Annotated in this window: 39 protein-coding genes (2 of these 39 cut by a window edge); 14 read left to right on the top strand and 25 right to left on the bottom strand. The window is 61.8% G+C overall.

The features are described 5' to 3' along the window. The 4 genes from atuD to E1K68_RS19255 all read right to left on the bottom strand — a co-directional run. Positions 1-632, bottom strand: the 5' portion of a protein-coding gene (gene atuD / locus E1K68_RS19270; RefSeq protein ID WP_032895979.1) for a citronellyl-CoA dehydrogenase. The gene continues 526 nt to the left of window position 1, outside the view; only the first 632 of its 1,158 coding nucleotides appear in the window; it begins with the start codon at positions 630-632; its stop codon lies beyond the left edge, outside the window. Between the two features lie 68 nt (positions 633-700). Next, a complete protein-coding gene (atuC, locus tag E1K68_RS19265) occupies positions 701-2,314 on the bottom strand; it encodes a geranyl-CoA carboxylase subunit beta (RefSeq protein WP_003192875.1) in 1,614 nt (537 codons plus the stop codon). 4 nt (positions 2,315-2,318) lie between these two features. Next, on the bottom strand, positions 2,319-3,191 hold the full coding sequence (locus tag E1K68_RS19260) for an SDR family oxidoreductase (RefSeq protein WP_003192874.1): 873 nt from the start codon (positions 3,189-3,191) through the stop codon (positions 2,319-2,321). A gap of 12 nt (positions 3,192-3,203) precedes the next feature. Then, on the bottom strand, positions 3,204-4,982 hold the full coding sequence (locus E1K68_RS19255; RefSeq protein ID WP_094773744.1) for an acyclic terpene utilization AtuA family protein: 1,779 nt from the start codon (positions 4,980-4,982) through the stop codon (positions 3,204-3,206). A 180-nt stretch (positions 4,983-5,162) separates the two neighbouring features. Between E1K68_RS19255 and E1K68_RS19250 the strand changes: the two genes are divergently transcribed. Together E1K68_RS19250 and E1K68_RS19245 are read left to right on the top strand one after the other, a co-directional pair. Beyond that, positions 5,163-5,786 carry a TetR/AcrR family transcriptional regulator gene (locus tag E1K68_RS19250; protein ID WP_003192871.1) on the top strand — a complete coding sequence of 208 codons (624 nt, stop codon included), beginning with the start codon at positions 5,163-5,165 and terminating at the stop codon, positions 5,784-5,786. Between the two features lie 92 nt (positions 5,787-5,878). Continuing rightward, positions 5,879-6,667: a transporter substrate-binding domain-containing protein gene (locus E1K68_RS19245; RefSeq protein ID WP_003192869.1), complete on the top strand. Its 789-nt coding sequence runs from the start codon at positions 5,879-5,881 to the stop codon at positions 6,665-6,667. Between the two features lie 510 nt (positions 6,668-7,177). On the opposite strand, the gene E1K68_RS19240 is transcribed toward E1K68_RS19245, so the two are convergent. After that, the gene (locus E1K68_RS19240) at positions 7,178-7,729 is read right to left on the bottom strand and encodes an RNA polymerase factor sigma-70 (RefSeq protein ID WP_003192867.1); all 552 of its coding nucleotides are present in this window, start codon (positions 7,727-7,729) and stop codon (positions 7,178-7,180) included. Between the two features lie 301 nt (positions 7,730-8,030). On the opposite strand from E1K68_RS19240, the gene E1K68_RS19235 reads away from it, so the two are divergent. From E1K68_RS19235 to E1K68_RS19225, 3 genes are all read left to right on the top strand, one after another. Continuing rightward, on the top strand, positions 8,031-8,783 hold the full coding sequence (locus E1K68_RS19235; protein WP_003192866.1) for an alpha/beta fold hydrolase: 753 nt from the start codon (positions 8,031-8,033) through the stop codon (positions 8,781-8,783). Between the two features lie 51 nt (positions 8,784-8,834). Beyond that, positions 8,835-21,731 (top strand): non-ribosomal peptide synthetase, encoded by a 12,897-nt coding sequence (locus E1K68_RS19230; protein ID WP_212614557.1) that lies wholly within the window; start codon positions 8,835-8,837, stop codon positions 21,729-21,731. A gap of 167 nt (positions 21,732-21,898) precedes the next feature. Further along, complete coding sequence (locus E1K68_RS19225) at positions 21,899-24,592, top strand: hypothetical protein (protein WP_212614556.1); 2,694 nt, start codon at positions 21,899-21,901, stop codon at positions 24,590-24,592. A 62-nt stretch (positions 24,593-24,654) separates the two neighbouring features. Here the strand turns inward: E1K68_RS19225 and dsbG are convergent, their stop codons facing one another. The 3 genes from dsbG to dsbD are packed head-to-tail and all read right to left on the bottom strand — an operon-like array spanning position 24,655 to position 27,964. Further along, positions 24,655-25,416 (bottom strand): thiol:disulfide interchange protein DsbG, encoded by a 762-nt coding sequence (gene dsbG / locus E1K68_RS19220; protein ID WP_032895989.1) that lies wholly within the window; start codon positions 25,414-25,416, stop codon positions 24,655-24,657. Beyond that, positions 25,392-26,237 (bottom strand): TlpA disulfide reductase family protein, encoded by an 846-nt coding sequence (locus E1K68_RS19215; RefSeq protein WP_212614555.1) that lies wholly within the window; start codon positions 26,235-26,237, stop codon positions 25,392-25,394. Before E1K68_RS19215 ends, dsbG begins: the two co-directional genes overlap by 25 nt. Further along, complete coding sequence (gene dsbD / locus E1K68_RS19210) at positions 26,237-27,964, bottom strand: protein-disulfide reductase DsbD (RefSeq protein WP_094773750.1); 1,728 nt, start codon at positions 27,962-27,964, stop codon at positions 26,237-26,239. The genes E1K68_RS19215 and dsbD overlap by 1 nt, the downstream gene beginning before the upstream one ends. Positions 27,965-28,139: 175 nt before the next feature. Here dsbD and E1K68_RS19205 point away from each other — a divergent pair, with 175 nt between their 5' ends. The 5 genes from E1K68_RS19205 to E1K68_RS19185 all read left to right on the top strand — a co-directional run bounded on the left by E1K68_RS19205 (position 28,140) and on the right by E1K68_RS19185 (position 33,264). Beyond that, a complete protein-coding gene (locus E1K68_RS19205) occupies positions 28,140-28,820 on the top strand; it encodes a response regulator (RefSeq protein WP_032895992.1) in 681 nt (226 codons plus the stop codon). Then, entirely contained in the window at positions 28,820-30,139 is a 1,320-nt protein-coding gene (locus E1K68_RS19200) for an ATP-binding protein (RefSeq protein ID WP_212614554.1), read from the top strand. The genes E1K68_RS19205 and E1K68_RS19200 overlap by 1 nt, the downstream gene beginning before the upstream one ends. A 122-nt stretch (positions 30,140-30,261) precedes the next feature. Continuing rightward, entirely contained in the window at positions 30,262-31,029 is a 768-nt protein-coding gene (locus E1K68_RS19195; protein ID WP_057709801.1) for an N-acetylmuramoyl-L-alanine amidase, read from the top strand. A 527-nt stretch (positions 31,030-31,556) separates the two neighbouring features. Next, a complete protein-coding gene (locus E1K68_RS19190; protein WP_057709802.1) occupies positions 31,557-32,957 on the top strand; it encodes an aspartate aminotransferase family protein in 1,401 nt (466 codons plus the stop codon). An 82-nt stretch (positions 32,958-33,039) separates the two neighbouring features. Continuing rightward, positions 33,040-33,264 (top strand): MbtH family protein, encoded by a 225-nt coding sequence (locus tag E1K68_RS19185; protein ID WP_003192847.1) that lies wholly within the window; start codon positions 33,040-33,042, stop codon positions 33,262-33,264. Positions 33,265-33,373: 109 nt separating this feature from the next. Here the strand turns inward: E1K68_RS19185 and E1K68_RS19180 are convergent, their stop codons facing one another. The 8 genes from E1K68_RS19180 to minC form a co-directional block, all read right to left on the bottom strand. Beyond that, positions 33,374-34,720 carry an amidohydrolase gene (locus E1K68_RS19180; RefSeq protein ID WP_034136088.1) on the bottom strand — a complete coding sequence of 449 codons (1,347 nt, stop codon included), beginning with the start codon at positions 34,718-34,720 and terminating at the stop codon, positions 33,374-33,376. A gap of 16 nt (positions 34,721-34,736) precedes the next feature. Next, entirely contained in the window at positions 34,737-36,902 is a 2,166-nt protein-coding gene (locus tag E1K68_RS19175) for a mechanosensitive ion channel domain-containing protein (protein ID WP_034136087.1), read from the bottom strand. A gap of 72 nt (positions 36,903-36,974) precedes the next feature. Further along, positions 36,975-37,151: a hypothetical protein gene (locus E1K68_RS19170; protein WP_164692207.1), complete on the bottom strand. Its 177-nt coding sequence runs from the start codon at positions 37,149-37,151 to the stop codon at positions 36,975-36,977. A gap of 190 nt (positions 37,152-37,341) precedes the next feature. Beyond that, positions 37,342-38,631 carry a M18 family aminopeptidase gene (locus E1K68_RS19165; protein WP_003192841.1) on the bottom strand — a complete coding sequence of 430 codons (1,290 nt, stop codon included), beginning with the start codon at positions 38,629-38,631 and terminating at the stop codon, positions 37,342-37,344. A gap of 195 nt (positions 38,632-38,826) precedes the next feature. Beyond that, positions 38,827-39,462 (bottom strand): RluA family pseudouridine synthase, encoded by a 636-nt coding sequence (locus E1K68_RS19160; protein WP_003192838.1) that lies wholly within the window; start codon positions 39,460-39,462, stop codon positions 38,827-38,829. A gap of 201 nt (positions 39,463-39,663) precedes the next feature. Next, a complete protein-coding gene (minE, locus tag E1K68_RS19155; RefSeq protein ID WP_003175252.1) occupies positions 39,664-39,918 on the bottom strand; it encodes a cell division topological specificity factor MinE in 255 nt (84 codons plus the stop codon). A 3-nt stretch (positions 39,919-39,921) separates the two neighbouring features. After that, a complete protein-coding gene (gene minD, locus E1K68_RS19150; protein ID WP_003192835.1) occupies positions 39,922-40,734 on the bottom strand; it encodes a septum site-determining protein MinD in 813 nt (270 codons plus the stop codon). Between the two features lie 199 nt (positions 40,735-40,933). Next, a complete protein-coding gene (gene minC, locus E1K68_RS19145) occupies positions 40,934-41,671 on the bottom strand; it encodes a septum site-determining protein MinC (protein WP_003192832.1) in 738 nt (245 codons plus the stop codon). 119 nt (positions 41,672-41,790) lie between these two features. On the opposite strand from minC, the gene E1K68_RS19140 reads away from it, so the two are divergent. Together E1K68_RS19140 and E1K68_RS19135 are read left to right on the top strand one after the other, a co-directional pair. After that, the gene (locus tag E1K68_RS19140) at positions 41,791-42,726 is read left to right on the top strand and encodes a lipid A biosynthesis lauroyl acyltransferase (protein ID WP_003192830.1); all 936 of its coding nucleotides are present in this window, start codon (positions 41,791-41,793) and stop codon (positions 42,724-42,726) included. Between the two features lie 30 nt (positions 42,727-42,756). Beyond that, positions 42,757-43,905, top strand: coding sequence for a patatin-like phospholipase family protein (locus E1K68_RS19135; protein WP_212614553.1), 1,149 nt, complete (start codon positions 42,757-42,759; stop codon positions 43,903-43,905). A gap of 108 nt (positions 43,906-44,013) precedes the next feature. On the opposite strand, the gene E1K68_RS19130 is transcribed toward E1K68_RS19135, so the two are convergent. The 8 genes from E1K68_RS19130 to puuE form a co-directional block, all read right to left on the bottom strand. After that, on the bottom strand, positions 44,014-44,799 hold the full coding sequence (locus tag E1K68_RS19130) for an outer membrane protein OmpK (protein WP_003192827.1): 786 nt from the start codon (positions 44,797-44,799) through the stop codon (positions 44,014-44,016). 23 nt (positions 44,800-44,822) lie between these two features. Beyond that, the gene (locus E1K68_RS19125; protein WP_156995572.1) at positions 44,823-45,191 is read right to left on the bottom strand and encodes a hypothetical protein; all 369 of its coding nucleotides are present in this window, start codon (positions 45,189-45,191) and stop codon (positions 44,823-44,825) included. 44 nt (positions 45,192-45,235) lie between these two features. Next, positions 45,236-46,579 carry a nucleobase:cation symporter-2 family protein gene (locus tag E1K68_RS19120; RefSeq protein ID WP_003192826.1) on the bottom strand — a complete coding sequence of 448 codons (1,344 nt, stop codon included), beginning with the start codon at positions 46,577-46,579 and terminating at the stop codon, positions 45,236-45,238. 101 nt (positions 46,580-46,680) lie between these two features. Then, the gene (locus tag E1K68_RS19115) at positions 46,681-47,964 is read right to left on the bottom strand and encodes a urate hydroxylase PuuD (protein ID WP_003192825.1); all 1,284 of its coding nucleotides are present in this window, start codon (positions 47,962-47,964) and stop codon (positions 46,681-46,683) included. 51 nt (positions 47,965-48,015) lie between these two features. Next, positions 48,016-48,519, bottom strand: coding sequence for an ureidoglycolate lyase (locus E1K68_RS19110; protein ID WP_003192823.1), 504 nt, complete (start codon positions 48,517-48,519; stop codon positions 48,016-48,018). 135 nt (positions 48,520-48,654) lie between these two features. Continuing rightward, entirely contained in the window at positions 48,655-49,650 is a 996-nt protein-coding gene (gene alc, locus E1K68_RS19105) for an allantoicase (RefSeq protein ID WP_137204239.1), read from the bottom strand. 41 nt (positions 49,651-49,691) lie between these two features. Beyond that, complete coding sequence (uraD, locus tag E1K68_RS19100; RefSeq protein ID WP_003192819.1) at positions 49,692-50,207, bottom strand: 2-oxo-4-hydroxy-4-carboxy-5-ureidoimidazoline decarboxylase; 516 nt, start codon at positions 50,205-50,207, stop codon at positions 49,692-49,694. Then, on the bottom strand, positions 50,204-51,130 hold the full coding sequence (gene puuE / locus E1K68_RS19095) for an allantoinase PuuE (RefSeq protein WP_003192817.1): 927 nt from the start codon (positions 51,128-51,130) through the stop codon (positions 50,204-50,206). The genes uraD and puuE overlap by 4 nt, the downstream gene beginning before the upstream one ends. Before the next feature lie 399 nt (positions 51,131-51,529). Between puuE and uraH the strand changes: the two genes are divergently transcribed. Together uraH and E1K68_RS19085 are read left to right on the top strand one after the other, a co-directional pair. Then, a complete protein-coding gene (gene uraH / locus E1K68_RS19090; protein ID WP_169856005.1) occupies positions 51,530-51,913 on the top strand; it encodes a hydroxyisourate hydrolase in 384 nt (127 codons plus the stop codon). A 155-nt stretch (positions 51,914-52,068) separates the two neighbouring features. Continuing rightward, a complete protein-coding gene (locus E1K68_RS19085) occupies positions 52,069-57,258 on the top strand; it encodes a DUF6543 domain-containing protein (protein ID WP_244858826.1) in 5,190 nt (1,729 codons plus the stop codon). On the opposite strand, the gene E1K68_RS19080 is transcribed toward E1K68_RS19085, so the two are convergent. Then, positions 57,242-57,671 carry the 3' portion of a LysE family translocator gene (locus tag E1K68_RS19080; RefSeq protein ID WP_003192811.1) on the bottom strand. Its footprint extends 209 nt past the window's final position, so 430 of the gene's 639 nt are visible here — the last part of the coding sequence; its start codon lies off the right edge, out of view; the stop codon is at positions 57,242-57,244. The genes E1K68_RS19085 and E1K68_RS19080 overlap by 17 nt on opposite strands.

The raw sequence follows: 57,671 nt of genomic DNA, 5'->3' as shown, positions 1-57,671 counted from the left end.
TGGGCGGTCTCGGAGCTGTGCATGCCGAGTTTTTCCAACGGCGGGCTGACGCTGATGCCGGGGCTGTTCATCGGCACCATGATCAGCGACTTGTTGATATGCGGTTTGTCGTCGGACGTGTTGGCCAGCAGGCAGATGAAGTCGGCGCTGGGCGAATTGGTGATCCACATCTTGCTGCCGTTGATCACATAGTCATCGCCATCCTTGCGCGCATGGGTCTTGAGCCCGGCCACATCGGAGCCGGCACCGGTTTCCGAGACGCCGATGCAGCCGACCTGTTCGCCGCTGATGGCCGGGCGCAGGAACTCCTCGCGCAGTTCATCGGAGCCGAAGCGCGCCAGGGCCGGGGTGCACATATCAGTCTGCACGCCGATGGACATGGGAATGCCGCCGCAACGGATGGTGCCGAACTCTTCGGCGGCGACGATGGAATAGCTGTAGTCCAGGCCCATGCCGCCGAATTTTTCCGGTTTGGAGATGCCCAGCAGGCCGAGGTCGCCGGCTTTGCGGAAGATCTCGTGAATGGGAAAGCGCCCGGCTTTTTCCCATTCATCCACGTGCGGGTTGATCTCGCGGTCGACGAAGGCGCGCACGGTGCGGCGCAGTTCCTGGTGTTCCTGGGTGAAGATCATTTTTATTGTTCTCCCGGTTGGGACGCGGAGCGTCCTGGTCTGCGTTACCACGCGGAGCGTGGGAACGATCAGCGCGCTACGCCGAAGGTGTTGGGTTGCAGTTGCCGCCGTTCGGCTTCGTGACAGATATCCAGCAAAAAACCGAGCAAAGTGCGGGTGTCCCGTGGATCAATCAGCCCGTCGTCCCACAGGTTGGCGCTGGCGTAGAGGGCGGTGGACTGGCTGTCGAGTTTCTGCGCGGTGACCTGTTCGAGCATGTCGAGCACCTTGGGGTCGGGCACCAGGCCGTCCTTGAGTTGCTTGGCCTCGGTGACAATGCGCAGCACCTTACCGGCCTGTGCGCCGCCCATCACTGCCGTGCGGCTGTTGGGCCACGCGAAGATAAAGCGTGGGTCGAGGCCGCGGCCGCACATTGCGTAGTTGCCGGCACCGTAGGAGCCACCGACCACGATGGTGAGTTTAGGCACTCGGGCGTTGGCCACTGCCTGGATCATCTTCGCGCCGTGCTTGATCACCCCTTGCTGTTCCGACTCGGTGCCCACCATAAAGCCGGTGGTGTTGTGCAAAAACAGCAGCGGCGTGCGGCTTTGGTCGCACAGCTGGATAAACTGCGCGGCCTTGCTCGCGCCCTTCGGCGTGATGGGGCCGTTATTGCCGATCACGCCCACAGCGCGCCCCTGGATATGCAAGTGACCGCAGACGGTGTGGGGGTCGAACTCGCCCTTGAATTCCAGCAGGTTGGAACCGTCGGCCAGGCGCGCCAGGATTTCGCGCACGTCGTAGGGTTTTTTCGGGTCATCGGGGATCAGCCCCAACAGTTCCTCAATCGGGTACAGCGGTTCGCGATAGGCGCGCTGGGGGGCGTGCGGCAAGCGGTCATTCCAGGGCAGCAGGCCTACAATTTCACGCACGATGCGCACGCCATCGGCATCGTCCTGGGCCAGGTACTCAGCGGTGCCGGCGGTTTGCGCGTGCATCTGCGCGCCCCCCAGTTCTTCATCGGTGGCGACTTCGCCAGTGGCGGCCTTGAGCAACGGTGGCCCGGCGAGGAACAGCTTGGCCTTGCCGCGCACCACCACCACGTAATCCGACAAGCCCGGCTGATACGCACCGCCGGCCGTGGCCGAGCCGTGTACCACGGTGATCTGCGGCAAGCCCATGGCCGACATGCGCGCCTGGTTGGCAAAACTGCGTGCGCCTTCGACGAAAATCTCGGCGGCGTAGTTGAGGTTGGCGCCGCCGCTTTCGGCGAGAGTCACCACCGGCAATTTGTTCTCCATGGCGATCTGTTGCAGGCGCAGGGATTTCTTCAGCCCGGAGGGGGAAATGGTGCCGCCTTTGATCGCGCTGTTGTTGGCCACCACCAGCATGCGCACGCCGCTGACGTAACCGATGCCGGCGATCAGCCCGCCACCAGCGGCGCTGCCGTCTTTGTCGTCGTGGAGCTTGTAGCCGGCCAGGCTGGCCAGCTCCAGGAACGGCGCGCCGGGGTCCAGCAGCAGATTGAGGCGCTCACGGGGCAGCAATTGCCCGCGCTTGTCGAACTTGGGCTTGGCTTCCTGGGCCTTGGCCAGCAGGGTGTGTTCCAGTTGGCGCAACTGGGCGATGGACGCCAGCATGGCTTCGCGGTTTTGCGCGAACGCTGGGCTGTTGGGGTCGATCAGGGTTTCAATGACTGGCATGGCGTTATTGCTCCGCCTTGAGCACATCCGGCAGGTAGGCGCGGTGGAACCCATTGAACGGCTCGCTCGGTACCTGCGCCTTGTGCAGCGGCCATGCGCGGCTACCCAGGCTGGCGGCGCCGTCGATGCGCAGGGTGCTGCCGCTGATGAAGGCCGCAGCCGGGCTGAGCAGGAAGACGATGGCCGCGCTGACTTCCGACTCGGTGCCGATGCGCTTGAGCGGTACATGCTCACGCAGGGTGGGAATCACCGCCTTGAAGGCGCCTTCGTAGGTGTCCATGCCGCTGGAGGCGATCCAGCCAGGCGCCACGGCGTTGACGCGCACCCCGGCATAGCCCCACTCAAACGCGGCGGTCTTGGTGAAGTTGTCCATGCCGGAGCGCGCCGCGCCGGAGTGGCCCATGCCGGGCATGCCGCCCCACATGTCGGCGAGCATGTTGACGATTGCGCCGCCGTGCTTGCTCATCGACTGGTTGAACACTTCCCGTGCCATCAGGAAACCGCCCACCAGGTTGGTGCGCAGTACGGTTTCAAAGCCCTTCTGGTTGATCGCGGCCAGGGGCGACGGGTATTGGCCGCCGGCGTTATTCACCAGGCCATGAATGGGGCCGTGGTCGTGCAGAACTTGCGTGACCAGTGCCTTCACCGCCTCTTCATCGCGGATGTCACAGGCCTGCCAATGGGCGACGCCGCCGTCTTGGGTAATTTCCTGGGCTACCTGTTGCAACTTGTCCGGCTTGCGCCCCACCAGGATCACGCGGGCGCCAAGCGCCGCCAGTTCATGGGCGGTGCAGCGGCCAATGCCACTGCCGCCACCGGTGACGATCAGGGTGTGCCCCTGGAACAGGTCGGCTTTGAAGATCGAGTCGAAGGCCACGGCAACGGTCCTTTAGCTGAGTTGATCGGCAATGTGTTGCGGTACGGCGATGGGGATTTCCAGCAGTTGCTGGGCGAAAGCCTTGCCTTGGGGATCTATGCGCAGGCTGGCGATGCCGCCGCCGCCCAGGGCGTTTTCCAGCAGGAAGTTGAGGCTGTGGCTGCCGGGCAAGTACCAGCGTTCGACGCGGCCATGGATCGGGTCGAGCACGTGGTCCATCCAGTCGACGATCACCTCCGGGGTCAGGGCTTCGGCGATCCACGGCAGGTAGTCGGGGTGGCGGGCGATCACCCCGATATTGCTGTGGTTGCCCTTGTCACCAGAGCGCGCCACGGCGAGTTTCACCAGCGGTACGCTGGCATCGGCACGGCCCAGGGGCTTGGCCGGCTCGATGGGCGCAGCCGGCGTGAGCAGAGGCGCGGAGGCGGGCAGCTCGACGGCATAACGTTGGCCTTGGTACTCGATGGCGACGCTACACAATGATTTGTCGACCAGGAACGAAAACAGCCGAATCAGCGGATACACCGTCGGCCGCCCGCCGACAATGCCGGTCAGCCCCGGTGCCATGCCGGTGGCCGCCTGGGCGATCTCGCGGGCGAACAGCGCCAGCGCCTGCTTGTTCGGGTGCCGCACCGCCAGCTTCACCACTACTTCGCGGCAATCCGCACGCCGGGCGTGGGCGCCGTAGGTGGCTTCGCTGCCGAGCAGTTCGATGTTGACGTCGGTGTAGGGCGCCCAGCCGCGCTGGCTGAACAGCTCCGAGGTCTTGTTGATGAGCGCCTGGCTGACCCGCTCGGCCTTGGCCACCGCGTCGATGCCGGCGATCAGGCAACTGGCGGTACAGCGAAAACCATCGGGGTAGGTGGCGCTGACCTTGTACTGGTCGGTGGGTGGCAGGCCCTTGGCGCCGTGCAGGCGCACCGCATGTTTGCCTTGTTGCTGCAGTTTGACCTGGCTGAAATCACAGATCACATCCGGCAGCACATAGGCGCGCGGGTCACCGATTTCATACAGCAGTTGTTCAGCCACGCTGAGTTCACTGATCAGGCCGCCGCTGCCCTCGACCTTGTTGACGGTGAACTGGCCGTCGGCGCTGACTTCGACGATGGGGAAGCCGATGTGTTCGTAGTCCGGCACGTCACGCCAGTCGGTGAAGTTACCACCGGTGCATTGGGCGCCGCATTCGATGATATGCCCGGCCAGGGCGGCCTGGGCGAGGTGATCGTAGTCCTGCCACGACCAGTTGAATTCATGCACCAATGCCGCGCTGACCACTGCGCTGTCGACCACGCGGCCGGTGATGACAATATCGGCGCCGAGCCCCAGGGCCTGGGCAATGCCCGGTGCGCCGAGGTAGGCATTGGCGGACACGCACAGGGGCGGCAGTGGGGCGCCGTTGAACATGTCGGTGACAGGCGGCAGCTGTTTGAGTTGAGGGTGCAAGTCATCGCCGAGCAACACGGCGATTTTCAGCGGGATGTGCGCGTTATCGCAGGCCGCTTGCAGGGCAGCGGCGCAGGCCTGGGGGTTAATGCCGCCGGCGTTGCTGATCACCCGGATGCCTTGGCGCTGGATATCCGCCAGCAGGGGGGTCAGCACCTCGACAAAGTCCGTGGCGTAACCGGCCTTGGGGTCTTTCAGGCGGGCACCGGCGAGGATCGACATGGTGACTTCCGCCAGGTAATCGAACACCAGGTAATCCAGGGCGCCGCCCTGCACCAATTGGGCGGCGGCGGTGCAGGTGTCGCCCCAGAAGGCGCTGGCGCAGCCGATACGTACCGTCTTGCTCATGAGAAATCCTTCCTCCAAGGGCTGGCGTCGAGACTACCAAGCAAGCGCTTGGTTTGTAAACTCCAGGCACAAGTTTTACCCAAGTGTAAACTAAAGTCACAAGTTTTACCCAAGCGCTTGCTTGGGTGGCGGTCACGGCCTAAATTGCCGGCCATGACAGTAGAGGTGAAGGAGAGCAACATGGATGAGCACAAAGCCCTGAGGGTGATGCGCACCATGGTCGATGGTGGCCAATTGACCGACCCCGAGAGCGCCCGCGGCAAATTGCTGCAAACCGCGGCTCATCTGTTTCGCAACAAGGGTTTCGAGCGCACCACCGTGCGTGACCTGGCCGGCGCCGTGGGCATCCAGTCCGGCAGCATCTTCCATCACTTCAAGAGCAAGGATGAGATCCTGCGCGCGGTGATGGAGGAAACCATCCATTACAACACCGCGATGATGCGCGCTTCACTGGAGGAGGCGAGCACCGTGCGCGAACGCGTGCTGGCGCTGATCCGCTGCGAGTTGCAGTCGATCATGGGCGGCAGTGGCGAAGCCATGGCGGTGCTGGTCTACGAATGGCGCTCGCTGTCGGCCGAAGGCCAGGCGCACGTGCTGGCCCTGCGTGACGTGTATGAGCAGATCTGGTTGCAGGTACTGGGCGAGGCCAAGGCCGCTGGCTACATCCGGGGCGATGTGTTTATCACCCGGCGCTTCCTCACCGGCGCCTTGTCCTGGACCACCACCTGGTTTCGCGCCCAAGGCAGCCTGACCCTTGAAGAGTTGGCCGAAGAGGCCTTGTTGATGGTGCTGAAGTCAGACTGAGGCGCAAGCCATTAATTTGCTGGCGAAAGTTGTCTCCCCCGGTAAAAACGCCTAGCTTATCGGCATTGAACTCTTCAACGGTGTGTGCCTCGATGTTTTCGCCATGGCGGCTGGCTGCAGGACTGACTTTATGGGCACTGGGCACCGCCGCGTGGACGCAGGCCGGTGCCGCGCAGTTGGTGAGAATCGGCGCGGCGCACTTTCCGCCCTATACCGTTCGCCCCGAACAAGGCGCCGACACCGGGTTGCTGCCGCAATTGGTCGAGGCGTTGAACGCTGCGCAAACCGATTACCAGTTTGTGGTGGTGCCTACCTCGATCCCCCGGCGTTTTCGTGACTTCGAGCAAGGCCGGGTCGACATGGCGATCTTCGAAAACCCGTCCTGGGGTTGGCAGAATATTGCCCATACCAGTGTTGATATGGGGCTCGAAGATGCGGAGATTTTTGTCGCTCAGCGTCAGCCCGGGCGCGACCAGAGTTATTTTTCTGACCTTACCGGTAAACGTCTGGCGGTGTTCAGTGGGTATCACTATGCCTTTGCTGACTTCAATCCTGATCCCAAGAACATGGCCGAGCACTACAACGCCACGTTGACCTATTCCCACGACAGCAACTTGCTGATGGTCGCCCGTGGGCGTGCGGATATTGCGTTGGTTACCCGTTCGTACCTGAGTGATTTCATGGTGCGCAACGCGGACATGGCGGGGCAGTTTTTGGTGTCGGAGCGTATTGATCAGGTGTATCACCACTACGCGTTGCTGCGGCCAAAGGCACCGATCACGGGGGAGGCGTTTTCGGCGTTGCTCAAGGGGCTACGCAGCAGTGGGCAGATGCTGAGGATTTTTGAGCCGTATCGTATTGATGTGACGCCACTGCCCTAGATCGCAGTAAATAAGATCCTTTGGGCTCAGTGGGGTCAACTGTGGGAGCTGGCTTGCCTGCGATGATGGCCTGCCAGCCGACACCTATCTACCTGACACCCCACCATCCAACTGTGGGAGCGGGCTTGCTCGCGAAGGCGGCCTGACAGGCGACACATATACCTAGTACATATCCATTCCTGCGGTAACGGCCACTTAGGGTTCCGCCCTGACGGCGGCTCACTTTCGAAAAGCGCGAAAGTAAGCAAAGCGCTCTTGCCCCACCACTCGGCACCTCGCCCAGGCTCGGTGTGCCCGAACACAGGCTTGAATCCGTGGGCCGCCGCCACGCGCCATCCATGGCGCGGGGCGGCTAACCCGGCGTCCTGCCGGGTTACCCACGAATTCAAGCCTGCGTTCGGCCAGCGTGGTTTAACGGGGCGCCTGAGATCAAAATCAAAAGCAGATCAAGAGCGACTCGCTTCGCATCGTGGTTACCGTGGGCCCTTACCCAGAATGTCCTCGCTGCGCTCAAACCCGCCGCGCAAACGTATCGCTATGACTGCCCGACACCTTGCGGCAATGCACCAGCGCATCGCGAATCATGAAGTTCACCAAGGTCGGAGACACCCCAAGCTCCTTGGCGATGTCTTTTTGCGGCACGCCATGCAAGCGGTACATCTCGAACGCGTAGCGGGTGCGCTGTGGCAACTCCGTCAGGGCGTCGGCGATGTTTTCCAGGGTGTTGAAATTGATGTGCGAGGTTTCCGGTGAAGCGCCGTGAATAACCACATTCAAGCCTTCCTCTTCGGTCCCGGAATATTTGAGCTCCAGCGCCTGCTTGCGATAGTGATCGATCGCCAGGTTGCGCACGATCTGGAACAGATAACTCAGTTGAGCCTTGAACGATGAGGTGATGGTCGGTGCCGACTGCAGCCGAAAGTAGGCGTCTTGCACCACGTCTTCGGCGCGGGAGCGGCACCCGGTGATGCGGGCCGCGATCTTCACCAGGATCAGCCGATTGTCGACGAATGCCTGGAGAAGGGGTGAATCGCACCTGCCTGTGGATACTGGTTCCGTCATGGAAATCACCTTGTTGCTAATAGGTTAGGGGAGGGCATCCCTGCTGAGGCCTCCTACACATCGGGCAACAAATTATGCTGAATGATAATGATTGTCAAATGAGAAGACGAACTAATCTTATGCCTTGGGCAAAGGTGTGAACCACGTCTCGCTCGCCCCCGGCGACTAATTATTTGCTGGCTCCGTCCGTTCTCATGGGTGACAGGTTCGTTAGTACAACGGCCAAGGATCAGCACCCGCAGGAGGACCAGATGGGTTTTTATCGTGCATTCAGCGTGTTTCAGTTTGGAGTCCTCGCGCGATGAGTACGCCCCTGCGGCTGCGCCTGTTTTGCCTGCCCCATTCAGGCGCCAGCGCCTCGGTCTATGCGCGCTGGCGCCGGGTTCTGCCGGACTGGCTGCAAGTGTGCCCGCTGGAATTGCCGGGGCGCGGCATGCGCATGGACGAGCCGTTGCAGCGCGATATCAAGGCCTTGGCCGCGCAGCTTGCTGAAGAGATCAGCCGTGATCTCGATGGCCCTTATGCCTTGTTCGGCCACAGCCTTGGCGGGCTGTTGGCGTTTGAATTGGCCCACGCTTTAAACGCACGCAATCTGCCTGCGCCGCTGGCGTTGTTCGCGTCCGGCACGGCGGGCCCGGCGCGTCGTGATGTGAGCGAGTACGCCGTCGAAAAGACCGATGCCCAACTCATCGCCCGCCTGCGTGAGTTACAAGGCACCGCCGAGGAAGCCCTGGCCAACCCCGAGTTGATGCAACTGATGTTGCCGATCCTGCGCGCCGATTTCCTGCTGTGCGGCAGTTTCACCTATGGCGAGCGCCAGCCCCTGGCGCTGCCGATCCACGTGTTCGGTGGCAAGCAGGACAGCGTGCGTGCCGACCAGTTGCTCGACTGGCAACTCGACGCCGCCAGTGGGTTTTCCCTGGACATGTTTGACGGCCATCACTTCTTCCTCGTGCAGCAAGAAAGCGCCGTGCTGCGCTGTGTGCGTCGCTATGCCGACGAGCACCTGGCGCGCTGGCGCATTGGCGCGGCGCGGCAGCTCGCCGCCGGCTGAACCCCACCGATTTCCCGAATTTCCCGTAAGCCGATTTCAGGCAGGAACCCCATGATGGACGCCTTCGAACTCCCCCGCACCCTGGTCCAGTCCCTTCAACAGCGTGCTGCGCAGACGCCGGACCAGGTGGCGTTGCGCTTCCTCGCCGAGAGCGCCGAGCACAGTGTGGTGCTCAGTTATCGCGACCTCGACCAACGCGCCCGCACCATCGCCGCCGCCCTGCAAGCCAACGCTGGCCTGGGCGAGCGTGCGGTGTTGCTGTTCCCCAGTGGGCCGGACTATGTGGCGGCGTTCTTTGGTTGCCTGTACGCCGGGGTGATCGCGGTGCCGGCGTATCCGCCGGAATCCACGCGCCGTCATCACCAGGAGCGTCTGCTGTCGATCATCAGTGATGCCGAGCCGCGCCTGCTGTTGACCATTGCCAGCCTCAGCGAGGGCCTGGCGCAGATTGAAAATGCGCCCACGGTGTTGAGCGTCGACACCCTGGAGGCGCAGCTGGCCGACCAGTGGGTCGAGCCCGACCTCAAGGCCGACGACATCGCCTTCCTGCAATACACCTCCGGCTCCACCGCATTGCCCAAAGGCGTGCAAGTCAGCCACGGCAACCTGGTGGCCAACGAAGTGCTGATCCGCCGTGGTTTTGGCATCGACCTCAACCCCGACGACGTGATCGTCAGTTGGTTGCCGCTGTACCACGACATGGGCCTGATCGGCGGCCTGCTGCAACCGATTTTCAGCGGCGTGCCCTGCGTATTGATGTCGCCGGCCTACTTCCTTGGCCGACCTTTGCGCTGGCTGGAGGCGATCAGCGAATACGGCGGCACCATCAGCGGTGGCCCAGATTTCGCCTACCGCCTGTGCAGCGAACGGGTCAGCGAGTCGGCCCTGGAGCGTCTGGATTTGAGCCGCTGGCGCGTGGCCTATTCGGGTTCCGAACCGATCCGCCTCGACACCCTGGAACGCTTCGCGGAAAAATTTGCGGCCTGTGGTTTCACCCCGAATAATTTCTTCGCCTCCTACGGCCTGGCCGAAGCCACCCTGTTTGTCGCGGGAGGCATCCGTGGCCGTGGCATTCCCGCGATGCGCATGGACGAGCAGGCGCTGGCCACCAACCGCGCCGAACCGGGGCAGGGCAGCGCGATCATGAGTTGCGGCACCAGCCAACCGGACCACGCCGTGTTGATCGCCGACCCGCACATTCTCACCGAGCTGCCCGACCAGTGCGTCGGCGAACTCTGGGCCACCGGCCCGAGCATCGCCCACGGCTACTGGCGCAACCCTGAAGCCAGCGCCAAGACCTTTGTCCAGCATGCTGGCCGCACCTGGTTGCGCACTGGCGACCTGGGCTTTATTCGCGACGGTGAGGTGTACATCACCGGGCGCCTGAAAGACCTGCTTATCGTGCGCGGCCACAACCTCTACCCCCAGGACATCGAGCAGACCATCGAGCGCGAAGTGGAAGTGGTGCGCAAGGGCCGGGTTGCCGCGTTTGCGGTCAATGACCAGGGCCTGGAAGGCATCGGCATCGCCGCGGAAATCAGCCGCAGCGTGCAGAAAATCCTGCCGCCCGAAGCGCTGATCAAGGCGATCCGCCAAGCCGTGGCCGAGGCCTGCCAGCAAGCCCCGAGCGTGGTGGTGCTGCTCAACCCCGGCGCCTTGCCGAAGACCTCCAGCGGCAAAGTGCAGCGTGCGGCCTGTGCGCTTCGGCATGCCGATGGCAGCCTCGACAGCTACGCGCAGTTCCCCGGGCAGCAGGGGCCGGCGAGCGAAGTGGCGCTGGAATCGGACCTGCAACAGCAGATTGCGGCGATCTGGTGCGAGCAACTGCAACTGGCTCATGTGGCGGGCGACGATCACTTTTTCTTGCTGGGCGGCAACTCCATCACCGCGACCCAAGTGGTCGCGCGCCTGCGCGAAAGCCTCGGGCTGGAGCTGAACCTACGCCTGCTGTTCGAAGCGCCGACACTCGCGGCCTTTGCTGCGGCTGTGGCGCACCTGCAACAGGACGGCGGCGTGGCCCAAGGCGCAATACACGCGCTGTCACGTCAAGAAGACCTGCCCCAATCCCTGGCACAGAACCGCCTGTGGATCACCTGGCAATTGGACCCTCACAGCAGCGCCTACACCATTCCCGGCGCCTTGCACCTGCGCGGCGAGCTGGATGAAGACGCGCTGCGTCACAGCTTCCAGCAACTGATCCAGCGTCACGAAGCCCTGCGCACGCGCTTCTACGAGCGCGACGGCCAGGCGTTTCAGCGTGTCGAGGCAACGGCGGATTTCGAACTGCCGATCATCGACCTCAGCGACCTGCCCAACACCGAACGCGAAGCCCGTGCGCAACGGGTCCGCGAAGACCAGGCACGCAGTCCGTTCGACCTGGAAAAAGGCCCCTTGCTGCGGGTTACCCTGGTACGCCTGGACGATGAAGAGCACCAACTGCTGGTGACTTTGCACCACATCATTGCCGACGGTTGGTCGCTGAATATCCTGATCGACGAGTTCTCGCGCCTGTACGCCGCTGCCGTCCAAGGCCAGTCCCTGGAGCTGCCGCCTTTGCCCTTGCAATACGCCGACTACGGCAGCTGGCAGCGCCAATGGCTGGCCGAAGGCGAGGGCCAGCGACAGCTGACGTACTGGAAAGCGCAGTTGGGTGACGAGCATCCGGCCCTGAACCTGGCCACCGATCATCCGCGTGCCGCCCAGCATCGGCACAGCGCCGCGCGCCATAGCCAGCGCCTGGATGCGCGCCTCAGTGCGGCGATCCGCCAGACCGCCCAGGCCCATGACTCGACGCCGTTCATGCTGCTGCTGGCGACGTTCCAGACCTTGCTCTATCGCTACAGCGGCCAGCGCGATATCCGTATCGGCGTGCCCAATGCCAACCGCGCACGCCATGAAACCCAGGGCCTGATCGGCTTCTTTATCAACACCCTGGTGCTGCGCGCCGAGCTGGACGGGCGCCTGCCGTTCAATCAGTTGTTGGCCGCCACCCGCGAGACCACATTGGCCGCCCAGGCCCATCAGGACCTGCCCTTCGAACAACTGCTGGAAGCCTTCCCCCAGGCCCGCGAACAGGGCCTGTTCCAGGTCATGTTCAACCACCAGCAACGTGACCTCAGTGCCTTGCGCCGCCTGCCGGGCCTGCTGGCCGATGAGTTGCCCTGGCACAGCCGCGAAGCCAAGTTCGACCTGCAACTGCACAGCGAAGAAGACCGCAATGGGCGCTTGAGCCTGTCGTTCGACTACGCCGACGAGCTGTTCGATTGCGCGACCATCCAGCGTCTGGCCGAGCAGTTCATCCATCTACTTCACGCTGTGTGCGCGCAACCACAACACGCCATCGGCGACCTGCCATTGATGCAGGCCGACGAACAGCAACCCTGGAGCGAAGCCCCCTGCGCGCCGGCCCGGCACTGGCTGCCCGAGCTGCTCAGCCAACAGACGTCGGACGCCACCGCACTGGTCTGGCAGGACGGCAGCCTGACCTTCGCCCAACTGCACACCCAGGCCAACCGCCTGGCCCATTACCTGCGCGACAAAGGCGTCGGCCCGGACGTGTGCGTAGCCATCGCCGCCGAGCGTTCGCCGCAATTGCTGATCGGCCTGCTCGCCATCATCAAGGCCGGTGGCGCCTACGTGCCGCTGGACCCGGATTACCCCGCCGAGCGCCTGGCCTACATGCTCAAGGACAGCGGCGTGCAACTGCTGCTCACCCAGACCGCGTTGCTGCCCCAACTGCCCAGCGCCGAAGGCGTGTGCGTGATCGCCATGGACAGCCTGCACCTCGACAGCTGGCCGACCCAGGCGCCCGGCTTGCATCTGCACGGCGATAACCTTGCCTACGTGATCTACACTTCCGGTTCCACCGGCCAACCCAAAGGCGTGGGCAACACCCACGGCGCCCTGGCCGAGCGGTTGCAGTGGATGCAGGCCACCTATCAACTGAACGACACCGATGTGCTGATGCAAAAGGCGCCGATCAGTTTTGACGTGTCGGTGTGGGAATGCTTCTGGCCATTGATTACCGGCTGCCGCCTGGTGCTGGCCGGGCCTGGCGAACATCGCGACCCGCACCGTATCGCGCAGCTGGTGCAGGAACATGGGGTGACCACGCTGCACTTCGTGCCGCCGCTGTTGCAGCTGTTTATCGACGAGCCACTGGTGGCCGAATGCACCAGCCTGCGTCACCTGTTCTCTGGCGGCGAAGCCTTGCCCGCCGAGTTGCGTAACCGCGTATTGGCGCGCTTGCCAGCGGTGCAATTGCACAACCGCTATGGCCCGACCGAAACCGCGATCAACGTCACCCATTGGCAGTGCGCTGCCTCGGATGGCGAGCGCTCGCCGATTGGCCGGCCATTGGGCAATGTGATTTGCCGCGTACTGGACGAGCAGCTCAACCCGCTGCCGGCCGGTGTGCCGGGCGAACTGTGCATCGGCGGTATCGGCCTGGCGCGGGGTTACCTGGGCCGTGCCGGGCTGACGGCCGAACGTTTTGTCGCCGACCCGTTGGGCGCGGCGGGCACTCGGCTGTATCGCACCGGTGACCGTGCGCGCTGGAACGCCGATGGCGTCCTCGAATACCTCGGGCGCCTCGATCAGCAGGTCAAGCTGCGCGGTTTCCGAGTGGAGCCGGAAGAAATCGAAGCGCGCCTGCTGGCCCTCGCAGGCATCGCCCAAGCCGTGGTGCTGGTGCGTGATGCCCAGTTGATCGGCTACTACACCGCTGACACCGAACTGGATGAGCAAACGGTCAAAATCGCCCTGGCCGCCGAGTTGCCGGAGTACATGGTGCCCGCGCTGCTGATGCGCCTGGATGCCATGCCCCTGAGCCCCAGTGGCAAGCTCGACCGGCGCGCCTTGCCGGAGCCGGTATGGCAAACCCGCGAACACGTCGAACCGCACACAGTCTTGCAGCTGCAAATCGCCGCGATCTGGCGCGAGGTGCTGGGCCTGCCACGTATCGGCCTGCGCGATGACTTTTTCGCACTGGGCGGGCACTCGTTGCTGGCCACGCAAATCATCTCTCGCACCCGCCAGGTTTGTGACGTCGAGCTGCCGCTGCGCACCCTGTTCGAAGCCAGCGAGCTGGGCGATTTTGCCGAGCAGGTCGGGCGTATCCAGGCGGCGGGCCAGCGCAATCAACAGACTGCCATCGCCAAAGTCGACCGCAGCCAGCCGGTCCCCTTGTCCTATTCCCAGCAGCGCATGTGGTTCCTCTGGCAGATGGAACCGGACAGCCCGGCCTATAACGTCGGCGGCATGGCGCGCCTGCGCGGGGTACTGGATGTGGGGCGTTTCGAGGCAGCCTTGCAAGCCTTGATCATGCGTCATGAAACCCTGCGCACCACTTTCCCAAGCGTTGACGGTGTGGCCTGTCAGAAGGTCTCGGCGCAGACCACTGTGCGCATGGGCTGGCAGGACTTCTGCGCATTGGATGAGCTGCAGCGCCAGCAGCGTTTGCAGCAACTGGCCGATGTCGAGGCGCACACGCCGTTCAACCTGGAAACCGGGCCGCTGTTGCGCGCCTGCGTGGTCAAGGCTGGCGAGCAAGAGCATTACCTGGTGCTGACCCTGCACCATATCGTCACCGAAGGCTGGGCCATGGACATCTTTGCCCGTGAACTCAGCGCCCTGTATGAAGCCTTTATCGACGAGCGCGACTCGCCGCTGCCCGCGTTGCCGGTGCAGTACCTCGACTACAGCGTGTGGCAACGCCGGTGGATGGAAGCCGGTGAGCGCCAGCGCCAGCTGGACTACTGGACCGCGCAACTGGGCAACGAACACCCGTTGCTGGAACTGCCCGGCGACCGTCCACGCCCACCGGTGCAAAGCCACCGGGGCGAGCTGTACCGCTTTGATTTGAGCGATGAGCTGGCCGCCCGTGTGCGTGCCTTCAACGCGCAACAGGGCCTCACGCTGTTCATGACCATGACCGCGACCCTGGCGGTGTTGCTCTACCGCTACAGCGGCCAGACCGACCTGCGTATCGGCGCGCCCGTGGCCAACCGTATCCGCCCGGAAAGCGAAGGCTTGATTGGCGCGTTCCTCAATACCCAGGTGCTGCGTTGCCAGCTCACTGGGCAGATGCAGGTCAGCGAGTTGTTCGAGCAGGTGCGCCATACCGTGATCGAAGGCCAGTCCCATCAGGACCTGCCGTTCGACCACCTGGTGGAAGCTCTGCAACCACCGCGCAGCGCGGCGTACAACCCGTTGTTCCAGGTGATGTGCAACGTGCAGCGCTGGGAATTCCAGCAAAGCCGCCAACTGGCCGGCATGACCGTGGAGTACCTGGCCAACGATGCGCGGGCGACCAAGTTCGACCTCAACCTGGAAGTCACCGACCTCGACCATCGCCTGGGTTGCTGCCTGACCTACAGCACCGACCTGTTCGACGAGCCGCGCATTGCACGCATGGCCGCGCATTGGTGCAACCTGCTCGAAGCGTTGATCGCCGATCCCGGCCAGCGCCTCAGCGAATTGCCGTTGCTGAGCGCGGATGAGCAACGCGCCTTGCAAGACAGCCTGGGGGTGGAGAAGGGCGCGCATCGCCTCGACCAGTGCATCCATCAGCTGTTCAGCCAGCAGGCCAGCCAGCGGCCGGATGCCCCGGCGCTGACCTTTGCCGGTGTGACCCTCACGTATGCACAACTGGATGAGCGCGCCAACCGCCTGGCCTGGATGCTACGCGAGCGTGGGGTGGGCCCGCAGGTGCGCGTGGGCCTGGCGCTGCCGCGTTCGCTGGAAATGGTCATCGGTTTGCTGGCGATCCTCAAGGCCGGCGGCGCCTACGTGCCGCTGGACCCGGAATACCCGCTGGACCGCTTGCATTACATGATCGAAGACAGTGGCATCGGCCTGCTGCTCAGTGATGCGGCCCTGCTCGAAGCCCTGGGTGAATTGCCGGCGACGGTGGCGTGCTGGTGCCTGGAGGATGACTCGCCGGTGCTGGCCAATTACCCCGCCGAGGCGCTGCCGTTCGTGAGTCTGGCGCAACACCAGGCATACCTCATCTACACCTCGGGCTCTACGGGCAAGCCCAAGGGCGTGGTGGTGTCCCACGGTGAGATCGCCATGCACTGCCAAGCGGTGATCGAGCGCTTTGACATGCGCCCGGATGACTGCGAGCTGCACTTTTATTCGATCAACTTTGACGCTGCCACCGAGCGTTTGCTGGTGCCGCTGCTGTGCGGGGCGCGGGTGGTATTGCGCGCCCAGGGCCAGTGGGATGCCGAAGAAATCTGCGCGCTGATCCGTACCCATCGCATCAATGTGCTCGGTTTTACCCCTAGCTACGGCAGCCAGCTGGCGCAGTGGCTGGCGACCCAGCAACAGACGCTGCCGGTGCGCATGTGCATCACCGGTGGCGAAGCCTTGACCGGCGAACACTTGCACCGCATCCGTGCGGCATTCATGCCCCAGCTAGTCTTCAACGCCTACGGCCCCACCGAAACCGTGGTGATGCCCCTGGCCAGCCTGGCGCCCGAGCAGTTGGAGGAGGGGGCCGGCAGTGTGCCGATCGGCAGCATCGTCGGCGAGCGCGTGGCCTACATTCTCGACGCCGACTTGGCGCTGGTGCCCCAAGGCGCCAGCGGTGAGCTGTACATCGGTGGCGCCGGCCTGGCTCAGGGTTATCACCAGCGTCCGGGGATGACGGCGGAGCGCTTTGTCGCGGATCCGTTTGCCATCGAGGGCGGGCGTTTATATCGTACCGGCGACCTGGTGCGCCAACGCGCCGATGGCCTGGTGGAGTACCTGGGGCGCATCGACCATCAGGTGAAGATTCGCGGTTTCCGCATCGAACTGGGCGAAATCGAAACACGCTTGCTCGAACATGAAGCTGTGCGCGAAGCAGTGGTGCTGGCCCTGGATGCGCCGAGCGGCAAACAGCTGGTGGCGTACCTGGTCAGCGATGCCGAGCACGCCGCCTTGCGCGACGCGTTGAAGGCGCACCTCAAGGCGCAACTGCCGGACTACATGGTGCCCGCGCATCTGATCGTACTTCAAAGCATGCCACTCACCGCCAACGGCAAGCTCGACCGCCGCGCCTTGCCGGAGCCGGACCCAGAGGCCAATCGCCAAGCCTACGTGGCCCCTCGCAGTGAGCTGGAACACAGCCTGGCCGCCATCTGGTGCGCGGTGCTGAACGTGGAGCAAGTCGGCCTCGACGATAATTTCTTTGAACTGGGCGGCGACTCGATCCTGTCAATCCAGGTGGTGAGCCGTGCGCGCCAGGCCGGGATTCATTTCAGTCCCCGTGACCTGTTCCAGCACCAGACTGTACAAAGCCTGGCGGCCGTGGCGACCCGCTCGGAGCGCGTCATCGCCGAGCAAGGGCTGCTGACCGGTCCTTCGGGCCTCACGCCGATCCAGCACTGGTTCTTCGACACCGACATCCCGGCTCGCCAGCACTGGAACCAGGCGTTGGTGCTCAAGCCACTGCAACTGCTCGATGCCCATCGCCTGGAGCAAGCGCTGCTGGCCGTGCTGGAACACCACGACGCGCTGCGCTTGAGCTTTACCCCGCGTGGCGCGCAATGGCATGCCGAGCACTTGGGCGTGCCGGAAGGTGGCGTGCTGCTGCAGGCGCAGGTGCGCGACATGCAGGCGTGCACGGCGTTGTTCACCGACACCCAGCGCAGCCTCGACCTGGCACAGGGGCCGCTGTTGCGCGCCTTGCTGGTGGACGGGCCGCAAGGCCAGCAGCGCTTGCTGATCGCCATCCATCACCTGGTGGTGGACGGCGTGTCGTGGCGCGTCCTGCTGGAAGACCTGCAAAACGTTTATCGCCAACTCAGTGAAGGCCAGTCCGTCAGCCTGCCGGCCAAGACCAGCGCGCTGCGCGATTGGGCTGCGCGCTTGCAAGCCTATGCCCACAGTGAGTCCTTGCGCGAAGAGTTGAGCCTGTGGCAAGCGCAATTGGCTGGCCCGGCCGTGGCCTTGCCGGTGCAGCGTCCCCAAGGCGCACGGCGCAATAGCGATGCTGAAACGGTTAGCGTGCGCCTGGATGCCGAGCGCACCCGGCAGTTGCTGCAACAGGCGCCGAGTGCCTATCGCACCCAGGTCAACGACCTGTTGCTGACCGCCCTGGCCCGCGTACTGTGCCGCTGGAGCGGGCAGGCCTCGGCACTGATCCAGCTGGAAGGCCATGGCCGCGAAACCTTGTTCGATGACATCGACCTGACCCGCAGCGTGGGCTGGTTCACCAGTGCCTATCCGTTGCGCCTGACGCCGCAGGCCGAGCAGGGCGACTCGATCAAGGCGATCAAGGAGCAACTGCGTGGTGTGCCCCATAAAGGCTTGGGTTATGGCGTGCTGCGTTACCTGGCCGATGACCTGTGCAAACAGAGCATGGCCGCCTTGCCGAGCGCGCAGATCACCTTCAACTACCTGGGCCAGTTCGACCAGAGTTTCGGCGCTGACGCGTTGTTCCATCCGCTGGAGGAATCCGCCGGTCTGGCCCATGACCCGGATGCGCCGTTGCCCAATGAACTGAGCATCGACAGCCAGGTCTACGGCGGCGAGCTGGTGCTGCGTTGGACGTTCAGCCGTGAGCGTCATGATCAACAGGTGATTCGCGATCTGGCCGAGGCTTACCTGGCCGAATTGCACAGCCTTATCGCCCATTGCCTGCAGGATGATGCCGGCGGCCTCACGCCGTCCGACTTCCCCCTGGCACACCTGACCCAGGTGCAACTGGACGCCTTGCCGGTACCCGCCAGCGCCATCGAAGACGTCTACCCGCTGACCCCGATGCAAGAGGGCCTGCTGCTGCACACCCTGCTGGAGCCGGGCACCGGCCTGTATTACATGCAGGACCGCTACCGCATCAACAGCGCCCTGGATCCGGAGCGTTTTGCCCAGGCCTGGCAAGCGGTGATCGCCCGCCACGAAGCCTTGCGTGCCTCGTTCTGCTGGAACGTCGGCGAAGACATGCTGCAAGTGATCCACAAGCCCGGCAGCACGCCGATTGAGTACCTGGACTGGAGCGCCGACCCGCAGGATGAGCAGGAGCCGCGTCTGCAAGCCTTGCTCAAGGCCGAGCGCGAAGCCGGTTTTGACTTACTCAACCAGGCGCCTTTCCACTTGCGCCTGATTCGCGTGGGCGAGGCGCGCTACTGGTTCATGATGAGCAACCACCACATCCTGATCGATGCCTGGTGCCGTTCGCTGCTGATGAATGACTTCTTCGATATCTACACGGCCCTGGGCGAAGGCCGCGATGCGCAACTGGCAACGCCGCCGCGCTATCGCGACTACATTGCCTGGCTGCAACGCCAGGACCTCAACGAGGCGCGCCAGTGGTGGCAGCAAAACTTGCAAGGCTTCGAGCGCGCCACGCCGATCCCGAGTGACCGCCCGTTCCTGCGCGAACACGCCGGTGGCAGTGGCGGCATGGTGGTGGGCGACTGCTACACCCGCCTGGATGCCCGCGACGGTGCGCAACTGCGCGAACTGGCCCAGGCGCATCAGCTTACCGTCAACACTTTCGCCCAGGCGGCGTGGGCCCTGGTGCTGCGGCGTTTGAGTGGCGATCGCGACGTGCTGTTCGGTGTCACCGTGGCCGGGCGCCCGGTGGAAATGCCCGAGATGCAACGCACCGTCGGGCTGTTTATCAACAGTATCGCGCTGCGGGTGAAACTGCCCGAGGATGATCAGCCTTGCAGCGTGCGCCAGTGGTTGAGCGCTTTGCTCGACAGTAATATGCAGTTGCGCGAGTACGAGTACCTGCCGCTGGTGACGATCCAGGAACACAGCGAATTGCCCAAGGGCCAGCCGCTGTTCGACAGCCTGTTTGTGTTCGAGAACGCACCGGTGGAAGTCTCGGTGCTGGACCGTGCGCAAAGCCTGAACGCCACCTCGGATTCCGGGCGTACCCACACCAACTTCCCGCTGACTGCCGTGTGCTATCCGGGGGATGACCTCGGTTTGCACCTGTCCTACGACCAGCGTTATTTCGACGAAAGCACCGTGCAAGGCATGCTCGCTGAGTTCAAACGCCTGTTGCTGGCGCTGGTGCAGGGCTTCCATGGCGACATGGCCGAGCTGGCGCTGATGGGCGAGCAGGAGCGTGAGTTTCTCGTGGAAGGCTGTAACCAGAGCGCACATGCCTACCCGCTGGAACGCAGCTATATCGAGTTGTTCGAGGCGCAGGTCGCACAGCATCCGCAACGTATCGCCGCCAGTTGCCTCGACCAGCAATGGAGCTACGACGAGCTGAACCGCCGCAGTAACGGCCTGGGCCACGCGTTGCTTGCGGCCGGTGTGGGCCTGGACCAACCGGTGGCGTTGCTGGCTGAACGTGGGTTGGACTTGCTCGGCATGATCATCGGCAGCTTCAAGGCCGGTGCCGGTTACCTGCCGCTGGACCCAGGGCTGCCTGGCCCGCGCCTGAGCCGCATCATCGACCTGAGCCGCACACCGTTGCTGGTGTGCACCGAAGCGTGCCGGGAACAGGCCATCGAACTGCTTGAAGGCTTCGACTGCCAGTTGCTGGTGTGGGAGGAAATCCCCGCCCGTGGCGAAAACCCAGGTGTCTACAGCGGCCCGGACAACCTTGCCTACGTGATCTATACCTCGGGTTCCACTGGCTTGCCCAAGGGCGTGATGGTCGAACAGCGTGGCATGCTCAACAACCAGTTGAGCAAGGTGCCGTACCTGAACTTGAGCGATGCCGATGTGATCGCCCAGACCGCGTCGCAAAGCTTCGATATTTCTGTGTGGCAGTTCCTCGCCGCGCCGCTGTTTGGCGCACGGGTGGACATTGTGCCCGCTACCATCGCCCATGATCCGCAAGGGCTTTTGGCCCACGTTCAAGCACAGGGCATCACCGTGCTGGAGAGTGTGCCGTCGCTGATTCAGGGCATGCTGGCCCAGGAGCGTATCAGCCTCGACGGCCTGCGCTGGATGTTGCCGACCGGGGAGGCCATGCCGCCGGAGTTGGCCCATCAGTGGCTGCTGCGTTACCCGCAGATCGGCTTGGTGAATGCCTACGGCCCGGCGGAATGCTCCGATGATGTGGCGTTCTTTCGCGTCGATCTGGTCTCCACCCGTGGTACTTACCTGCCGATTGGTACGCCGACCGACAACAACCGCTTGTACCTGCTCGATGGCGCCTTGGAGTTGGTGCCCCAAGGCGCGGTCGGTGAGTTGTGCGTCGCCGGCACCGGCGTCGGTCGCGGCTATGTCAGCGATCCGCTGCGCACCGCCCAGGTGTTTGTACCCAACCCCTTTGGCGCGCCTGGCGAGCGGCTCTACCGTACCGGCGACCTGGCACGGCGTCGCAGCGATGGGGTGCTGGAGTATGTCGGGCGTATCGACCACCAGGTGAAGATTCGCGGCTACCGCATCGAGTTGGGTGAAATCGAAGCGCGCCTGCACGAACAACCGCACGTGCGTGACGCGGCGGTGGGTGTGCAAGAGGGGGCCAATGGCAAGCACCTGGTCGGCTACCTGGTGGCCGCCGATGCCACGCTCGACCCGAGCGAACAGCTGGAGCGTATCAAGCAACGCCTGCGTGCCGAACTGCCCGAATACATGGTGCCGCTGCAGTGGCTATGGCTTGACCGCCTGCCCCTGAATGCCAACGGCAAACTCGACCGCAAGGCCCTGCCGGCGCTGGAGATCGGCCAGTTGCACAATCAGGACTATGTGGCGCCGCGCACTGAACTGGAAACCACGTTGGCGGCTATCTGGGCCGAGGTGCTGAAAGTCGAGCGGGTTGGGGTGCAGGACAACTTCTTCGAACTGGGCGGGCACTCGCTGCTGGCTACGCAGATCGCTTCGCGGGTGCAAAAAACGTTGCAGCGCGACGTGCCATTGCGGGCGATGTTCGAGTGCAGCACCGTGGCGGAGTTGGCCGCGTATATCGACGGGTTGGCGGGCAATGAGATCAGTGCCGAGAAGGTGGATCGGTTGAGTGATTTGATGGCGGAGTTGGAGGGGCTTTAAGGCTTGAGTGGGCGCTACCCGTTGGTCGGGTAGCGCCTTTTTTTTAGCCAGAACTGTCAATTCTGACAGTAGGCGGGAGAGGAAAAATAGGACTCACTTAAGGGAGTTCCTTGGCCGGGTTGGGCGGGTCGAGGATACCTACCTCTTTTGAACACGGAGTTCTGAAAATGGCCAAGCAAACCTCCACTCCTGAAACCCCCTCAAGTACCGACAATGCGCTAACGTCTTCAATTACGCCACAGCCGCAGGCGTTGGAAGTCGACGCGCCAATCATCTCCAGTGAGCTGTACGGGACGATTACAGCAGAAGCGATGGAGAAGGACTCATACCTGACTGTCGACTCGCGCATGGACAGGTTGGACATCACCGTAAAGTTCAGCATAAAGGAGGCGCCAGAGATCCGCTTGAATGATGTTGTTGACTCAAGCGGGCAGCCGGGTGCCAGGGAAATCCTGATTCCGCAGAAATACTTGACCATGTCCATGGGGTACACACTGATCGTATGGTACGAGGGCACAGTGAGCGGTAAACCAGCCGTTTCACTGACCAAGGAAGTGGGGGTGACTTTTTACTCTGCAGAACAAAGTAAAGCGCTTGCGCCTCGATTAAGAGATGAAAAGATATTCCAAAATACGCCCACCTATGACATGCACGATCACAAAGGCGATGAGAGAGTTGAAATACCTATTCCTCCACTTGCCCAAGTTGGAGATAAAATTTACTGCAGTGTCGTTATTGAGCAATTCAGTGGAAAACCCGTTTTCTATATCGTGGCTTATGGGTATGCATTAACGCTTGAAGATATAGCATCAGGCGAAAAACTTGAATTTCCGATTCCTCGTGGTTGGCTGGCACGTCAAAAGCCACGTTACGAGTCAATTACTTGTCAGGCTGCCTGGATCACCAGTGGCGAGGAGCCCCAACCGCCGGCTGAAGTTGAAAATCCTGATGAAGAGACCCGGCTTCCCAGGAACGCTCTTCAAATCCAACATCGTCGTACCGCTGCTTTCATTGGGGATCAAGGCCTGGAGAATTTGCCGCCGCCCCATTTGCGGCAATCTGCGTTTTTCGACGATAAGTGGTGCCTTAACCCGCAACTCACCAAAAACGGGGGCAATGTGGACGCGCCGGAGCTGGACACGTACGCAGGTGATCAGATCTGCTTCTACGTGAGCGGCCCCGGCTACGGATCGACGTCACTTGGCTGCGTAGAAATTCAAAACGATGGAGAGCAGGCATCGGTCAAGTTGCCACGCTGTGTGATTGCCTGTTTCTTTAACAAGCCGATGGCGCTGAGCTATACCGTTCGATTTCCTAACTTGATGGGGCCTGAACCACAGTCTCCGGAGCGAGTGGTCAATGTACTTAAACCTAAACTTTCACAGTCGGAGATTGCAGAGGCGACCCACGGTAAGGTCAATCTCAATATTTTCTCTGAGGACGCAACGGCGTTTGTTCAGATAGGGGATTATGCCACCTGCGCCAATTATTGCTGGGCGTGGATCACAGGTACGCATGAGCACGGAAGTGACTATCGGTCTGATATTCTGATCAAGGAGCCTGTTACCGAGGACTGGATGAATAAAGGCGTTGAAACATTTATCCCCAGAGATAAGCTGCAAAAAATGGACGATTGCAGTGACTTTGAACTGCATTTTGCCTTTAGCTTCTGCGAAGCCTGTGATCGATCAGACGCTATTGAAGCTCCGGCTGCGAAATTCCATATCATCCAGGAAGACCTGGTGCTGCTCCCACCCACCGTCGACAAGGCGCAAGACAATGAATTGGAGCCGTGGAACGCTCGGGATGGCCTGGAAGTGACTGTCAGTTACCTGCGTATGAATGAACAACATGAGATCGCTCTATGTTGGCAGAGACCCAACGGACTCTACTGGACACTGGAGCCTCAGCGCGGCAGTCGTGAAGGCGATGTCAAGTTTCGCCTGCCTGCTGAAGCAGTGATCGAGAGCATGGGTGAAACGGTGGAAATAACTTACACCGTGATCACCAAATGTAGGGAAGCACAGACTTCAGCGCCGTTGAGTTTGAAGATCAATCTGCCCACGCGTCTGGAAACGCCAAACGTGTTGGAAGCGACACCACCTGGGGTTGATCACGGCATTTTGGACATGCGGGCAATTACCGGCAATGCCAACTCCTTCGAAGATCCAATGTGGTTCTTACGAAAAGGGCAGAAGTGCTGGCTGCGGGCGACAGGAACAGATAGAAATGGTTTTTCTTACACGTTCGATGTCTATGCGAACAGAATCGTCACCGATGGAGAGGCGACTAACGGGGTGGCGGGTCCTATCCAGCATGCCTTGCTGGACAGACTAAAAAACAACAGCACCTTGACCCTTGCTTTCAGCGTGTCCACGCAGGGCAACTTGAAGGAAAACGTGGTGTGCCCATTGCGGGTGCTGACCGTCAAAGCTGTATTGAATGACTTTACTCCGTTTATAGGTGGCAATTGGAACAGCTGGAGGCTCGGTAGTGCAGCCAATGGTGAACTGGTTTACGGGTCACATGCGGGAAAATCTTGCTTAGTCAATTGGACACATCGTCCAGCTGTTTTGGGAGTGCTTCTATATAAAGACTTTACTGGACTTGAGGTTAATCGTAGATACAATTTCAGCATGATCGCGTGCTCGCTCAATGCCACACCGGCACTCCCCAAATTATCACTGCGGACGAATGCGGGAGCTGTTACAAACGTCACTACGTTCTCCAGTACGGCGTGGGCCCCACTCAAGGGCTCGTTCGTCGCCAGCGCAGAGTCAATGCGGTTGGAGATTTTGAATCATGAGGGGGCGGGATACGGCAATGATTATGCGTTTACGGATATCCGAGTGCATGGTTAGCAGCCGCTAAATTCGCTGTTGCTGAAAAAGGCGCCTATCTGGGATAGGCGCTTTTTTAAAGTTTATTTGGGGCCCAGTATCTTAATTAACTTCTCCGGCGACGGAGCCCCTTGCTGCTGCTGCAACCCACCCTTGTCATCCAGATAGAAAATCGCCGGCGTCGCCGACAACTCCAGTTCATCCATCAACTTCATATTCGCATCAAGCTTGGCCTCGACCTCGGCCGGGATCTTTTCCAGCGCCTTGAGCTTGCTGCCCTTGCCGGCGGCTTCGTGTTCTTGCAGGGCTTTTTGCGGGTCTTTGGCGGCGAGCAGGGCGGCGGATTTGCCTGGGCTGTCTTCGCGGATGATGCCGACCATGATGTGGCGCAACTGCACCTTGCCGGCCTTGACCCATGGGCGGGCCTGTTCCCAGAACATGTTGCAATACGGGCAGTTGGGGTCGCTGAACAGGTAGACGGTGCGCGGCGCGTTTTTATCGCCGTCCTGGATCCAGCTGCTGTTTTCCATCTTGGCCCAGACTTCCTTGGCCATCGGCGCGTACACCAGTTTTTCCAGGGGCGCGGTGCTCAGGTCATTGCCCTGGGCGTCGTACAGGTTGCCGGCGATGACGTTTTTGCCGTCGGCGGTCAAGTACAGGGCCATGCCACGGTTCTGGTACTGGGCTGCGTAGCCGGTGAGGCCGCTGGGGGCGTCGAATTTGCCGATGATCTTGGCGCCCTTGGCTTCGATCTGTTTGATCGGGGCCGGCAGGTCTTCGGCCTGGGCCAGCGCAGCGGCTAGCGTCAAAGGCAGCAGGGTCAGCAGGTGGCGGAGGCGAGGCATGTCGGTTTCCTTGTCGTGGTGTTGTCGAAGGGTTCCATGGCACGGGCCAGGCTGGCTTCGGAGAGTTCGCCCAGGTGGCTGTTGATCAGGCGCCCATCGGCTTGGTAGAACAGCGTAGTCGGCAGGGCCATGGAGCCCACGGCCTGGCCGAGGCGGCCGCTGGCGTCGAACAGCACGTTGTCCAGGTTCAGGCCCTGGGTGGCCAGGTAGGTGCTGACGCTTTGCATGCTTTCGGCCTGGTTGACGAACAGGAAGGTCACGTCGGGGCGCATGCGCTGGGCGTTTTCCAGCACGGGCATTTCGCGCCTGCACGGTGGGCACCAGGTGGCCCACAGGTTGATCACCAGCGGGCCGCCCTGGTAGTCCGCCAGTTGCACCACTTCGCCGTTGGCGTTGCGCAGGGTGATGTCCGGCAGGCGCGTGCCTTTTTCATACAGGCTCAGGGACAGGCTGGTCATGCCCCAGAACAACAGGCCGGTGATCACCCCGGCGCTGAGCGGCTTGCGCAGGGCCGGGCGACGCCAGCCGTACGCCAGCGCGCCGAGGATCAGCGCGATGATCCCGGGCCAGGCGAGAAAGCCGCCGTCACGCAGGTCGACCATCTCCACCCAGTCGTTGCTGTAATAACTCCAGTACATCAGCACAAAGCTGACCCGGGCGGCGAGCAGGCCCAGCAGGAACAGGCTGAACAGCACCGACTCCGGGTTCTCGCCGCCGCGCTTGGCCACGCGCCAGCCCACCAGGGTGGCGAGAATCAGTGCGCTGATCAGCAGGATGTGATTCAGGGCGATGGCGAAGGTGCCGATGGTCAGGGTCAGCATCAGCGCGCGTCTCGGGTTTGTGTCCAGCGTTGCAGGAAGGCGGCGGCGTCTACTTCGCCGGTGATGCGTTGGGCGCGGCGTTCTTCACCGTCCGGGCCGATCCACACGAAGCTCGGTGGCCCCGGCACTTTGTAGCGGCCCAGCAGCTCGCGGCTGGCGGCGTTGTCGGCGGTGACGTCCAGGCGTAACAGGCGCACGTCTTTGAGCGCGTCCATCACCTCGGGTTTGCCGAACACCTGTTTTTCCATGATCTTGCACGACACGCACCAGTCGGCGTAGTAGTCCAACAGCACCCACTGGCCCTGGGCCTTGGCGCTGTCGAGTTGGCTTTGCAATACTGCCGGATCGCTGACCGTGGTGAAGGCATCGTGAGCGCTGGGTGCATCGGCGAGCCGCGAGCCGCTGTAGACCTTCAACGGTTGCCACAGCTCATCGCTGCCACCGGCCGCACCCACCACCAGCACCGCGCCCCACAGGCCCAGCACCAGGGAACCGGCGCCAAATACCTTGGCCGCCAGGCCGGACTCACGGGCCAGCGCCCAGCCACAGTACGCCATCACCAGCGCCAAGGCGCCCCACAGGCCGATCCACAGGCTGTCACCGACCACCGGGCGAATCATCAGCACCGCAGTGCCCAGGAACAGGAAGCCGAAGATGCCCTTGAGCACGTTCATCCAGGTGCCCGGCTTGGGCAGGAAGCGATTGCCCACGGTCACCAGCAACAACAGGGGAATGCCGATACCGATGCCCATGGCAAACAGGATCAGGCCACCGTGCAGCGCATTGCCGCTCTGGGCGATGTACAGCAGGGCGCCAGCCAGAGGCGCGGTCATGCACGGCCCCACCAGCAGGCCGGACAACGCGCCGAGCACACCGGCACCCACCAGGCTGCCACCGCTTTGCTGGCGGCTGACGTTATCGAGGCGGTCGCGCAGGAAGGCGGGCAGTTGCAGTTCAAAGAAGCCGAACATCGGCAGGGCGAGCAGCACGAACAACGCCGCAAAGCTGCCGAGGATCCACGGCGTTTGCAAAAGTGCGGCAAGGTTGGCGCCGAGCAACGCGGCCATCACCCCCAAGGCGGCATATACCAGCGCCATGCACACCACGTAGCTGCCGGCCAGGGCAAAGCCACGGCGCGGGCTGGCGCCACTGCCCACCACCAGGCCGGCGAGGATCGGCAGCATCGGCAACGAGCAAGGCGCAAACGCCAACAGCAGGCCCAGGCCGAAGAACACCAGCAGGCTCCACCCCAGGCTGCGCTGCTGCAGGCCGCTGGCTAGGCTTTGATCCTGGGCTTGCGCGGTGGCGGCGACGGCCGGGTTGCCGCCCAGGTCCACGGTGATCGACTGCGGTGGATAGCACAGGCCCGCATCGGCGCAGCCCTGCCAGCCGAGCTTGACCTGGCCGGTGGTGCCGGCGGGGATCTTCACTTCCAGGCCCTGGCGATACACTTGCTGCTCGCCAAAGAACTCGTCGCTATGGGCTTCACCCTCGGGCAGCACGGGCTTTTCGGCCAGGCCGTCGAACTTCATGCGCTGCTGGTACAGGTAGTAACCGTCGGCAATCTGCCAAAACAGCTGGGTTTCGCCGCTTTCAAGACGTTCGGAGGTAAAGGCGAAGGCTTTGCCCACCGGGAGGAAGTCGGGTTTGGTTTCGAAGGGGCTGCCCGGCGCTGCCTGGGCGAATCCCGCGAACAACACCAGCAGAAAGGTAAACAGATGCCGCATGGTCAAGCCTTAGTTCGATGCAAGTGAGGCACACAATGTGTGGCGTTGATTAACCGATGATTAACCACCGCTATTCTAGAGTGTAGGGATTGTCCGGTGTTGCGAACTTTAGCGGCATAATGCGCGCTTAATCCGTGGCTTTTCTAATCGCGCCATCTTTCATGAAGGGTTAACCATGCACGTACTGGTCTGTGAAGACGACGAACTGATCGCCAGTGGCATCGTGGCCGGCCTGACCGCCCAAGGCTTTACCGTGGAGCGCGTGGCCACGGCCTCGGCTGCGCGGGCGATGCTCAAGGCTGCGGCCTTCGACATCATGGTGCTCGACCTTGGCCTGCCCGACGAAGACGGCCTCAAGCTGCTGCAACAACAGCGCAGCCAGGGGTTGGAGATTCCGGTGCTGATCCTCACCGCGCGGGATTCGGTGACCAATCGCGTCGACGGCCTGCAAGCCGGCGCCGACGACTACCTGCTCAAGCCCTTCGACCTGCGTGAACTCGCCGCGCGCCTGCAAACCCTGCTGCGCCGGGTGGCAGGCCGTAGCGTCAACCTGATCGAACATGGCCGCCTGGCCTACGACCCCAGCAGCCGCGAGACCTTCCTCGGCGGCCAGCCAGTGGACCTGTCCCGGCGCGAACAGGCGTTGTTGCAGGCGTTGCTGCACAACAAGGGGCGCGTTCTGTCCAGCGAACAGCTCAAGGACAGCGTCTACGGCTTCAGTGACGAACTGGAAAGCAACGCGCTCAACGTGCACATCCACCACTTGCGACGCAAGTTGGGCAACGGCATCGTCGAAACCGTCAGGGGGCTGGGCTATCGCCTGGGCACGGCTGATGGGGGAGAAAACACGCCGTGATGAGCTTGCGTCTGCGCCTGACGTTCAAGCTGGGCGCCGCTTTTGTGCTGATCTGGGTGCTGGCGGCCGCCTGGATGCTCAACGATTTGCGCAACCAGATGATGTTTTCCCTCGACCAGCGCCTGGTGGCTTCGGCGCGCATGGTGGCCGGGCTCACCGAGCAGATGCCGGGCCTGGCCAGCGTCAGCGGTGGCGCGCATTTGCGCACCGAACAACTGAATGTGCCGGGCGGCATGGCCTGCCAGGTCAGTTCCTTGCGCGGCGAGATCCTGGCGCGTAGCCATACCACGCCGGAGGAAGGGCTGGAGTCGCGCCGCAGCGGTTTTCGCGACCAGATCATCGACGGTGTGGGCTGGCGCAGTTTTACCCTGTCCCGTGGCGATTTGCTGATCACCACCGCCGACCGCCAGGTGGAGCGCGAAGCCCTCAACCTGTCGATCCTGCTGGCGGCGTCGGTGCCGGTCGGCGTGGCGTTGCTGGGCTGCCTGTGCCTGCTGTGGCTGGGCATCGGCCAGAGCCTGGTGCCGCTCAACCGTATGCGTGACGCGCTGATGCGGCGCAGTGTCGACTCCCTCGAACCCTTGCAGATTCACCCGCTGCCCAGTGAACTCAAGCCGTTGCTCGACACCCAGAACCAACTGCTGCAGCGCATTGCCAAGACCATCGAGCGCGAACGTCGCCTGACCGGTGACGCCGCCCATGAACTGCGCAGCCCGTTGACCGCGATCAAGACCCACCTGCAAGTCGCGCGCATGACCGAGGGCGCGGCCCGCGACCAGTCCCTGGCGCACGCCGAGGAGGGCGCCGACCGCTTGCATCGCACCCTGGAGCAACTGTTGTTGCTGGCGCGGGTGGAAGGCAGCCTGTCGTTTGATGATGGCTTGCAATCGAGTGCCGAGGAAGTCGCCCGGTTGGGGATCCAGGATGCCAACGCCGGTGACAATTCCCGTATCGATCTGATCCTGGCGCCGGATCTCTCCCACGCTCCGGTAGAAATGCCCGTGGGCCTGGCCGTCGCGGCCTTGCGTAACCTGCTGGACAACGCCTTGCGCCATACCCCCGCCGAGACTCGCGTGGAACTGCAGGTATTTTCTACCCCGGATAACGTGGTGTTCCGCGTGCGTGACCATGGCCAGCAGATCTCCAGCGAAGACCTGCAATACCTCACCCAACGCTTCTGGCGCAATGGCAGCAGCGAAGGCTGTGGCCTGGGCCTGGCGATTGTCCAGGCGATTGTGCAACGTTGCTCCTGCTCGTTGCATTTTGACAGCCAGCCCGACGGTATGCGGGTCGACCTGGGCATGCCGTTGCGGCGCTGAACTGACTTTTCACGTGGCAAATAATTACCGCCCGCCTGAGGCTCAAGCCTTCAGGATGGCGGTAATTTTTTTGCGCTTGAACGGGCCGAATGAGTCGGCCTGAATTGAAAAGGACCGTTCTTATGTTGGTGATCGACACCAGTTTCCCCGCCAGGGATTTCAACGACCGCCGCGGCGAAACCGTGCAACAGGTGGTTTTGCACTACACCGCTTCGCCCTTTGCTTCCTCGCTACGCACCCTCACTCAAGATGGCGTCAGCGCTCACTATCTGCTGCCCGACCCTGATGAACCCAGCTACCGCGCCGCCGGTTATGAAGAACTGCGGGTGTTTCGCCTGGTGGACGAGGGCCAGCGCGCCTGGCATGCCGGCGTGAGCTATTGGGCGGGGAAGGCTGACCTCAACAGCCGCTCGATGGGCATTGAAATCGTCAACCTGGCGCGGGATGACGCCGGCGTCTTTACCTTTCCTGAATACACGTTGGCACAGATTGACGTACTGATTGAATTGCTTCGCGACTTGCTGGAGCGCTATCCGCAGGTCGGCCCCACTGACTGGCTCGGGCATTCGGATGTGGCCTACTGGCGCAAGAGCGACCCGGGGCCTCGGCTGCCCTGGCGTGTGCTGCATGAGGCCGGCATCGGGGCCTGGTTTGATCAATCGACCCGGGCGATGTACCAGCGCCGCTTTTGTCTCGGCTTGCCGCCGGAAGTGGAAGTGGAGCGGGCGTTTCAGCGGTATGGCTATAAGCCCGCGCAGAATCGCCAGGCCTTTGAGCAGCGTACCCGAGCGTTCCAGATGCACTTTCGGCCACTGGATTATTGTGGGTTCCTGGATGCAGAGACTTGCGCGATCTTGTATGCACTGAACGAAAAGTACCGTGGGATTTGATGCCGAGCACTGTTCAAATGTGGGTCCCCCATGTGGGAGGGGCTTGCCTGCGAAGACGGCCTGACAGCCGACGCTTATCTACCTGACGCGCCGCGATCCAACTGTGGGAGCTGGCTTGCCTGCGATGACGGCCTGCCAGCCGACACTGTTATACCGAGTACATATCCATTGCTGCGGTAACGGCCACTTAGGGTTCCGCTCTGACAGCGGGTCACTTTTGGAAGGACCGGAATGCCGGCCCAGCCAAAAGTAACCAAAAGGTCCTCGCCCCAAATCACTGGCGGATTACGGCCAGCGTGGTTTAACGGGGCGCCTGAGATCAAAAGCAGATCAAGAGCGGCTCGCTTCGCATCGTGGTTAGCGGTGGCTGCGGCGAACTGCATAGTCGGTAAATATCCGACCAACCTCCTAAATCCCCGTGCACCTGAAGCGTCTCCACAACAGGAAATCCGTGCGCATGCCCTTGGGCCAGACGCCAACGGATCGGCAGTTTGGTCACCATCATCAGCGTATTGAGGGATCCAGAGATGTCAGTCGCTACCAGCCGTATCGAAGACGCCCCGGTGCAGGCCGCGGAAACGCTCTATCAGTTTGACGAAAGCCCGCTGCTGGCCCGTCAGCGCCAGCAGGAATCCAACGCCCGCAGCTACCCACGGCGCATTCCCCTGGCGCTCAAGCGCGCCAAGGGCATTTATGTGGAAGACGTGGAGGGGCGCCGGTTCATCGATTGCCTGGCCGGTGCCGGCACTCTGGCGCTGGGGCATAACCACCCGGTGGTGATCCAGGCCATCCAGCAAGTGTTGAGCGACGAACTGCCCCTGCACACCCTGGACCTGACTACGCCGGTCAAGGATCAATTCGTGCAGGACCTGTTCGGTTTGCTGCCCTCGGAACTGGCGCGGGAAGCCAAAATCCAGTTCTGCGGCCCCACCGGTACCGATGCGGTGGAAGCCGCGTTGAAGCTGGTGCGCACCGCCACCGGGCGCAGCACTGTGCTGTCGTTCCAGGGCGGCTATCACGGCATGAGCCAGGGCGCGCTGAGTCTGATGGGCAGCCTGGGGCCGAAGAAACCCTTGGGCGCATTGCTCGGCAATGGCGTGCAATTCCTGCCCTTCCCGTATGACTACCGTTGCCCGTTCGGCCTGGGTGGCGCTGAGGGTGTGCGGGTCAACCTGCATTACCTGGAAAACCTGCTCAACGATCCGGAAGCCGGCGTGTTGCTGCCAGCGGCGGTAATTGTCGAAGTGGTCCAGGGTGAGGGCGGTGTGATCCCGGCGGACCTCGACTGGCTGCGTGGTCTGCGCCGTATCACCGCGCAAGCGGGGGTGGCGTTGATCGTCGATGAAATCCAGAGTGGTTTTGGGCGTACCGGCAAAATGTTTGCCTTCGAACACGCCGGCATCATCCCGGACGTGGTGGTCATGTCCAAAGCCATTGGCGGCAGCCTGCCGCTGGCGGTGGTGGTGTATCGCGAGTGGCTCGACACCTGGCTGCCGGGTGCCCATGCCGGGACCTTTCGCGGCAATCAAATGGCGATGGCGGCGGGCTCGGCGGTGATGCGCTACCTCAAGGATCACGACCTGGCAGGCCATGCGGCGGCCATGGGCGAGCGCCTGGGCGAACACCTGCGCATCCTGCAGCGCGACTTCCCGCACCTGGGGGATATCCGCGGGCGTGGGCTGATGCTGGGGGTGGAGCTGGTAGACCCGACTGGCACGCCTGACAGTCAGGGCCACCCACCGGTGCATCGCCAGTTGGCACCGCTGGTGCAGCGCGAATGCCTCAAGCGCGGGCTGATCCTGGAACTGGGCGGGCGCCATGGCAGTGTGGTGCGTTTCCTGCCACCGCTGGTGATCACCGCTGGCGAAGTCGACCAGGTGGCCGAGATTTTCGGGCGCGCCTTGGCGGCGGCCGTGGCCAGCGTCTAATTTTCCAGGCCCTTGGTACGTTTCTACAGATATCAGTGCTGCGCGTGGTGCGCAGCCAGCCTTTGAGCGACGGAGAACAGCAATGACCTCAGTATTTGACCGCGACGACATCCTCTTTCAGGTAGTGGTCAACCATGAAGAACAGTATTCGATCTGGCCCGACTACAAGGCCGTGCCAGAAGGCTGGCGCACCGTGGGCAAGAGCGGCATGAAGAAAGAATGCCTGGCCTACATCGAGGAAGTCTGGACTGACATGCGCCCGCTGAGCCTGCGCCAGAAAATGGATGGCGCGGCCCTCGCCAACTGATTCACCCCAATACACTGTAGGAGCGAGCTTGCTCGCGAAGAACGCAAGAACGCCGCGTTTACCCTGAATAAACGCGGCGTTCTGAAGTTTTTCGCGAGCAAGCTCGCTCCTACAGGGGGGTGTGGGTGTAAAGGTAATCCGTCGCCAACGACGCCAGTGTCCTCACGCCCACCACCAATGCCGACTCATCCACAAAGAACCCTGGGTTGTGATTCGGCGCCGCCTTGCTCATGTCCTGGTCCCTTGGGGTCACCCCCAGGAACACAAACAGACCCGGCGCTTCCTTGGCATAGAACGAGAAGTCTTCGGCGCCACCTACCAATGGGCCTTGCACCACATCATCCTGAGCCGCCCAACGCAGGCTCGGCAGCATTTTCTCGGTCAGCGCCGGGTTGTTGATGGTGGGGTCGTACTTCTCGATGATTGTCACTTCGGCCTTGGCGCCACCGCTTTCGGCGATTTTCTCTACGGTTTGACGCACGTCTGCATGCAGCTTCTGACGAATGCCATAGTCGTAGGAGCGAAGGGTGCCGCTCATGTCCACCGACTCGGGGATGATGTTGTAGCGAGTGCCACCGTTGATGGTGCCGATGCTCACCACAGAGGGGAATGACGAAATATCGGTACGGCGGCTGACCACGGTCTGCAGGCCGACAATGGTTTGCGCGCCGACGGTGATCGGGTCGATACCGTCCCAGGGGCGGCCGGCGTGGGTCTGTTTGCCGAGGATTTTGATGCGCAGGTCATCGGAGCTGGCCAAAGTCGGGCCCGGGCGATAGGCGATTTGCCCGGCAGGCACACCGGCCCATACGTGCAGGCCAAACACCGCATCCGGCTTGGGCGCTTTCATTACGCCTTCCTGCACCATCATCTTCGCGCCCCAGGTGTTCTTGCCGTCGGGGATAAAGTCGCTGGGGCCTTCTTCGGCCGGTTGGAAATAAAACACCACGGTGCCGGGCAGGCGCTCGCGCATCCCCGTAAGAATCTTCGCAGTGCTCAGCAGGATAGCGGTATGTGCGTCGTGGCCGCAGGCGTGCATCACGTCGACTTCCTTGCCCAGGTAGGTGCCCTTGGCTTTGGAGGCGAAGGGCAGGTCGGCGACTTCCTTGACCGGCAGCGCATCCATGTCGGCGCGCAGGGCCACGGTCGGGCCGGGCAGCGCACCTTTCAAGATGGCGACGACGCCGGTGCGGGCCACCCCGGTCTTCACCTCAAGGCCGAGTTCGCGCAACTGTTTGGCGACCAACTCGGCGGTGCGGGTTTCGGTATTGCCCAGTTCGGGGTGGGCGTGGATATCGCGGCGGGTTTCCAACAGGCTGGGTTCGAGGATTTTTGCCTGGGCGGCAATTTCCTCCCGGGCACTGTCCTGGCCGCTGCTGGCGGCAACCACGGCACTGCTCGCAACCGCGCCGAGCAACCCCAAAACCCATTGGTGTGTAAGACCGTTCATTCGCATACCAACCTCTCCTTGCTTATTGTTGTGGATCTTTCTCCTGCACGCTGCCGGCGGTCAGCACCTGCACGCTCAAGCGCGGCGTTGCCAGGTCCAGCCCGGCTTCATCCAGGTGCCGTTTGAGCGACAGGTTGAACGCCCGCGACACTTCCCACTGCTTGATCGGCGCGGTCTTGAAACGTGCGCGCAGGATCGCGCTGCCGGACTCGAAACTTTCCACGCCCTGGATCTCCAGCGGCGACCAGATATTGCGGCGTTGCAACGGGTCGTTACGCATGGCGTGGCCGACCTCGCGCATCAGTTTGATCGCGTCGTCGATTTCCATGTTGTAGGGGATCGCCACGCGGAAGATCGCGTAGCCGAACTCCCGGGAGTAGTTCTTGATGCTCTTGATTTCGCTGAACGGGATGGTGTGCACGATGCCATCGATATCGCGCAGGCGCACGGTACGGATGGTCAGGCCTTCCACCGTGCCGAGGTGGCCGCCCACATCCACGTAGTCGTCGATGGCCAGGGAGTCTTCGATGATGATGAACAGGCCGGTGATTAAATCCGCCACCAGCGATTGCGCACCAAAACCGATGGCGATACCGATCACACCCGCGCCGGCCAGCAGGGGCGTGACGTTCATGCCCATGTTCGCCAGGGCGACGATGGCGGCGATGATGAAAATGGTCACGAACAGCACGTTGCGGATCAACGGCATCATGGTTTGCGCGCGGGCGTTGGCCAGTCCTTTGCGCGAGCGCGTCAGGGCGTGGTGGATCGCGGTGTCGCTGAGGATCCAGATCAGCCAGGCAAACAACAAGGTCCCACCGAGGCCGAACAGCTTTACGGCTATTTCATGGCCTTCACCTTCGGTAAAGCGAATCATCGACAGGCCCCAGACCCGCAGCCCCAGTTCGATAAATACCAGCCACACCACCAGGTGCACCAGGGTGTAGACAAAGCCTTTGAGGCGCTCGGAATACAGCGCATGGCGCTTGTGCCCGCGGTGCGGCTTGAGGGCGTGGCGGCGCACCAGGCCGTTGATCACCATGCACAACACCAGCAGCACCGTGCACAGCAACGACTGGCGCAGGGCGGTGCTGGTGTCGCCGGCCGACAGGAAGGTGGCGAACAGTGAGATGCCCACCAGCAGAAGAGCCGGGATGTACCAGAAGGTGCCGATGATCGACAGAGTATCGGTGAGGGCGCGGCGGGTCAGTCGGCGCGACAGCGGCTGGTTGCGGATCAGGTGCGCAATCGGACGGCGGAACCGCAGGATAAACACCCCGGTGGACAACGCCGCCATGACATTGGCCACGGTCGCGGCGGTGTGGGCCAGATGCTGGCCGAGCGCGGCAACCAGGCGCGGGTCGCTCAAGGCTTCACCGAAGGCGGCAAAGCTGCCGATCCACCACAGCGGGCGGAACGCCTGATGGCGCAGGATATACAGGGCACGGTGGCGGTGCGGGCCGTCGAGTACGGAGAAGGCAATCACGCAGATGGCCGAGAAGCAGGTGCCGACCACCAAGGCATAGGCCAGCACCATGGCCAACGATTTACCCAGGGATGAGGGCAGGGCGTAGCTCAGGTACACCGTGATCACCAGGGCGATCAGCCATGGGCCCAGCTTGCGCAGGGCGAAGCGCAGCATGTCCCAGGTGCGCGGGTGCTGGGGCAGCTCTTCGGGCAGGCCGAAGCGCTCGCGCACCCGGTGGCTGAGCCAGATCAACGCGGCGGCCAGCAGGCTCCACACCGCCAGGATCACAGCAAAACCGAAGATGATTGGCAGCCATTCGCTGGCCGGCAACATCAGGGCGGCCAGTTCATCCTTGGCCAGGTCGACTTCATTGGACCAGCGCCCCAACGGGCTGTCGGCGCCGGAAAACTGCTGCTCAAAGCCCGACAGCGTACTGCCGATCAACCCGAGTACCCCGAGTTCGGCGGCGGGCTGGGCCTTTTGCGTGGCGGCGCGCAGTTTCTTCAGGTCGCTGAGCAACTGGGTGCGTTGCTGGTCGTTTTCCAGGGTTTTGATCACTTCGTCCAGCGACTGCCCCAGGGGCACTTCCGCCTGGGGTTGGGTCTTGCTGGAGCCGCCCAGCATCCCGGGCAAGCCCACGGCTTGGGCGGGCATCACTGGCAGCAGCGTGAGCAGGGCGATCAGCAGGTAGCAGGGCAGGGCAAACAGACGGGAGAACACGAGGCGGTCAACCTTGAAAACGACGAATTGACCGAGTGTACGAGGCCGCTATGCCCAATGCGAGCGCATTTGTCACTGCGCCAGTTTGGCGAGGATCTTGTAGAGCACGGTGCCAAGGATCAACAGCATGCCGATCCACATGCCAAACACGCCCAGAGGCTTGTCACGAAAGTTGAAGCCGACCGCGAGCATGATCATGCCGATCACGATGGGGATCAGCATGGCGTGGAAGGAGGACATTGAGATCATGGCGGGGGCGGCCTTGTCGGACTGGAAGTTCTGACAAGTCTAGGCCGGATTGGCAGAAGTGCAGTTGATGTGAGTCAGATAGCCTTACATCTGTTTGGAAACCCATCGCGGGCAAGCCCGCTCCCACACTGAAATGCATTCACAGATCAAATGTGGGAGCGGGCTTGCCCGCAATGGGCGCGCCTCGGTCTCAGGGTAAATCGCGGCTGGCGTAGAACGCGCCCAGCACCTTGACCAGGTGCGCCAGGTCATGGCTGCCGCACAGCTCGCGGATCGAGTGCATGGCAAAGGTCGGCAAGCCGATGTCCACCGTGCGCACGCCCAAGTGGCTGGCAGTGATGGGGCCGATGGTCGAGCCACAGCCCATGTCGCTGCGCACCACGAAGCTCTGCACTGGCACTTCCTGGGCCATGCACAGGTGGCGGAAGAACCCGGCGGTTTCGCTGTTGGTGGCGTAGCGCTGGTTGCTGTTGACCTTGATCACCGGGCCGGCGTTGAGTTTCGGGCCGTGGTTGGCGTCGTGTTTCTCGGCGTAGTTGGGATGCACGCCGTGGGCGTTGTCTGCCGACACCAGCAGGGATTTCTGAATGGTGCGTACGAATTCTTCACCTTCGGGCAGCAGGCGACGCAGGGTCTGTTCCAGCATCGGGCCATCGGCGCCGCAGGCTGAGCAGGAACCGACTTCTTCGTGGTCGTTGCACACCAGCACGCAGGTTTCATCGGTGTCGCTGGTGAGCAAGGCCTGCAAACCGGCGTAGCACGACAGCAGGTTGTCCAGGCGCGCACCAGCGATAAAGTCGCCATTGAGGCCGATCACGGCGGCACTTTGGGTGTCGTAGAAACTCAGCTCGTAGTCGAGCACCACATCGGCATTCAACCCATGCTCGCGGGCCAACTGCTCGGTGAGCACGGCGCGAAAGTCCACGCGCTCGTCACCGGCAAACTGCGCGAGGATCGGCGGCAGCTCGGTCTGGGCATTGATCGCCCAGCCTTGGTTGGCTTCACGGTTGAGGTGAATGGCCAGGTTGGGAATGATGGCGATCGGCAGCTTGAAGTCGATCAGTTGGCTCTCGACCTTGCCATCGCGGCGGAAGGTGACACGCCCGGCCAGGGACAGGTCGCGGTCGAACCAGGGTGCCAGCAGCGCGCCGCCGTAGACTTCCACACCCAGTTGCCAGAAGCCCTGGCGTTGCAGCTCCGGCTGGGGCTTGACCCGCAGGCACGGGCTGTCGGTGTGGGCGCCGACCATGCGGATACCATCTTGCAGCGGCGATTGGCGGCCGAGCTTGAAGGCGATGATCGAGGAATCGTTGCGGGTCACGTAGTAGCGACCGTTGGCCTCGGTGGCCCAGGTGTCGCGCTCGTCGAGACGCTGGTAGCCGGCGGCTTCCAGGCGCTGGGCCAGGGCGGCAGTGGCATGAAAAGGAGTAGGGGAGGCCTTGAGGAAGTCGATCAGGCCTTGATTCAACGCTTCGCGCATAAATAGCTCCAGACAGCAGTGGCGAGAGTTTACCGTATTGGCCAGATATTTGGAGTGAGCGTGCAGGGTCGAGAACCACACCAAACCCTGTGGGAGCTGGCTTGCCTGCGATAGCGGTCTTTCTGTGCAAGATGTATTGGCTTGCACGCCGCTATCGCAGGCAAGCCAGCTCCCACATTTGACCGCATCCGCCCTTCAAAAAGGCGCTGGGCACTCGAAGCGCAGGCGCTCGCCGCTTTGCGGATGGGTGAAGCTGAGCATGCTTGCATGCAGGCACAGGCGTGGCCAGGCGGCCAAGGCTTGTTCATGGGCGTACAAGCCATCACCCAGCAACGGATGCCCGATGGACAACATATGCACGCGCAGCTGATGCGAACGCCCGGTGATCGGTGTCAACTCCACGCGGCACCAGTCGCCGCAACGCTCCAGCACTTTCCAGAAGGTCAGCGCATGTTTGCCGAACTCATGGTCCACCACATGGCGGGGCTTGGTCGGCGGGTCGTAGCGCAGGGGCAGGTCGATACTGCCGCTGTCCAGTGCCGGTTGGCCCCAGGCCAGGGCGGTGTAGGCCTTTTCTGTTTCGCGGTCGTGAAACTGGCGGGACAGTTCGCGGTGGGTATCCGCGTCCCGGGCCAGCAGGATGATCCCCGAAGTTTCCCAGTCCAGGCGATGGACGATGCGGGCTTCGGGGTAGCCGTTTTCCTGCAGGCGGGTGATCAGGCAGTCCTTGTTGTCGTCGGCGCGGCCAGGCACCGAGAGCAGCAGGGTGGGCTTGTTCACCACCAGGACAGCGTCGTCCTGATGCAGGATATGGATATTGGACAGCGGCATTAAACAGCCTCGTAACAAACACCAACGGCGGCTCCACTGACCGCCCCCTCACCCTGTAGGAGCGAGCTTGCTCGCGAAGAACTTATCGGCACTGCGTTCATTGAGGTTAAACGCGGTGTTCTCAGGTTTTTCGCGAGCAAGCTCGCTCCTACAGCAGTACAGGGCCAGGTAGCAGAGCCGCCGTGGCGACCGCCCGTTCGATCAACGATCGGGCAGGGTGATATTGAGTTCCAGAATCGAGCAGCTGCCGTCATTTTCCAGGGCGACATGCACGTCATCGTTGCCGATATTGACGTACTTGCGGATCACCTCGACCAGTTCCTTCTGCAAGGCTGGCAGGTAGTCCGGGGTGCTGCGTTGGCCGCGTTCGTGCGCCACGATGATCTGTAGACGCTCTTTCGCGACCGATGCGGTACTGGGTTTTTTGTTGGCGCGAAAGAAGTCGAGAAATTTCATTGTTTAGTTGCCTCCAAAGATACGCTCGAAGAATCCCTTCTTCTTGACATCGAGGAAGCGGTGTTCCACGGTCTTGCCCAGCAAGCGATCCACGGCATCGCTGTACGCCTGGCCGGCGTCGCTCTGGTCGTCGAGAATCACCGGTACGCCCTGGTTGGATGCTTTCAGCACGGCCTGGGATTCCGGGATCACGCCCAGCAGGGTCACGGCGAGAATTTCCTTCACGTCTTCAACACCGAGCATTTCGCCGTTGTTGACGCGCTCCGGGTTATAGCGGGTGAGCAGCAGGTGTTCCTTGATCGGGTCCTGGCCTTCTTCGGCGCGCTTGGACTTGCTGGCCAACAGGCCGAGCATGCGGTCCGAGTCACGTACCGAGGACACTTCCGGGTTGGTCACCACGATGGCTTCGTCGGCGAAGTACATCGCCAGGTGAGCACCGGTTTCGATACCGGCCGGCGAATCGCATACTACGTATTCGAAGGTTTCCTTGAGCTCGGCGAGGACTTTGCCCACGCCTTCTTTGGTCAGCGCGTCTTTGTCGCGGGTCTGGCTGGCGGCCAGCACGTACAGGTTCTCAAGGCGCTTGTCCTTGATCAGGGCCTGTTGCAGGTTGGCTTCGCCGTTCACCACGTTGACGAAGTCATACACCACGCGACGCTCGCAGCCCATGATCAGGTCAAGGTTACGCAGGCCGACGTCGAAGTCGACGATGACTGTCTTGTGGCCGCGCAGAGCGAGGCCGGTACCGATAGCGGCGCTGGTGGTGGTCTTACCCACACCACCCTTGCCGGATGTAACCACGAGAATCTTGGCCAAGGTGTTTCACCCCTAAGGAAAAAGGACTTTCGGTCCCTGAAAAACATCTCTTGAAACTCGCCGCAGGCGGACAGCCTTTGCAGGAAAAAGCCGAGGTTTCCATGGGGAAACACCAACTTCCAAAAAGTCCTACACAAGTCTTGCCGGTTTCGCTTTGCTATCAGAGTCTAGAGATGCTTGGAAAATGCGGCAGTATCCGTTAAAGACGGATGATGTTCAACACATCGCCCGACAGGTTGACCTGTACCGAAGCGCCCCACAGTGGATCGCGGCGCAAATCTTCGGAAACCTTGTACTGACCCGCGATGGAAACCAGCTCAGCGGTCAACTGCTGGCAAAAAATACGCGCCTTGGTATCACCCTTGATGCCGGCCAGGGCGCGTCCGCGCATCGGGCCGTATACATGGATGTTGCCATCGGCAAGAAGTTCCGCCCCCGGGCTGACCGAGGAGACCACCACAAGGTCGCCACCCTGGGCGTAAATCTGCTGCCCGCCGCGTACCGGCGAGGTGATGATCTTTGTAGGCCTGATCGCAGGCTCGGGTGGTTTTTCCGGTTTTTTCTTTTCTTCGCCGACCAATGGCTCCAGCGCACGCTCGCGGGCGCCGGACGGCGGCAGTACTGGCAGTTCAATGGCGATGGCGGCGGCGATGTCTTCGATGCGGCTGGCGCGAATCGCCAGTGTGCGCAGGCCGTGGGAACGGCATACGCGCATCAGGCCGGGCAAATCAATCACGCCCTGGCCAGCCGGCAGCTTGTCCAGCGCCAGCACCAGCGGGGCGTTGTTGAAGAAGTTCGGCGCCAGGGCGACCTTGGCGGCCAGTTGGCGGTCCAGGGCGTCGAGGTCATTGCGGGCCAGTTCCAGCACGGTAATGGCGAGCATGCTGCCTTTTAGCTGGAACACGGGATCTTGGTCTAGCGGTTCGGTTTGGCTCATGGTCGGCGAAAGCGGCTTGTCACGAAAAGTGTCGAGACTTATAACGAGAACACTCACCCGCCGCAAGCCGAGTCGAACCGTTGTAGAATGCGCGGCCCTTGTCTTTACCGGAATCTGTAATGGATCGCCCGCGTTTTCGAGCTGTATTTCTTCACCCGCGTTTTTGGCTGCTATGGCTGGGGCTCGGCCTGCTGTGGCTGGTCACTCAATTGCCGTATCGGGCCCTGTTGACCATTGGTCGCCTGCTGGGCGCGGGCATGTACCGTGTGGCCGGTGATCGTCGCCGTATCGCGGCACGCAACCTTGAGCTGTGCTTCCCGGAAAAATCCGCCAAGGAACGCAAACGCCTGCTCAAGGAAAATTTCGCTTCCACCGGCATCGCCTTCTTTGAAATGGCCATGAGCTGGTGGTGGCCCAAGCCGCGCCTGGCGCGCCTGGCCCATGTCGAAGGGCTGGAGCACCTCACGCAGGCGCAGTTGGAAGGCAAGGGCGTGATTCTCATGGCGCTGCACTTCACCACCCTGGAAATCGGCGCGGCGCTGCTGGGGCAAAAGCACACCATTGACGGCATGTACCGCGAACACGGCAACCCGCTGTTCGACTTTATCCAGCGCCGTGGCCGCGAACGCCATAACCTCGACTCCCTGGCCGTGGAGCGTGACGACGTGCGCGGCATGCTCAAGCTGCTGCGCGCCGGCCGGGCCATCTGGTACGCGCCAGACCAGGACTACGGCGCCAAGCAAAGTATCTTCGTGCCGCTGTTCGGCATCCAGGCCGCCACCGTCACCGCCACCAGCAAGTTCGCCCGCCTGGGCAAGGCGCTGGTGGTGCCGTTTACCCAGGAGCGCCTGGCTGACGGCAGCGGTTACCGCCTGGTAATCCATGCGCCGCTGACCGACTTCCCGGGTGAAACCGACGAGGTCGACTGCCTGCGCATCAACCAGTGGGTCGAAGCCTCGGTGCGCGAATGCCCCGAGCAATACCTGTGGACGCACCGCCGGTTCAAGAGCCGGCCACCGGGTGAGCCCAAGTTGTACGAAAAGCGCCGTCGATAACCCCAACCCCTTCTCACATGGAGTGACGCAATGCGCCCAGCGGAACCGGTCACAGGTTTGATTCTTTCCGGCGGCGGGGCGCGCGCGGCGTATCAGGTGGGGGTGTTGGCGGCGATTGCCGAGTTGCTGCCTGCGGGGGCAGCGAATCCTTTTCCGGTGATCGTCGGCACCTCCGCTGGTGCGATCAATGCGGTGAGCCTGGCCAGTGGCGCCAGCGATTTTTCCGCGGCCATCCAACGGCTGACGTCCTTCTGGCAGGGCTTTCGCAGCCACCAGGTGCTGCGCAGTGACTGGCCGGGGGTGATGCGCCAGGCCAGTCGTTTCCTGATCCATAGCCTTTTGGGCCTGGGCAGCCAGGTGCCGGTGGCATTGCTCAACAGCTCGCCACTGCGCGACTTGTTGCAAGAGCGCTTGAACCTTGGCGGCATCGACGAGGCGATCCGTCGCCAGCATTTGCAGGCGGTGGCGGTGACCGCGTTTGGTTATGAGTCCGGGCAAGCGGTGACCTTCTATCAGGGCGGCGGCACCATTGATGCCTGGCTGCGCCATCGGCGTATCGGTGTGCCCACCCAATTGACCGTAGAGCACCTGCTGGCCAGTTCGGCGATCCCGCTGCTGTTTGCCCCGGTCAAACTCGGCCAGGAGTACTTCGGCGATGGCGCGGTGCGCCAGTCCGCCCCCATCAGCCCGGCCTTGCACCTGGGCGCCAGTCGCGTGTTGGTGGTGGGGGTGAGTGGCAACCCTCGGGGCAATGAACCTTCGGTGCAACGCACTTACACCGGCCAGCAACCGACCCTGGCGCAAATTGGCGGGCACATGCTCAACAGCACGTTCATTGACAGCCTGGAAAGCGATATCGAGCTGCTGGAGCGCTTGAACCAGTTCAGCCGCGTCGTGCCTGTGGATGCGGCGGTCCAGGGCCTGGCGCCAGTGGAGGTGCTGGTGATTGCCCCCAGCCAGCCCATCGATGAAATCGCCGCGCGACATCGCCAGGAATTGCCGGCGGCACTGCGTGTGTTTTTGCGGGGGCCTGGGGCGACCAAGACCAGCGGCGCGGGGGTGTTGAGTTATCTGTTGTTCGAGGCGGGGTATTGCAGCGAGTTGATCGAACTGGGGCGCAAGGATGCCTTGGCCAAGCGCGAAGAAATCACCCGTTTCCTCGGCCTGACGCCGAACTGAATGTGGGAGCTGGCTTGCCTGCGATAGCGGTATGCCAGCCAACACTGCTGGCACAGACACACCGCGATCGCAGGCAAGCCAGCTCCCACAAGGAACCGCGATCAACCTTTAGAAGTGGTACTTGACCAGGAAGCTTGCCGTGTCCTGAGTCGTCTTGAAAGCGCCGCTGTCTTCAATCCCGTATTTGTTCTTCCAATAGTCGTATTCAAAACCCACATACAACTGCTTGTCGCCCCAATGCAAGGCTTTGCCCAAGTCGTATTTGACCTGTGGGTTGAAGTGCAGGTTGGCGTGGTAAGTGCCGCGGGCGTTCTTGTCGTTATCCACCACCCAGTCCATGAAGCCGTCGATCAGCACGTCAGAATTACCCACGGGAATGGTGTACGACCACACCGGGGTGATCTGCCACACGCCGTCACCCGGGCGATTGCCTTCGGTCTGGCGCTGGTAGAAGTTCAGCTGGAAGTAGTCGAAACCGGGAATGTTCAAATCGAATGCCGGGCCCAGCAAGTAGGACTCGTTATCGCCCTCGCCGAACTCGTAGGTGAAGGCCAGCAGCACGTCCTTGATTGGGCCGAACGACAGGTCCTTGTCCAGGATCTTGCCGAACGACAAACGCGGGCTGAACTCGCCGTAGTAAGTATTCGGGCCGACATTGCCGTCTTCCTTGCCGTTGTAAAAGATACGGTCTAGGAAGAAGAAGTTATCGCCATACTTCCACGCGTCGGCATGTTCGAAGGTGACGGTTTGCTGGATCTGCGGGTTGACGGTAAAGCTCTTGCCCCACAGGTAAGTCAGGCTGTTGTTTTGCCACTGCAACAAGTCACCGGCTACGGCTTGGCCACCGGCCAACAGTGATCCTGCCAGCATCAGGCCTTTGAACATAGGTTTCATTCGGTTGCTCCCGAGTTAAAATTTTATGGTTTTTCTTCTACGCAGGCGCTCTGGTGTGGCGCCTTTTGGTTCGCTGCAAAAATCGTCTGTTCGGTCAGCTTTGATGCTTTTAGCAAGAGCTGCGCCAAGGTGTTCAAAAAGCCAAAAAATCCCCGTCGGCTGCAGCGGATGCAGTCGAATTCAGGGGGCTTTTGTGCACTTTGGCAGCAAACATCAGGCCGGGATAAGTTGGCCTTGAGGTCAGCTTTTACATTCGCTGTTTTTTTTTGAGTCGATTCGAGCGGGCGCGGAGAATACTGGCTCCCAGGCCTGGGCTCAAGTGCGCTGTAACAGAGCGCGAGGGGCAAGAATGGGGCGCGGCGTGTGGCCGGCCCCATGTCAAGGTTGTGCATGTGGGTGTTCCCTGTTTGTTGTTATTTTTGTACTAACAAAGGAATCAATGCGTATGTGCGACTTCGGGGCGCTCAGCGCCGCCGAGAATGTTGAACAGGATGTTCAGCGACAGCGCACTGAGGGTGGCCATGGCGATGCCGCTGTGGGTAATCGGGCTCATCCACAACGGCAGCTGTGCGAAGAACTCCGGGCGTACCACGGGGATCAGGCCCATGCCGATACTCACTGCCACCAGCAACTGGTTACGGCGGTCGGCGATGTCGGCTTCCTGCAGAATCTTGATCCCGGTTGCCGCCACCATGCCGAACATCGCAATCGCCGCGCCGCCGAGTACCGCAGGTGGAATCGACGCCACCAGATAGGCCGCCTTGGGCAGCAGGCTGAGCACGATCAAGAACGCGCCGGCCATGAGCGTGACCGAGCGGCAGCGCACGCCGGTCATCTGCACCAGGCCGATATTCTGGGCGAAGGAGGAGTGGGTAAAGGTGTTGAAGAAGCCGGCAAAGAACGACGCGCCGGCATCACACAACAGGCCGCGTCGCAGCATCTTCGGCGTGACCTCCTGGCCGGTGATCTTGCCCAGGGCGAGGAACATGCCGGTGGACTCGACAAAAATGATCACCACCACCAGGCACATCGACAGGATTGGCGCCAACTCGAACTTGGGCATGCCAAAGTGCAACGGCGTTACCACCTGCACCCATGGCGCCTGGGCCAGGCCACTGAGGTCGACCATGCCGATCACGCCACACAGCGCGTAACCCAGGCCCATGCCGATCAGCACCGAGATGTTCACCCAGAAGCCGCGCATGAAGCGGTTGATCAGCAAGATAGTGCCCAGCACCAGGGCGGCAATCGCCAGGTAGACCGGCGAGCCAAACGTGGCGGCGGCGCTACCTCCGCCGGCCCAGTTCACCGCCACGGGAAACAGCGAAAGGCCGATGGCAGTGATCACCGTACCGGTCACCAGCGGTGGGAAAAAGCGCACCACCTTGGACATGAACGGCGCGATCAGCATGCCGAAGAACCCGGCGGCGATGGTCGCGCCAAAGATGCCCTGCAAACCGATACCGGGCATGCCGGCCATGGCGACCATGCTGCCCACGGCGGCAAAACTGGCGCCCATCATCACCGGCATGCGGATCCCCATCGGGCCGATGCCGAACGACTGCACCATGGTGGCAATACCGGCTACGAGTAGGTCGGCGTTGATCAGAAAGGCGATTTCTTCACGGCTCAAGCCGGCGGCTTGGCCAATGATCAGGGGCACGGCGACGGCACCGCCGTACATCAGCAAGACGTGTTGCAGGCCTACCAGAATCAATTGCAAGAGGGGCAGCCGCACCATGGCGGGCGCGGCAGGAGTCTGCGTTTCTAACTGGGACATGCAACACCTCGAATCTTTTTATTTTTGTGTTGTTTGGCATTCAATTGCCGGATGAAACTCAATCTTCAAGCCAGCTCCCACATGGGAACGGTGTGAAACAGTCAGTTGGTACGGGCCCCTTGGTTGATCCAGGTGCCGATCAAATCCCGCTCCTGCTGGGTCATCTGGGTAATGTTGCCCAGCGGCATGATCTGGCTGGCCACGGCCTGCGCTTGAATGCGCGCGGCCTGTTGCTGGATCTGTGCCGGTGTGTCGAACATCACCCCAGCCGGAGCGGTGCTGAACAGCGGGCTGGTGGGCTTGGCCGAGTGGCACACGGTGCAGCGTTGCTCGATCACGTGGTGCACCTGGCCGAAGTCCGTGGTGGCCTGGGCCGGTGCCGGTTCAGCGGCGGGTGCGGCAGGCGCGGCGGGTTTCAAGCCACCGCCCAATGCAGTTTCCGGCAGGGGTTGGTACTCGATGGCAGCCGGTGCCTTGGCAATCGGTTCAGCCGGTTTGGGCCCGGTCACGTAGGCCAGGCTGATCATCGCCAAGGCGCCCACGGGCAAGGTCCACGCATACTTCTGGCTGTCATGCCGGGTGTTGAAGTAATGGCGCACCAACACCGCCGCCACCGCGATCCCGGCCAGGATCAGCCAGTTGTATTGGCTGCCATAGGTGCTCGGGAAGTGGTTGCTGATCATGATGAACAGCACTGGCAAGGTGAAGTAGTTGTTGTGGCGTGAGCGCAACAGGCCCTTGGCCGGCAGCGCCGGGTCGGGTGTGCGGTTCTCGGCGATGGCCGCCACCAGCGCGCGTTGGGCCGGCATGATGATGCGGAACACGTTCCCCACCATGATCGTGCCGATCACCGCACCCACGTGCAGGTAGGCACCCCGGCCGCTGAATACCTTGCTGAAGCCGTAAGCCGCCGCAATCAACAGCACGAACAGGATCAAGCCGAGCAGGGCAGGGCGTTTGCCCAGGGCCGAGTCGCACAGAAAGGAGTAGATGAACCAGCCGGCGAACAGTGAGCCGATGCCCAGCAACACGCCTTCGGTGCCGCTGAGGCTGCTGCCGGGGGCGAGCAGGTACAGCGTGGGGTTGAGGTAGAACACCACGCACAGCAGCGCGACGCCCGACATCCAGGTGAAATAGGCTTCCCATTTGAACCAGTGCAGGTTGTCCGGCATGGTCGGCGGGGCCAGTTTGTATTTTTCCAGGTGGTAGATACCGCCACCGTGGATCGCCCACAAGTCACCGGCCAGGCCGTTCTTGGGGTTGACGCGATTAAGGTTGTTTTCCAGCCAGACGAAGTAGAAAGAAGCGCCGATCCAGGCGACGCCAGTGATCATGTGAACCCAGCGCACGCTCAGGTTCAGCCATTCCAACAGATGTGCTTCCACAGTCTTTACCTCTCGCCTGTCACCCTTGTTGTCGGGTGATCAGACCTTCTCTTATTGGTGGGGGGCGAGGATCAACCGCTCATCCTCTTTGAAAAAATGCTCATCGCAGTTATTGCCTGTGCCACTGCGATCAACCACCAGGAAGTCATCCCGCTTTTCGATCGTCAGCACCGGGTGGTGCCAGACGCCGCGATGGTAATTAATGCCCTGCCTGCCGTTGGTGACGAAGGCGCGGACCAAGCCTGATACAGGTTCATCGCCAAGTGGCGCGACCACGATCAGAAAGGGGTTGCCGAGCAGCGGAATGAAAGCCTGGCTGCCCAGCGGGTGTCTCTCCAGCATGCACACAGTCAGCGGCATGTCCTGCGCGTCGGCGCGGAAGATGCTGATGATGGCGTGGTCTTCCGGCTTCGCGGTTTCGACCGTGGCCAGTTTGTGAAAGCGCATGGTCGACCCGTTGTTGATCATGAAGTGATCGCTGCCGTCGGTTTCGATAACGTCTCCGAAGGGGGCGAAGGCTTCTTTGGTCAAAGGTTCGATCATCAGTGTGCGCATGGCTGTCTTCTTGTCTTGTCTATAGATCGTTCCCACGCTCTGCGTGGGAACGCTGCCCTGGACGCTCTGCGTCCGCTGTGTGACGCGAAGCGTCACGGGGTGCATCCCCACGCAGAGCGTGGGGACGATCGGGTGTTATTTGGCGACTTTGCCCAGGACGCGCAGGCGACTCACCCCACCATCCGGGAACACGTTCAAGCGGATGTGGGTAATCGGCCCCAGCGCTTTGATCTGCTCGGCGAAGGTGTGTTCGGCGTGCATTTCCAGCTTCTGCGCCGGCAGCAATTCGCGCCAGAACAGCGATTGGGTTTCGATCTGGCTGTCGGTGCCGCCTTTCACGAAGGCGCCCTGGATCGAGCAAGTGTCCGGGTAGTTGCCCTTGAAGTGCAGGGTGTCGACCACGATTTTCTCGATCTCGCCCGGGTGGCCCAGGGCGACAATCACCCAGTCATTGCCTGGCGTACGACGACGCGCGGTTTCCCAACCGTCGCCCATGTTGATGCCACGGCCTGGGTTGAGGATGTTGCTCATGCGGCCGAAGTGTTCATCGGAGCAGGCCAGGGCACGGCCGCCATTGAGCGCGGCAGCCAGGTCGACCTGTTCGTTGTCGCCCACCGAGGACCAGTCGCGGAACGGCACACCGTACACACGCAGACGGGCTACGCCGCCATCCGGGTAGATGTTAAAGCGCAGGTGGCTGAACGCCTGGTCGTTGTTGATCTCGTGGTAGTGGTGGCTGTTGCCTTGCAGCTCGACGGCTGACAGCACTTCCACCCACTGGGTATTGGCATCCGGCTCACCCGAGGCCAGGAAGCAGGCTTCCAGGGAGGCCGACGGCGGGAAGTTGCCGGTGAAGAATGAAGTGTCGATGTCCACGCCTTTGATCGAACCCGGCACGCCCAGGCGGATCACCGCGCTGTCGTAGCCTTCGAAGCGCTTGCGGCGTGACTCCCAGCCGTCCATCCACTTGCCGTTGTCATCGAAAACGCCCTCCTTCCACACGGCCGGGGTCGGCTGGAACAGGCGGTTGGCGTCAGCGAACCAGTCATCGGTCACCGAGAGGATCTTGGTGCCCAGGCGGGCGTCGGCCAGGTTGACGAACTTCTCGAAAGGTACGGCGTAAGCTTTCATTCTTCTTGTCTGCCTTAGATAGAGTGGCTGGGGATGGACTGCTAGAGGGTCAGTAAGCGGAACAACGCGATCTTGTTGATCTCGTCCAGCGCGCACTTGAACTCAGCGTCTGCAGAGTTGTGGATGCGCGTTTCGAACGCGGCGAGGATCTGATGCCGGTTGCTGCCTTTTACCGCCATGATGAAGGGAAACTTGAACTTGGCTTTGTAGGCCTCATTCAGCTCGGTGAAGCGAGAAAACTCTTCGGCCGTGCATTGGTGAATACCCGCGCCTGCTTGTTCATCGGTGCTGGCTTGGGTCAGTTGGCCCTGGACGGCGGCTTTGCCTGCCAGGTCCGGGTGAGCATTGATCAGCGCCAGTTGCGAGGCGTGATCAGCACTCAACAGGATATCGCTCATGCGCTGGTGCAGGGTTTCGATCTGGTCGATCGACGTATCCTGGCCCAGGTCGAAGGCCTTTTCGGCCACCCATGGCGAGTGTTCGTAGATATCGGCGAAGGCTTGGACGAATGCGTCGCGGCTCAAGGTCGAGGGTTTAAGGGTTTGGAACGCAGTCATTTCGCCGCTCCCGTGCAGGGGTGGGTTTGGTGCCAGTGACGGGCGATGTCCACGCGGCGGGTGAACCACACCTGGTCATGGCCTTTGACGTATTCAATGAAGCGCTTGAGCGAGGCCAGGCGTGCCGGGCGGCCGATCAGGCGGCAATGCAGGCCGATCGAAAGCATCTTCGGCGCCTCGGCACCTTCGGCGTACAGCACGTCGAAGGCGTCCTTGAGGTACTCGAAAAAGTCATCGCCCTTGTTGAAACCCTGCACCTGGGTGAAGCGCATGTCGTTGGTGTCCAGGGTGTAGGGGATCACCAGGTGCGGCTTGCCGTTGGGGGTGTTGGGTTCCCAGTAGGGCAGGTCATCGTCGTAGGTGTCGCAGTCGTACAGGAAGCCACCTTCCTCCATCACCAAACGGCGGGTGTTGGGGCCGGTGCGGCCGGTGTACCAGCCCAGTGGGCGTTCACCGGTGAGTTCGGTGAGGATGCGGATGGCTTCGAGCATGTGCTCGCGCTCCTGGGTCTCGTCCATGTACTGGTAGTCGATCCAGCGGTAGCCGTGGCTGCAGATCTCATGGCCGGCCTCGACCATTGCGCGGATCACATCCGGGTGGCGCTGGGCGGCCATGGCCACGGCGAAGATGGTCAGCGGGATATCGAATTCTTTGAACAGCTTGAGGATGCGCCACACGCCGGCACGGCTGCCGTACTCGTACAGCGACTCCATGCTCATGTTGCGCTCGCCTTGCAGCGGCTGGGCCGAGACCATTTCCGAGAGGAAGGCTTCTGACTCTTTGTCACCGTGCAGAATGTTGCGCTCGCCGCCTTCTTCGTAGTTGAGTACGAACGACAGCGCAATGCGTGCCTTGCCCGGCCAGTGGGGGTGAGGAGGGTTACTGCCGTAACCGATCAGGTCGCGTGGGTAGTCAGCGCTCACTGCAGTCTTCCTTCTTGTTCGTGGTAGCAAATGTGTGGCGGCCGGGCAGTGGAATGACTGAGTGGCGTCACAGCGATGAGTGATTGTATACAACTTATCGCAAACTTTGTAAGCCTGCATTTCTGCATTTTTTCTGAACGGTCTGTCTGCAAGAAACTTGCCTAAGTGGTCAGGTTAAGATGAAAAAGCCCACTGTAGGAGCGAGCTTGCTCGCGAAAAACCTGAGGGCGCCACTTTTAATCCTGATAGTCCGCGTCATCGTTGACGTTTTTCGCGAGCAAGCTCGCTCCTACAGGGGGTTGGAAGGCTGTTGAATTTATTGTGTACAATTTTTTAGAAAAATGTCTTAATCAGCCATCGCCGGCTTTTTCACTGCCCTGAAAGAGTGCGGGTTTCTCTATGACTGACTTCGGGAGGCGCATAAAAGCCATGGGACGTTTGACCACACACGTTTTGGACGCCGCGCACGGCTGCCCCGGCAGCGCCATCAAGGTTGAGCTGTACCGCGTCGAAGGCGCGCAGCTGGAGCTGGTCGCTACCGCCACCACTAACAGCGATGGCCGTTGCGACGCACCGCTGCTGCAAGGCGAGGACTACCGCAGCGGCGTGTACCAACTGCAGTTCAGCGCCGGTGATTACTACCGGGCCCGTGGGGTGCAGTTGCCCGAGCCGGCTTTTCTGGACGTGGTGGTACTGCGCTTTGGCATCAGTGCCGAACAGGACCATTACCATGTGCCCCTGCTGATTTCGCCTTACAGCTACTCCACTTATCGCGGTAGCTGAGTCGTCACCTCGCTTCACACCCCCAAATGCTCTTCGTTGGTTTCGCCCGCGCACACTGCGGGCTTTTTTTTGCCTGGCGTTTGTTCAACTATCTAACGCCTGTTGCGTCAGTGGCGTGCCTAGGCTGGGTGTTTTCCTCAGGTTAAGAAAACATCATGGCCCCACCCATCGACACGACCGACCCCACTGCGCAAGCGTCCATACAGCAAATGCGCAGCCAACTGTCACGACGGATCAACAGCCACCCGCAGCCCAGCCGCCTGATCAACCAGCTCGGCCTTGCCGACCAACGATGCGCCAACACAACCAAAGCCCTGATGCATTTGACGGTACGCGCGCCCAAAGTCTTGAAGGTGATTCGCGCAGCACTGCGCAAAGCGTTCGACATCGACCCGGACAAACTACTGTTCACCCAAGCCATGCCGCCGCCAGCACTGCACAGGGTCGACACCCTGACGGAACGGACGCTGCTCTCGCTGGCGCTACCTGCCGTGCCAATCAACCTCAATCAGTTCACCACGCTGAGCGTCAAGGATGAACCGGCCCGTGTGTGGCCGTTGACGCCCTTGCAGGTGCTGCAGCAAGTACTCGCGATGAAGCTGTTCGAACGTCTGGCCCCCGCGTTCAGCCGCTACTGGGAAACACTGGTGGCCGGCTCCTGGCAGACGCGTCAGGAACACTGGTGCCAATTGCAGGCCGAGTTGTTCGCTGATCGGGCCTTTATCGCGGGGCAGTTGGGCGAGCTGTCGAGTGAGGCGTCAAGCCTGGTCCAGGCGCTGATCGATGCGCCGAGCCCCGAAGCTCGCCAGCGGGCCGGGGGCGACTGGGCCAGTGTGCGCGCCAGCCAATTGATGTGGCCCGGCTCACCCGCGGTAGCGATCCCCGGCGCCTTGCACATCTATCGTGCGGATGACCCCAGTGATGTGCCGCATGTGATCTACCTGCCGGGTGTAGCGCGCAATTTTTATGAGTATCCGAGCTTCTTCTTCCTGCAGTGCGGCCTGCTGAAACTGACCAGCCAGGCGTTGTTCGACGAGCTTTGGCAGTGCCTGCCGCTCAAGCGCCGCCATGAACTTTGCCGGCCCACGCACTACACCCCGGCGAGCAGTGTTGCCCGTGGTTCGGTACTGGACGGGGATGCGTTGGCGTTGAGCGCGCAAGCGCTGTTGGACGGCCAGTGGGAAAATGAATTGGCCTGTGCGTTGGCGATCAATCAGAGCCACCTATATTCCCAACGACGGCCGCCGCCTCAGCCGCTGACGGCTGCGCCTTTTCTGACGTTTATCGAACGTGCCAGAAAGCAATTGGTCGGTGAGGCGCGGCTGGGTGCATCAGGCAAGTCGTTGCTGGAATGGGATGCGCGGCGTCGGCGACGGGAAATCTGCTTTGCCAATCTTTTGTCCGGCCAACCCATGCTCGCGATGCATGCTCGGCTCAAACGCTACGAAAAGGGCTTGCTCGCGTTACTCGATGTGGCTGATCCCAGCGTCGATACCACGCAATTTCAGGAGGTTGTGGCCCTCGCGCGCGAGCTCCAGGAGCATGCGCAAACCATGGACTCACTGAGCAGCGGTGCGCAGAAACGGCTGTATGAGTATGGGTTCTGGATCGAACGTCCTACCCAGACCGAAAAGCGCGCCACCCTGTTTTTGCAGGCTCAAGGCGAGGCCTTGCGCTGCGAGGTCCAATTGCAGCACCGGCTCAAGCTGATACCCACGGCACATCGAGACCTGGTGATCAAGATAGTGGACCAGCACCAGGCCGCCAAGCGTGAATACGGTGACGCACGCGTCTTGTCGGTTTCGGTGGGCAGTGCGCCGGATGCGTTCTACCACGTGCATAACCTGATGGTGGTGACCACAGCGACGGCCGTTGAGAAGCCTGGCCGCTCGGTCCCGGTGGTGCTATGTGGGTTTGGACAATCGGGCGGGGTGCTGTCTTTTTCCAGTCTGCAAGCCCTGACTAAAAGCCTGTTGGCCAGTTTCAACAGCAGTGATGAGTCAGTGCTCTGGAGGTGCATCGAGCGAAAGGTACGGCAAGACCTACGCAAGCATGCCGCGCGAGGCACCTTGGCAGTGCGCTACGAGCTGATCGAAAAAGGGCCTCTGGAGTTTTCGTTCAAAAAACTGATGAAGCACTATGGGGCTTTGCACACAAGCTCGGCGGACGCGACGCAGCTTTTCGGTGAGGTTAAGAGCCCTGCGTTCAGCCGTGATCTACTGCTGATAGAACTGGGCGAACATCTGAAAGTACCGGCCAATGATCTGCTTGAGCAGAGCCAGGCCCATCTTGATGTACTGCGCAAAGCCACCGCCGATGCGAAAAAGCTGCCGGCATGGCTGGCGGGCGCGTCGAGCGCCCAGCGCAAGATCTTCAAGAAACTGCAGGGCCGACACTTGGCCAGCGTCCTCGCGGTTGAAAACCGGCTTGAGCAGCGTCTGGAAGACCTGGAGACCTTCGCCCGCACTGCCTTGATCGCCCGTTTAACAGAGGACGGTTTCTATCCGGGGCTGGATATCGAGCAGCCCTTACTGACTATGCCGGACGACGTCGCCAGCAGTTTCTGCGGTTATGAAAGCCGCTGCACACCGGGCGATCGCAAGGAAATTCAGACCCCCAGCCTTGAGCGCAGCACTTTCAGCCTGCTGCAACTGGCGCTCCATAACCTCGACCCGCAAGCGCCCTGGACGCGCAAGCGCTTGAACCACGCCACCTACCTGCAGCCGGACTGGCGCAGACGGCTGGATGCGGACTACCTGATCAAGACAATCTCCGCGCTGGATATCGGCGGTCAATACGCAGCAAAGATCGAGCGCACGTTTGAGCCTGCGGCCCAAGGGCTGAGCGAAGGCCGTATTCCGGAACTGATGCAGCGCATGTTGCGCGACTGTGCCAAGGTACGGCTGTATTCGGCCATCCGCCAGGGGCTGAGTGCACCCGCGCAAAGCCTGTTCAATACAGCGATGGCCGCGCGAACGCCAGAGGACTTGCTGAAGAATGGCCATCGACTGAGCCTGTCAGTGGTGCATCTGGTGGGGCACACGCTGCAGCATGATCGCTACATCGCCGGCATTGTGGTCATGCAGGATCAGGCCAATGGGCGCTGCGTAGTGTATTGGCCGAACGCTGCCACTGCCTTGGCCGTTACCGAATACGCCAGCGTGCAAGAGGCGCACGTGGCGCTCAATCGCATCGCGACCCAGGCCGAGCACGCCAAACAGCTGGCGCGGCAGGTCGCACCGGGCTGGGCATTCGAGGCCGTCACCCATGATGCCGAGCCCGACGCTACGCTGGACGAACTGCTGCGGGCCACGTTCTTTTCCGGTGTGTGGCGGGGCGTGAAGTTCATTCGCTCCTTTGCGGTCAAGCATCTGGAGCCGACGCCGGTGCCGCAGGACATTGAAAAGCAGTTCCAGGAGCAGGTCGATACTGACCCGCTGAACGCGCTGGCGATCGTGCCCACTGCCCACAGCGATGCCAACGCGTTGCTGTACAAGGCCTGGGTGCTTGATTTGCAGCGCCGAACCCAGGCGGCGTGCAATTCCAGCAAGGCATTGGACCGCTATCGAACCAAACGCCTGGAGGAGCAAAGTGATACGCGCATGCGCGCCTTGGTGGGTTTTTTCGTGCCGCCTTACGGCATGGTCAACGACTTCTACGAGTTGCTGCTGGCGGCGCGGCGGTACCACCGTTTTGGCCGTTCCTCGGATGCGGTTGATGTTGGCTTCATGAGCATTTTTCTGACGGTTGAACTGTTATTGGGTTTTATACCCGGCGCCAAAACCAGGGCGGGCGCCGTGGGAGGAATCACGCGGCGTTCGCTGGCCACCGGGTTGAGTCGAATCCGCCACCTGCACATGACGGCGCCCAGAACACTGGCCGCTGGGATATCACGGCCAATTACCCAGCTCAAAGCCCTGGAGCATTTTCGGCTAAAGGGCGTGCCTCAAGACGCTGTCGCGCTGAAGGGCGTGGGTGAAAAGGGTGTGTACGTCAAAAATGGCGAGGCCTTCCTGGCGGATGACACGCATCGTTATCCGGTGTACCGGCGCCAGAACGAACACTCATTACGCCTGAAAAACAAACAGGCAGGCGAAGAAGATGAGTTGCTCGTGCATATCTATCAGCCCGAAGAATGGTTATTGGGCGCGGACGCGCCAACTCCGGGGCCGAGTTCGGGAACCCATCGGCCGTGGCAACCTCCGAGGCCTGACGTGTCGGACTGGCAACCGCCGGTGCGTGTAGCGAGCGAAGACAGGATTCGCCAGTTCTCCACCACAGCCACGCATTGGTTGGATTGGCAGACTCAGCTTCATCCAGGCCAGCTATCGAGCTCGCCCGCTCCAGGGATATTTCATGTCGCAGCGGACCCTCAAGGCTATCCTCACCATGTGCTGCGTGTTGCGCCTGAACGTTCCAGCCTGACCGATCCGAGCAGCCGTTTTTACCGGTTGCTGCCCCCAGGTGAGGATGCCGGGCTTCACGGTATCGTGTTCATCACCAGGAATGAGCCGCTGGTGTCATTGGCCAGCGTTGACATCCTGCGTTGGACCAGCAACGACCTGCTCGAACAGCCGTTACCTGCATCCCGCACGGCAACGGGCGCCTGGCATTTGCATGCGCCGATTTTCGACCGGCCGTTGGAGCAGTCCGTGGCCATCGCCTTTCCCACCCTTACCAACAGGACCCGAGATCATGTGGTGAGCCGCTTGATCGAATTGTCGGGTCCGGCGCGCCCGGCAACTGCCACGCATCTGCTCAGAGTGCGTGCAACCCTGGACGAATGGTTGCCGCCGGCCCCCGTGCGGCCTGGCCGCACCGATGACTTATTGCGGATGTTGCGGCCTACCGACAGGGCACCCAACACGACCTTCATAAGCTTCCAGGGCGCTGCGCCGGGCTTGACCCGTATTGACTTCCTGCCACCTGTGAGGCCGCCACGCACCCTGCGTCGCGGTGGCAAGGCAGTCGCGAGCGAAAGAAATACCGCCCAATATGCAGCGGTCAGTACGTTGCTTGAGGAACAGGGCTTCACCCTCAGGCATGTCAATGTGCGGCGTTACGGGACGATCCGGCGGGAGACGCTGGCCACCCACCCCAACTCACCATCTCGGCTTTATTACGTGTCATACCTGTGGGCGGAAAGGCCGTCTTTGCGCCTTTTTTCGACGTTAAGCGACAATTGGCTTGTGACCGGGCTCAGGACCTATACCAACGTGGCGTTAGCTGACGAAGTCAGCAGTGCCATGCGTCAACAGCGCCTGGTACGGATCCTGGCGGGTATTCAGTGGCCGACCGGGAGCGATGTCTCGCCCACGGTTTACTTCATCAAACTGAACCCCTGACCTTCATCAGCGAGGCCAGGCCGGCGCAACCGAACAGGGCCGCACTGACGCGGTTGAACCAGCTCTGGCCGGCGCCGCTGCGCAAATACCGCGCTGCGCCATGGGCGCCGAGGCCGTAAGCCAGCTTGCACAGCAGGTCGAGCACCGTCCAGGTGGCGATCATGATCAGCAGTTGCGGTAAAAAGGCTTGCTGGGCGCTGAGAAATTGCGGCAGGAAGGCGGCGAAAAACAGAATGTCCTTGGGGTTACTGGCGCCCAGTACAAAGGCACGGCCAAACAAGGCGCGAAAGCGCGGCACGGCCGGGGTCTGCGGTACTTGTGCACCCTGGCTTGGCTGGCGCGACTGTTGCCAGCTTTGCCAGGCGAGGTAGAACAGGTACAGCGCGCCGACGATCTTCAATGCGCTGAACAAT

The sequence above is a fragment of the Pseudomonas sp. B2021 genome, from assembly GCF_018135665.1.
Lineage (GTDB): Bacteria > Pseudomonadota > Gammaproteobacteria > Pseudomonadales > Pseudomonadaceae > Aquipseudomonas > Aquipseudomonas lactis.
Note: the sequence above shows the minus strand (reverse complement) of the source record. Positions and strands in the feature narration are given on the sequence as shown.

What these genes read in the sequence shown, in the direction of transcription:
- atuC (WP_003192875.1), bottom strand. Translation starts at nt 2,314, where the DNA reads ATGCCAGTCATTGAAACCCTGATCGACCCCAACAGCCCAGCGTTCGCG.
- E1K68_RS19255 (WP_094773744.1), bottom strand. Translation starts at nt 4,982, where the DNA reads ATGAGCAAGACGGTACGTATCGGCTGCGCCAGCGCCTTCTGGGGCGAC.
- E1K68_RS19250 (WP_003192871.1), top strand. Translation starts at nt 5,163, where the DNA reads ATGGATGAGCACAAAGCCCTGAGGGTGATGCGCACCATGGTCGATGGT.
- E1K68_RS19245 (WP_003192869.1), top strand. Translation starts at nt 5,879, where the DNA reads ATGTTTTCGCCATGGCGGCTGGCTGCAGGACTGACTTTATGGGCACTG.
- E1K68_RS19240 (WP_003192867.1), bottom strand. Translation starts at nt 7,729, where the DNA reads ATGACGGAACCAGTATCCACAGGCAGGTGCGATTCACCCCTTCTCCAG.
- E1K68_RS19235 (WP_003192866.1), top strand. Translation starts at nt 8,031, where the DNA reads ATGAGTACGCCCCTGCGGCTGCGCCTGTTTTGCCTGCCCCATTCAGGC.
- E1K68_RS19230 (WP_212614557.1), top strand. Translation starts at nt 8,835, where the DNA reads ATGATGGACGCCTTCGAACTCCCCCGCACCCTGGTCCAGTCCCTTCAA.
- E1K68_RS19225 (WP_212614556.1), top strand. Translation starts at nt 21,899, where the DNA reads ATGGCCAAGCAAACCTCCACTCCTGAAACCCCCTCAAGTACCGACAAT.
- dsbG (WP_032895989.1), bottom strand. Translation starts at nt 25,416, where the DNA reads ATGCCTCGCCTCCGCCACCTGCTGACCCTGCTGCCTTTGACGCTAGCC.
- E1K68_RS19215 (WP_212614555.1), bottom strand. Translation starts at nt 26,237, where the DNA reads ATGCTGACCCTGACCATCGGCACCTTCGCCATCGCCCTGAATCACATC.
- dsbD (WP_094773750.1), bottom strand. Translation starts at nt 27,964, where the DNA reads ATGCGGCATCTGTTTACCTTTCTGCTGGTGTTGTTCGCGGGATTCGCC.
- E1K68_RS19205 (WP_032895992.1), top strand. Translation starts at nt 28,140, where the DNA reads ATGCACGTACTGGTCTGTGAAGACGACGAACTGATCGCCAGTGGCATC.
- E1K68_RS19200 (WP_212614554.1), top strand. Translation starts at nt 28,820, where the DNA reads ATGAGCTTGCGTCTGCGCCTGACGTTCAAGCTGGGCGCCGCTTTTGTG.
- E1K68_RS19195 (WP_057709801.1), top strand. Translation starts at nt 30,262, where the DNA reads ATGTTGGTGATCGACACCAGTTTCCCCGCCAGGGATTTCAACGACCGC.
- E1K68_RS19190 (WP_057709802.1), top strand. Translation starts at nt 31,557, where the DNA reads ATGTCAGTCGCTACCAGCCGTATCGAAGACGCCCCGGTGCAGGCCGCG.
- E1K68_RS19185 (WP_003192847.1), top strand. Translation starts at nt 33,040, where the DNA reads ATGACCTCAGTATTTGACCGCGACGACATCCTCTTTCAGGTAGTGGTC.
- E1K68_RS19180 (WP_034136088.1), bottom strand. Translation starts at nt 34,720, where the DNA reads ATGCGAATGAACGGTCTTACACACCAATGGGTTTTGGGGTTGCTCGGC.
- E1K68_RS19170 (WP_164692207.1), bottom strand. Translation starts at nt 37,151, where the DNA reads ATGATCTCAATGTCCTCCTTCCACGCCATGCTGATCCCCATCGTGATC.
- E1K68_RS19165 (WP_003192841.1), bottom strand. Translation starts at nt 38,631, where the DNA reads ATGCGCGAAGCGTTGAATCAAGGCCTGATCGACTTCCTCAAGGCCTCC.
- E1K68_RS19160 (WP_003192838.1), bottom strand. Translation starts at nt 39,462, where the DNA reads ATGCCGCTGTCCAATATCCATATCCTGCATCAGGACGACGCTGTCCTG.
- minE (WP_003175252.1), bottom strand. Translation starts at nt 39,918, where the DNA reads ATGAAATTTCTCGACTTCTTTCGCGCCAACAAAAAACCCAGTACCGCA.
- minC (WP_003192832.1), bottom strand. Translation starts at nt 41,671, where the DNA reads ATGAGCCAAACCGAACCGCTAGACCAAGATCCCGTGTTCCAGCTAAAA.
- E1K68_RS19140 (WP_003192830.1), top strand. Translation starts at nt 41,791, where the DNA reads ATGGATCGCCCGCGTTTTCGAGCTGTATTTCTTCACCCGCGTTTTTGG.
- E1K68_RS19135 (WP_212614553.1), top strand. Translation starts at nt 42,757, where the DNA reads ATGCGCCCAGCGGAACCGGTCACAGGTTTGATTCTTTCCGGCGGCGGG.
- E1K68_RS19130 (WP_003192827.1), bottom strand. Translation starts at nt 44,799, where the DNA reads ATGAAACCTATGTTCAAAGGCCTGATGCTGGCAGGATCACTGTTGGCC.
- E1K68_RS19125 (WP_156995572.1), bottom strand. Translation starts at nt 45,191, where the DNA reads ATGCACAACCTTGACATGGGGCCGGCCACACGCCGCGCCCCATTCTTG.
- E1K68_RS19120 (WP_003192826.1), bottom strand. Translation starts at nt 46,579, where the DNA reads ATGTCCCAGTTAGAAACGCAGACTCCTGCCGCGCCCGCCATGGTGCGG.
- E1K68_RS19110 (WP_003192823.1), bottom strand. Translation starts at nt 48,519, where the DNA reads ATGCGCACACTGATGATCGAACCTTTGACCAAAGAAGCCTTCGCCCCC.
- alc (WP_137204239.1), bottom strand. Translation starts at nt 49,650, where the DNA reads ATGAAAGCTTACGCCGTACCTTTCGAGAAGTTCGTCAACCTGGCCGAC.
- uraD (WP_003192819.1), bottom strand. Translation starts at nt 50,207, where the DNA reads ATGACTGCGTTCCAAACCCTTAAACCCTCGACCTTGAGCCGCGACGCA.
- uraH (WP_169856005.1), top strand. Translation starts at nt 51,530, where the DNA reads ATGACTGACTTCGGGAGGCGCATAAAAGCCATGGGACGTTTGACCACA.
- E1K68_RS19085 (WP_244858826.1), top strand. Translation starts at nt 52,069, where the DNA reads ATGGCCCCACCCATCGACACGACCGACCCCACTGCGCAAGCGTCCATA.